This window comes from Spirosoma luteum DSM 19990 (assembly GCF_000374065.1).
In the GTDB taxonomy this organism is placed as follows: Bacteria; Bacteroidota; Bacteroidia; order Cytophagales; family Spirosomataceae; genus Spirosoma; species Spirosoma luteum.
On record NZ_KB893249.1, the window covers coordinates 115343 to 160051 of the forward strand.

40 protein-coding genes, 1 rRNA gene and 1 pseudogene (1 of these 42 running past the window's edge) are annotated in these 44709 nt (G+C 48.5%); 33 read left to right on the forward strand and 9 right to left on the reverse strand.

Annotated features, from left to right (window positions below):
- The 3 genes from B156_RS0108690 to B156_RS0108700 all read left to right on the forward strand — a co-directional run.
- Positions 1-567 carry the 3' end of a VCBS repeat-containing protein gene (locus B156_RS0108690; RefSeq protein WP_018619295.1) on the forward strand. 2712 nt of this gene lie to the left of the window's left edge, so 567 of the gene's 3279 nt are visible here — the last part of the coding sequence; the start codon falls outside the window, past its left edge; its stop codon occupies positions 565-567.
- On the forward strand, positions 564-1883 hold the full coding sequence (locus B156_RS0108695; RefSeq protein WP_018619296.1) for a vanadium-dependent haloperoxidase: 1320 nt from the start codon (positions 564-566) through the stop codon (positions 1881-1883). The genes B156_RS0108690 and B156_RS0108695 overlap by 4 nt, the downstream gene beginning before the upstream one ends.
- An 81-nt stretch (positions 1884-1964) precedes the next feature.
- On the forward strand, positions 1965-3176 hold the full coding sequence (locus B156_RS0108700; RefSeq protein ID WP_018619297.1) for an ROK family protein: 1212 nt from the start codon (positions 1965-1967) through the stop codon (positions 3174-3176).
- Between the two features lie 33 nt (positions 3177-3209).
- Here B156_RS0108700 and B156_RS0108705 read toward each other — a convergent pair whose 3' ends face one another.
- Complete coding sequence (locus B156_RS0108705) at positions 3210-3815, reverse strand: hypothetical protein (RefSeq protein ID WP_052635747.1); 606 nt, start codon at positions 3813-3815, stop codon at positions 3210-3212.
- Between the two features lie 73 nt (positions 3816-3888).
- Complete coding sequence (gene porX / locus B156_RS0108710; RefSeq protein WP_018619299.1) at positions 3889-5457, reverse strand: T9SS response regulator signal transducer PorX; 1569 nt, start codon at positions 5455-5457, stop codon at positions 3889-3891.
- A 321-nt stretch (positions 5458-5778) separates the two neighbouring features.
- Here porX and B156_RS0108715 point away from each other — a divergent pair, with 321 nt between their 5' ends.
- The 4 genes from B156_RS0108715 to B156_RS0108730 all read left to right on the forward strand — a co-directional run bounded on the left by B156_RS0108715 (position 5779) and on the right by B156_RS0108730 (position 9215).
- Positions 5779-6936, forward strand: coding sequence for a LysM peptidoglycan-binding domain-containing protein (locus B156_RS0108715; protein WP_018619300.1), 1158 nt, complete (start codon positions 5779-5781; stop codon positions 6934-6936).
- A 127-nt stretch (positions 6937-7063) separates the two neighbouring features.
- Positions 7064-7276 carry a hypothetical protein gene (locus B156_RS0108720; RefSeq protein WP_026260702.1) on the forward strand — a complete coding sequence of 71 codons (213 nt, stop codon included), beginning with the start codon at positions 7064-7066 and terminating at the stop codon, positions 7274-7276.
- Positions 7273-8079, forward strand: coding sequence for a TIGR02757 family protein (locus tag B156_RS0108725; RefSeq protein WP_018619302.1), 807 nt, complete (start codon positions 7273-7275; stop codon positions 8077-8079). Before B156_RS0108720 ends, B156_RS0108725 begins: the two co-directional genes overlap by 4 nt.
- A 98-nt stretch (positions 8080-8177) precedes the next feature.
- Positions 8178-9215, forward strand: a complete 1038-nt coding sequence (locus tag B156_RS0108730; RefSeq protein WP_018619303.1) for an aldose 1-epimerase — start codon at positions 8178-8180, stop codon at positions 9213-9215.
- A gap of 105 nt (positions 9216-9320) precedes the next feature.
- Here the strand turns inward: B156_RS0108730 and B156_RS0108735 are convergent, their stop codons facing one another.
- The 5 genes from B156_RS0108735 to B156_RS0108755 all read right to left on the reverse strand — a co-directional run bounded on the left by B156_RS0108735 (position 9321) and on the right by B156_RS0108755 (position 13102).
- Positions 9321-10049, reverse strand: a complete 729-nt coding sequence (locus tag B156_RS0108735) for a 3-keto-disaccharide hydrolase (protein WP_018619304.1) — start codon at positions 10047-10049, stop codon at positions 9321-9323.
- A 30-nt stretch (positions 10050-10079) separates the two neighbouring features.
- Positions 10080-10565 carry a GAF domain-containing protein gene (locus B156_RS0108740; protein ID WP_018619305.1) on the reverse strand — a complete coding sequence of 162 codons (486 nt, stop codon included), beginning with the start codon at positions 10563-10565 and terminating at the stop codon, positions 10080-10082.
- A 45-nt stretch (positions 10566-10610) separates the two neighbouring features.
- On the reverse strand, positions 10611-11117 hold the full coding sequence (locus B156_RS0108745; protein WP_018619306.1) for a hypothetical protein: 507 nt from the start codon (positions 11115-11117) through the stop codon (positions 10611-10613).
- Between the two features lie 87 nt (positions 11118-11204).
- On the reverse strand, positions 11205-12041 hold the full coding sequence (mreC, locus tag B156_RS0108750) for a rod shape-determining protein MreC (RefSeq protein WP_018619307.1): 837 nt from the start codon (positions 12039-12041) through the stop codon (positions 11205-11207).
- A 35-nt stretch (positions 12042-12076) separates the two neighbouring features.
- Positions 12077-13102 carry a rod shape-determining protein gene (locus B156_RS0108755; RefSeq protein ID WP_018619308.1) on the reverse strand — a complete coding sequence of 342 codons (1026 nt, stop codon included), beginning with the start codon at positions 13100-13102 and terminating at the stop codon, positions 12077-12079.
- Between the two features lie 187 nt (positions 13103-13289).
- Between B156_RS0108755 and B156_RS0108760 the strand changes: the two genes are divergently transcribed.
- From B156_RS0108760 to B156_RS0108795, 8 genes are all read left to right on the forward strand, one after another.
- Positions 13290-14792, forward strand: a complete 1503-nt coding sequence (locus B156_RS0108760) for a GH3 auxin-responsive promoter family protein (protein WP_026260703.1) — start codon at positions 13290-13292, stop codon at positions 14790-14792.
- 13 nt (positions 14793-14805) lie between these two features.
- The gene (locus B156_RS0108765) at positions 14806-16188 is read left to right on the forward strand and encodes an AAA family ATPase (RefSeq protein WP_018619310.1); all 1383 of its coding nucleotides are present in this window, start codon (positions 14806-14808) and stop codon (positions 16186-16188) included.
- Positions 16175-16774 (forward strand): HNH endonuclease domain-containing protein, encoded by a 600-nt coding sequence (locus tag B156_RS0108770; RefSeq protein ID WP_018619311.1) that lies wholly within the window; start codon positions 16175-16177, stop codon positions 16772-16774. Before B156_RS0108765 ends, B156_RS0108770 begins: the two co-directional genes overlap by 14 nt.
- Entirely contained in the window at positions 16771-17943 is a 1173-nt protein-coding gene (locus B156_RS0108775; RefSeq protein ID WP_018619312.1) for a 1-deoxy-D-xylulose-5-phosphate reductoisomerase, read from the forward strand. Before B156_RS0108770 ends, B156_RS0108775 begins: the two co-directional genes overlap by 4 nt.
- 157 nt (positions 17944-18100) lie before the next feature.
- A complete protein-coding gene (gene rseP, locus B156_RS0108780) occupies positions 18101-19417 on the forward strand; it encodes an RIP metalloprotease RseP (RefSeq protein WP_018619313.1) in 1317 nt (438 codons plus the stop codon).
- A gap of 94 nt (positions 19418-19511) precedes the next feature.
- Positions 19512-19997, forward strand: coding sequence for a DUF6702 family protein (locus B156_RS0108785; protein ID WP_245563705.1), 486 nt, complete (start codon positions 19512-19514; stop codon positions 19995-19997).
- Between the two features lie 182 nt (positions 19998-20179).
- Positions 20180-22684 (forward strand): endopeptidase La, encoded by a 2505-nt coding sequence (gene lon / locus B156_RS0108790; protein ID WP_018619315.1) that lies wholly within the window; start codon positions 20180-20182, stop codon positions 22682-22684.
- A gap of 124 nt (positions 22685-22808) precedes the next feature.
- Complete coding sequence (locus B156_RS0108795) at positions 22809-24077, forward strand: AGE family epimerase/isomerase (RefSeq protein ID WP_018619316.1); 1269 nt, start codon at positions 22809-22811, stop codon at positions 24075-24077.
- 15 nt (positions 24078-24092) lie between these two features.
- On the opposite strand, the gene murQ is transcribed toward B156_RS0108795, so the two are convergent.
- Positions 24093-24896 carry an N-acetylmuramic acid 6-phosphate etherase gene (gene murQ / locus B156_RS0108800; protein WP_018619317.1) on the reverse strand — a complete coding sequence of 268 codons (804 nt, stop codon included), beginning with the start codon at positions 24894-24896 and terminating at the stop codon, positions 24093-24095.
- 125 nt (positions 24897-25021) lie between these two features.
- Here murQ and ilvD point away from each other — a divergent pair, with 125 nt between their 5' ends.
- The 18 genes and pseudogenes from ilvD (at position 25022) to B156_RS0108880 (ending at position 44492) form a co-directional block, all read left to right on the forward strand.
- Positions 25022-26722, forward strand: coding sequence for a dihydroxy-acid dehydratase (gene ilvD, locus B156_RS0108805; RefSeq protein WP_026260705.1), 1701 nt, complete (start codon positions 25022-25024; stop codon positions 26720-26722).
- Positions 26723-26724: 2 nt separating this feature from the next.
- Entirely contained in the window at positions 26725-27303 is a 579-nt protein-coding gene (locus tag B156_RS0108810) for an O-methyltransferase (RefSeq protein ID WP_018619319.1), read from the forward strand.
- Positions 27304-27359: 56 nt separating this feature from the next.
- Positions 27360-29102: a biosynthetic-type acetolactate synthase large subunit gene (gene ilvB / locus B156_RS0108815; RefSeq protein WP_018619320.1), complete on the forward strand. Its 1743-nt coding sequence runs from the start codon at positions 27360-27362 to the stop codon at positions 29100-29102.
- Between the two features lie 114 nt (positions 29103-29216).
- Positions 29217-29750 (forward strand): acetolactate synthase small subunit, encoded by a 534-nt coding sequence (ilvN, locus tag B156_RS0108820; RefSeq protein ID WP_018619321.1) that lies wholly within the window; start codon positions 29217-29219, stop codon positions 29748-29750.
- A 45-nt stretch (positions 29751-29795) separates the two neighbouring features.
- On the forward strand, positions 29796-30839 hold the full coding sequence (gene ilvC, locus B156_RS0108825) for a ketol-acid reductoisomerase (RefSeq protein WP_018619322.1): 1044 nt from the start codon (positions 29796-29798) through the stop codon (positions 30837-30839).
- 830 nt (positions 30840-31669) lie between these two features.
- A complete protein-coding gene (locus B156_RS30235) occupies positions 31670-33466 on the forward strand; it encodes a tetratricopeptide repeat-containing sensor histidine kinase (protein WP_169518250.1) in 1797 nt (598 codons plus the stop codon).
- A 100-nt stretch (positions 33467-33566) separates the two neighbouring features.
- Positions 33567-33704 (forward strand): annotated as a pseudogene (locus B156_RS32095) (transposase); the annotation flags it as partial.
- 165 nt (positions 33705-33869) lie between these two features.
- Complete coding sequence (ilvA, locus tag B156_RS0108835; protein WP_018619324.1) at positions 33870-35162, forward strand: threonine ammonia-lyase; 1293 nt, start codon at positions 33870-33872, stop codon at positions 35160-35162.
- Positions 35163-35175: 13 nt separating this feature from the next.
- On the forward strand, positions 35176-35325 hold the full coding sequence (locus tag B156_RS32100; protein WP_281167498.1) for a DUF4160 domain-containing protein: 150 nt from the start codon (positions 35176-35178) through the stop codon (positions 35323-35325).
- Between the two features lie 112 nt (positions 35326-35437).
- Entirely contained in the window at positions 35438-35689 is a 252-nt protein-coding gene (locus tag B156_RS0108840; protein ID WP_018619325.1) for a DUF2442 domain-containing protein, read from the forward strand.
- 80 nt (positions 35690-35769) lie between these two features.
- Positions 35770-36660 (forward strand): helix-turn-helix transcriptional regulator, encoded by an 891-nt coding sequence (locus B156_RS0108845; protein ID WP_018619326.1) that lies wholly within the window; start codon positions 35770-35772, stop codon positions 36658-36660.
- A gap of 85 nt (positions 36661-36745) precedes the next feature.
- A complete protein-coding gene (gene leuC, locus B156_RS0108850) occupies positions 36746-38146 on the forward strand; it encodes a 3-isopropylmalate dehydratase large subunit (RefSeq protein ID WP_018619327.1) in 1401 nt (466 codons plus the stop codon).
- A gap of 122 nt (positions 38147-38268) precedes the next feature.
- Positions 38269-38880 (forward strand): 3-isopropylmalate dehydratase small subunit, encoded by a 612-nt coding sequence (gene leuD, locus B156_RS0108855; protein WP_018619328.1) that lies wholly within the window; start codon positions 38269-38271, stop codon positions 38878-38880.
- A gap of 94 nt (positions 38881-38974) precedes the next feature.
- Positions 38975-40495 (forward strand): alpha-isopropylmalate synthase regulatory domain-containing protein, encoded by a 1521-nt coding sequence (locus tag B156_RS0108860; protein ID WP_018619329.1) that lies wholly within the window; start codon positions 38975-38977, stop codon positions 40493-40495.
- Positions 40496-40646: 151 nt separating this feature from the next.
- A complete protein-coding gene (locus B156_RS0108865; protein ID WP_018619330.1) occupies positions 40647-41339 on the forward strand; it encodes a class I SAM-dependent methyltransferase in 693 nt (230 codons plus the stop codon).
- 108 nt (positions 41340-41447) lie between these two features.
- Positions 41448-42524 carry a 3-isopropylmalate dehydrogenase gene (gene leuB, locus B156_RS0108870; RefSeq protein WP_018619331.1) on the forward strand — a complete coding sequence of 359 codons (1077 nt, stop codon included), beginning with the start codon at positions 41448-41450 and terminating at the stop codon, positions 42522-42524.
- A 253-nt stretch (positions 42525-42777) separates the two neighbouring features.
- Complete coding sequence (locus B156_RS28940; RefSeq protein ID WP_018619332.1) at positions 42778-43917, forward strand: 2-isopropylmalate synthase; 1140 nt, start codon at positions 42778-42780, stop codon at positions 43915-43917.
- Between the two features lie 113 nt (positions 43918-44030).
- Complete coding sequence (locus B156_RS0108880) at positions 44031-44492, forward strand: hypothetical protein (RefSeq protein ID WP_018619333.1); 462 nt, start codon at positions 44031-44033, stop codon at positions 44490-44492.
- A 105-nt stretch (positions 44493-44597) separates the two neighbouring features.
- Here B156_RS0108880 and rrf read toward each other — a convergent pair.
- A 5S ribosomal RNA gene (gene rrf / locus B156_RS0108885) occupies positions 44598-44708 on the reverse strand.
- Position 44709: the final 1 nt, after the last annotated feature.

Below are 44709 nucleotides of genomic sequence, written 5' to 3' on the forward strand. Positions count from 1 at the left end.
GGCTCCATCGACCCGTTTTTCTGTTTCTATATTCAGGGCAAAACCTATCCGTTTGTCAGTCGGGATGAATTGAATGATCAGCTATACGGTATGCGCCGGAAGTTTGCCTACTACAAGGATTACGCCAATGCCACGGCTACCGATATTTTCCCCGCCGAAGCACTGGCTGGTGCCAAAAAGCTAACCGTCACCGAAACCCGCTCTGTCTGTTATTTGAGCAATGGGACTGCTTCGCTTACGAAATACGTACTACCCATTCAGGCCCAGTTTGCACCGGTAGCCACGATCATGGCGCAGGATTTTGACCACGATGGGCAAACGGACCTGTTGCTGCTGGGAAATAAATCCGACAATCGGCTTAAAATTGGGGGCATGGATGCGAACTACGGCTGTTTGCTGACGGGTAACGGCAAAGGCGAATTTACGTACGTTCCACAGCTCCGTGCCGGGCTGACCATTACCGGCGACGTGAAATCGGTGGTACCCATTACTGTCAACAAAACGAACCAACTACTGATTGGGGCCTTCAATCAGCCACTTCAGGTGTATAAACCAACAAAGCCATGACACGACTGCTACTTTTCTGGCTGCTGTTCGGCTCGCTGGCCTACGCTGAACCAACGCCCCCCAGACCGATAGACGCTCATTTGCAGCCTTCGGTTTTTGCGCTGACGATGGTCATGATTCATGATGTGGCCAGTCCGCCCGCGGCCAGCCGTTTTTATACGTACTGCCTGCTGGGTGCGCACGATATTGTGGCCCAGCATAAGAAAGAAATCCCGTCGCCCTCCCGGCTCATCCACGATTTTCCGCTGGTTTCACTGGGCACCAAAACGGGATATGACTACCAGGTGGCGGCTCTTTACTGCATTCTCGAAACCGGGCGCCAAATTCTGCCATCGGGTTATATGCTGGAGGAAGAACAAAAGAAACTTCTCGAAAGCCTGCTGAAAGAAGGCTATAGTCAATCGATTATCGACCAGTCGGTACTAGTGGCGCAGGCCGTTGCCAAACGCGTGCTGACGTATGCAGCTACCGATAACTACCGGATACTGAGCACCAAAACCCGGTATCGCCCTATCAAAGGGGAGGGCTACTGGTTTCCCACTCCTCCCGGCTATATTGAGGCCATTGAACCCAACTGGCGAATCATTCGCCCCCTGATGCTGGACTCCTGCGCTCAATTTAAACCCGCCCCACCGGTAACCTTCAGCAAGGACACAAGCAGTACTTTTTTTGCGCTTGCCCGCGAAGTGTATGAAGTGGGGAACAAACTCACAGATGAGCAGCGGGCCGTTGCGGCTTACTGGGACTGCAATCCGTTCGCCATCAACACATCGGGCCACATGTCGATTGGCTTCAAGAAAATAAGCCCCGGTGGGCACTGGATGAATATAGCCAGTCTGGCTAGTACCCAGGCTAAACTACCGTTCGGACAGGCCATTATGGTACAGTCGCTGGTAGCCATGACGCTAATGGATTCGTTTATCAGTTGTTGGGATGAGAAGTACCGCAGCAATCGAATTCGGCCCGAAACCGTCATTAATCGCTATATCAGTCCGCGCTGGCAACCCCTGTTGCAAACGCCCCCGTTTCCTGAATACACCAGTGGACATAGTGTTATTTCGACGGCGGCAGCCGAGATACTGACCTACCTGATGGGGGATAATTTCGCTTTTACCGACAACACCGAAATCATTTTCGATTTGCCCGAACGGTCATTCACGTCGTTCAAGCAGGCGGCTGAGGAAGCGGCCATTTCCCGCTTGTACGGTGGTATTCACTATCGGGATGCCGTTGTAGACGGTCAGGCGCAGGGCCGGATAATCGGCCGGTTTATCCGTCAGAAAATAAAGCAGGCCGGCGTAATCCCCATCCATTGAACCAAAAACGCTCGACGGCTAACAGCAATCTATTCGTATAGATACTGCAGTAGCCGCGACTTTGAATTGACCCTAAGGACCATGCAGGAGAATGCTATTTTTTCGGTCATTGACACGAAAAAGAATAAGCTGAAACGAAACATCATTGCCGAACTATACCGAGCCGAGTCAGGCACCATTGCCCAGTTAGCGAATCTGATTCAAACCAGTGTACCTTCTATGACTGCCCTTATTGACGAACTGAACGTCGGCCAGTGGGTGAAGGGCATTGGCACCGGTACCGCTCAGTATGGCCGGAAACCATCCCTGTTTGCTCTTTCCCCTTCCCCCTACGCTACCGTTGTGGTCGATAGTACGGTTCATGATACAAAACTAGTGGTTTTCAACCTGGCCAATCAGGTGCTGCACCGGGTCGACTTGCCCCTGCGACTGGCAAACTCCATCTCGTTTCTGGACAATCTGCGCGATGCCCTCACAGACCTGGCTAATCAGATTCAGGCAGACGAGCTGGTCATCATTGGGTCGGGGGTGGCCATGCCCGGTCTGGTTAACCCAATAGAAGGCATCAATCACACCTACCCCGAGGTGACCAGAAATGGCCAGTCGCTGAGTAATTTACTACAATCGATATTCGATGCTCCCGTATTTCTGATCAACGATACCAAGGCCATGCTGGTGGGCGAACACCGTTTTGGGCTGGCTCAGGGGAAAAACTTCGTATTGTCGATTAACATCGACTGGGGCATTGGGTTAGGCGTTATCACCAACGGAGCCATTTTGCAGGGAATGGCTGGTTTTGCGGGTGAGTTGGGGCATATTCAGATGAAAACCGACGGTGAATTATGCACCTGTGGTAAAATAGGCTGTCTGGAAACGGTAGCTTCGGCTTCATCATTGATAAGGCGGGCAAAGGAAGGGCTGCGGGAAGGCCGGATATCCGCCCTGGCCGAACGGCACCCGGATACCATCGGTATCGAACTGATTATCGAGAAAGCCAATGCTGGTGATGCCTTTTGTATTGACCTGCTCAACGATGTAGGCAGTGAGTTAGGTCGGGGTCTGGCTACCGCCGTCCATCTGTTCAATCCCGAACTGATTATTGTCAATGGGGTGCTGGCCAAAGCAACCCGAGCAATCACCCGGCCTATTGAACAGGCCATTGCAAAATATTCATTGCTGAATTATCGGGACAACCTGTCCATAGAACTGTCGCTACTGGGTGAGATGGCCAAACTGTACGGTACGCAGGCGTATATTCTCCAGAATCTGCTCGATCTGGAATATATTCCCTGATCATCAGTCTGGCATTACGTCAAAGGATACTGGCTATTCTCTTTGCTGTAGCTGGCGGTACTCCTCCATAAATGGATTGGTGGGTTGTAAGTCGCACTCCGAGCACAGGGCCGAAAGCTGCTGGCTCCAGAGTATCAACCGGGCATCTTCTTCCGGCTGGCATTCGGTATTATATCCTTTCAGATAAACGACAAATGCCGTAGTCTCCTCACCCGGCCAGCCTTTGCCCCATACGGTCAGGAATTTATCCTCCGTTTGGATACATACCCGGAACTGGCTCACGGGCTTGCTTACACCCGGCCCAAATTTTCGGGTAAAATCCCGGCTCAACGGTTCCATATAGTCACAATCAATCCGGAATAAGCGATCATCGTAGAAGTGTAACACAAGGTTGGTTATAGGAATGCCCTCCACTATCACCCGAGATGCGGTAAACGTACGAACATGGTTGCACACCAGCGCCAGCGTTCCCTTGACCAGAGGTTGCTCTTGTTCCCTGAAATCGGCCGCGTCGAGTGAATCGACCGTAATAAGGCCAGGAACGTAGTGTGCTAACCCAATAACCTTATTTACCTGAGCCCTACTTGTTTGGGGCAGGCTAAGCATCAACCAAAGCAAGTATTTTATCGGGCTTCTCATTCGGATGATTGACTTATGCGCAAAAAAATGGGGCAGTAGATTACTGCCCCATTTTTTATGCTCTTACATTCATTTATTTCGCTTTCAGGTAGGCGAATGGAATAATCATTTCCTCCAGCGATACACCCCCGTGCTGAAAGGTATTTCGGTAGTGATTCACGTAATAATTGTAATTGTTAGGGTACGCAAAGAAGTAGTCTTCCAGCGTAAAGACGTAGGCCGTCGATACGTGCGGTTTGGGCAGAAAGAGCCGCTCCGGCTTACGTCCCACAAACAGGTGGTTATCCTCAAAGCCCAGGTTTTTGCCCTGCTTATAGCGAAGGTTGGTGTTTGTTTCCCGATAGCCCACAATTTTAGCCGGTTTCTGCACTCGAATCATGCCGTGGTCGGTGGTGATAATCATCCGGCCCCCCTTATTGGCAATTCGCTGAATAAACTCCAGCAGGGGTGAGTGCATAAACCACGACCGGGTAAGGGAGCGGTAAGCCGATTCATCGGGGGCCAGTTCTTTAATCATGGCCATGTCTGTACGGGCGTGCGACAGCATATCCACGAAGTTGTATACCACTACATTCAACTGATTCTGGAGGAGGTTATTGAAGTTATCGACCAGTGATTTACCCTGATTGACATTCAGAATCTTATGGTACGACATCTTGATATTCAACCGGCTCTGGTCGAGTTGCCGCTGCAGAAACTCGCTTTCGTGGTTGTTCAGGCCCTCATCTTCACTATCGTCGTTGACCCATAAATCGGGATGTTTGCGCTCCATTTCGCTGGGCATCATCCCCGAAAAAATAGCGTTACGGGCAAAACTGGTCGTTGTGGGTAGAATCGAGTAATAAGAGGACTCTTCCTCCACCGTAAAGTATTCCGCCAGCAGGGGTTGGATAATTTTCCACTGGTCATAGCGCAGGTTATCCACCAGGATAAAAAAGAGTGGGGAATCCGTATCACCCGCCTGATTCAGCAAGGGAAACACCTTCTTCCGCATCAACTGGTGCGACATGACCGGGCTCTCCATCTTGGGGTCGTTCAGCCAGTCTTCGTAGTTGTCGATAACGAACTTGCAGAACTCCGAGTTGGCCTCGCTCTTCTGCATGTTCATCACTTCCAGCATACTTTTGTCCTGGGATTCATCCAGTTCCAATTCCCAGTATATCAGCTTTTTGTATACATCGGTCCATTCGTCGAAATCCATCCGGTCGTTATACTGCATGGATATATTCCGGAAATCCTGCTGGTACCCAATGTTCGTGCGTTCGGTAACGAGCCGCTTGTTGTCCAGTATTTTTTTAACCGACAGTAAAATCTGATTCGGGTTGAGGGGTTTGATGAGGTAATCGGCGATTTTGGAGCCGATGGCTTCCTCCATGATGTGCTCTTCCTCACTCTTGGTAATCATGACTACCGGCAGGTTGGGGCGTATCTGCTTGATCTGCGAGAGCGTTTCCAGGCCCGTCATACCCGGCATCATTTCATCCAGAAAGACAACGTCGTAGTTTGCCTGTTCTACCTGATCCAGCGCGTCGGCGCCACTGTTGACGGGGGTAACGTCGTACCCTTTATTTTTAAGAAACAGAATATGGGGTTTCAGGAGATCTATTTCATCATCAGCCCAGAGTATCGAGTAATTTTGCATGTGCTCAGTGAGTAGTTTATAAAAGGGATTGTGGCTAGCCCACAGAAAAAGCGGGTAACGTAAATCCTTATTTGTTTAACATCAAACGTCTACTTGTGTTCGGAAAGATCGGGCGGGCCCTGTTTTTAACAAGATTTAACAGGGGTATGAAGGTGCTGAATTCAGTACAGATCACTTATTTTTTTAGGAATTGCGTTCTGATAGCATACCTGCTTTCCGCTAAATTTGCCTTAATTTTAGGACTTGGGTCGTTACTATACCATACCGACAGTCTATTGGGACTTAACACCCGCTGGTATCAGACCCTATTGTATTTACCCTATGAAAAATTATTCTGTCTGCGGTGCCGTATTTCTCCTTATCGGCTTTATGCACGTCATTTCTGTTCGGGCCTTTACCGTTCCCACGAACAGAAGGCCCGTTACTGACTCCGTTGGCATTGAGAAAATAGACGGTAAACGATTCATCCTGCATCGGGTGGACGAAGGCCAGACGCTGTATGCCGTTGCCCGTCGGTATGGCCGGTCGGTAGCCGACATAAAAGCCGCTAACCCCGACATGGCCGACGCGCTTCGGTATGATCAGGTTATCAGAATTCCAATTCCTGATGGTGCATTGAGCAAGAAGGAAGAGAAGAAGATCGACAAAGCAATAAAGAAACAGGAAAAGGAAGAAAAGAAACAGGCCTCGACCGAGAACGATGCGAAGAAGTCCAGCGACCCGGCCAAAGCCGGTATCCACGTGGTAGAAACGGGCCAAACGCTGTACAGTCTGGCCAGTCGTTATGGTGTATCGCAATCAGACTTACGGAAGTGGAATAACCTCTCCGGCGATAACGTCCTGATTGGGCAGGCGTTGATTGTATCCGAAAAGGCCTATCAGGACCGCAACCCCTCCTCGCCCGCCGATACACCAGCCCGACCAACATCGCCAACTCCGTCCCGCCCAACCGAAACCCGCACTAACGAACCCAAAACCGTTCCTGCCGCCACCCCCAAACCAACCGAACCCCATACCAGCGAACCCAAAACCGTTCCCCCAGCCGACCCTAAACCGACCCGGCGAAATGAACAGGGTTCCGGAACGGACGAGTCGGTCAGCAAAAATACGCCCGCAACAACAACACCGACAACAGCAACACCGAAGCCAGCCGAGCCTGAAATAGAGTCCCCACGTCCCGGCAATGATGCCCCTATGCCCACCCGTGGTCGGCGGGTATCGACCAGCGGAGTGGCCGAAATGATTGAAGGCAGCGGATCGGGCAAATACCTGGCGCTGCATCGCAGTGCCCCCATTGGCACGCTGGTACAGGTCCGGAATGAGTTTAACAACCAGAGTATGTGGGTAAAAGTGATTGGTCGGCTGCCAGACACGGGTGTCAACGACAAGATTCTGATCAAGCTCTCCTCCCTGGCGTTCACGAAACTTTCGCCCGAGGATCGGCGTTTTCGGGCTGAGGTAAGTTACATTAGTCGTTAATCAATAAGTAGTCATTGCGCCTGGCGATTCCGACTAATCACTCATGGCTATTTGGTTGTTATACCAGTAATGAACGCTAACCGTAATGACCCCTAACAAAATGCCCAACGACCAATCAATCAACGTAATGGAAACGAAAGAAGAACGCATTGCCCGCCGTCACCGGGAACGCGATGAGCAAATGAAAGCCTCACCGGGTTATGTAACGTTCAGCATTATGTTTACGCTGGCTTACCCGTTCATTGCCGTATTCACCTTCATTATGTCGACATTACTGAACGTATTTTCCGGTATTTCGAGAGCACTGGCGTGGGTAGTTAGCGGAGGAAAAAGCAAGTGAATGATTACGCATCCGTAAAAGAGTTTTTAGATGCGAAGGCCGACCAATACAATCGGCCTTCCTTTATTGACCGCGACCCCATCAGCATTCCGCACCGATTTAGTCAAAAGCAAGATATCGAAATCATGGGGTTCTGGGCCGCCGTACTGGCGTGGGGTCAGCGGCCGGTTATTCTGAAGAAAGCGGATCAACTGGTTACTCTCATGGATGGCTCGCCCTACGACTTCGTCCTCAACCACCAGGAAAGTGATTTAAAGCGATTTCTGTCGTTCAAACACCGCACCTTCAACGCTACTGACGCGCTGTATTTTCTGCACTTCTTCCGCCAGTATTACCAGAAAAACGACTCCCTGGAGGACGCGTTTCTACCTGCCCAACTACACGCCAACTCGTTGACAAAGACCGCTTTAGTTACCAACACCGTTGAGCAGGGGCTAATCGCGTTCCATGACCGGTTTTGTGGCCTCACCGACTTTTTCCCCGAACGTACCCGCAAGCATATTGCCACACCCGCCCGTAATTCGTTGTGCAAACGGCTGTTAATGTTTTTACGGTGGATGGTTCGGCGGGATGACAGGGGAGTTGACTTTGGTTTGTGGACGCGCCTGCAACCCAACCAATTATTGATACCTATCGATGTTCACGTGAACCGGGTGGCCCGGCAACTGGGGTTACTTACCCGTACTCAGACGGACTGGAAAGCCACGCTGGAGCTAACCGAAAACCTCCGGCTTTTCGATGCCAACGACCCGGTACGATACGATTTTGCCCTGTTTGGCTTAGGCGTTGAAGGGGAATTATAGCGTCGGGCATTCCCTTCTTTTTTGCCCATTCGCTATATTCAGCAAACAATAGGTAACCGGGCAGGATTATACTGGTAGCCACCAAAGCTTACTAGTTTATGCCCTTTACGATCACGACCCAGCCGTTTGGTACCCTGCCAACCCACACGGATCCCCTCATCGAGTATGTGCTCGAACACACAGAAACGGGTGAATTCCTCGCCGTCATTCCCGAGTTTGGTGCTGTCCTTCGTCGGCTGGTACTCAGAAAGGGACACCACCTGTTTGCGCTGATCGAAGCACCCGATTCCCCGCAGGCACTGGTGGCAGATGAGAGCTACGCCAGCGCGTTCCTTTACCCGTTTCCCAGTCGTATTCGACACGGGATTTACTCGTTCGATGGGGAAGATTACGCGCTCAAAATGAACGAAACGCATCGTGATAACGCCCTACACGGCTTTGTGCATCGACAGCCCTTTTCGGTAGTGAGTCAGGAGGCAACCGATACCTATGCGCAGCTTGTTTTACGGTACGATTATGCCGGTGATACCTTTGGCTATCCTTTCCCCTTCGCGCTGACGGTAACGTATCAACTGGTGCAGGCCAACCGATTGGAATATGGCAGCTCGTCAGCTACGGACAGGATGTGTGCCCTCAGGATTAGCTATACAGCTCAGAACATGGGCTTGACCCGCGCCCCGGCCGCTTTCGGCTGGCATCCCTACTTTACATTCATCGAGAATAAGGAAACAACGCGTGAACTAGTCGACAATCTGACGATTTCCTTACCGGCTCACAGTCCAATTGAATTAGACGAGAACCTGCTTCCAACGGGCAAGGGAGTCGCCCAACCAGAAGAAACCCTGCGTCTGCACGAACGGGAGCTGAACAATGTTTTCCTCATCGAGCCGGTTCAGAATCAGGCTTATTCAGAAACCGTTCTTCAGTCAAGCAAAACGGGGGCGCGGCTCATTGTGGGGCAGCAAACCGGAGAAGGTAAACTCAACTACTTGGTTTGCTACACGCCACCCCGGCGGGATAGCATTGCCATTGAGCCCCTGACTGCCAATGTGGATGCGTTCAATAACGGGGAGGGATTAGCGATTCTCGATCCCGGTGGTATACTTTCCGGTTCGATGTGGGTTCGGCTGGATTGACGCCGGTTCAGATCCGAAAAGAGGCCCTGGGAAAGATGTTGTCTGTCAACATCTTTCCCAGGGCCTCTTTCGCTCACGTCCTCTACACATGCCTTAGTACGTCAATCAGAGAGACCGGATTTTTATATTACGAAACCATACGGTACTACCCCAATCCTGCAAGCCAATCCGGCCAGTGAACTGGCCTTTACTAATGGGAGCATCCTTCAATTTACTCTCGGCAACCCGTTTTTTCCAGTCTTCACTCGTCAAATCATGCTCCTGAATACTGAATCCATTCAGTGACACGTTCATTTTATTCTTTTTGAGGACAAACTGCACCTTGTTCCATCCACCCACTGGTTTCAACTCCCGAACGCGGGCATTGGCCACGCTGAAGAAATCACCCGCCCGGTGCTTGTTTTCATTCGCGCCTTCGTAGATGGCATCGTCCAGCACCTGAAGTTCCAGCCCGGTATCGAAAATATTTTTGTACTGCGGGCTTTCCTGCACGAAAAAGAAAATCCCGCTATTGGTAAACCGTTCTACTTTCCACTCGGCCGTAAATTCAAAATCACCGGTAAACACCGCATCTGTTACCAGATCACCCCCGTCGGGGGCTTTGTTCCCTACCCGGTTTGGCACATTCAATTTCAATGTACCCTGCTCGATTTGCCAGGAAGGGCCAGGCTTTTTTCCGCCGTATACATGCCATCCGCGAGTATCCCGCCCATCGAAAAGCAACTTCCAGCCGGCCTTCTTTTCCTGAGCCGACAACGTGTTGAGGGATTGTCCCTGAACGTCCGGGAACGCCAGACAACTAAATAAGCTAATGAATAGAATAGAATAGCGCATAGGGCTTAGTGGGTTTAGTAGTATAATTAATCAATAAAGGCCGGTTATCAGCCGGGCTATCTGTTCCAGTCCGCTGGCATCGGTTTCAGTAAAATCATTTAGTTGATCGCTATCAACATCCAAAACCATCTGCACCTGTCCGGCTTGGTCGAATACGGGCACCACTATCTCTGATTTCGACGCTGAACTGCACGCAATATGGCCGGGGAACTCCTCAACATCGGGCACTACTATCGTTTCTCCGCGTGTATAAGCGGCCCCGCATACCCCTTTCGAAAACGCGATACGGGTACAGGCGACGGGCCCCTGAAAAGGACCCAGCACTAGTTGATTCTCTTTATTCAGGTAGAAGCCAACCCAGAAAAAACCAAAAGCTTCTTTAAGGGCAGCAGCAATATTGGCCAGATTAGCCACCATATCGGTTTCACCGGCAACCAGCGCGGCCAGTTGTGGCACCAGACTATCGTAAATAGCCTGCCGGTCCGTCGTTTGGGGTATAAACAGCGTTTCAGCCATGTAGTGTTAAACAAAAAAGATGCTCATCCGGAACCCAGATGGGTTTTAATTTCGGGTAAAAAACTGAATCAGCACAATGCTGAACGTTGTAAATAACGTACTGGCTCCTACCCGTATAAGCGTGGGAATGAACAAAGTTAAGCTACTGGCCTCAATGAAAAACAGGGCAGTGTGATGGATTAGGGCCAGGATAAACACGTAACGAAAAAACGCACCCGTACCTAACTCATTAAGCGAAAATTCAATTCTTGACTCCAGTCCCGGCACATCAATTTGAGAACGCACCACCAGTGGTCGGCAAAAGGCCATCAATACCGTAGCTGCTGCGTGCATGCCGGGGGTATTGTAAAATATATCCACCACAAAACCCGTCGCAAAGGCAATCAGCAGCAGCCAGGAAAAACTGGTTTCGTTTGGCAGGAGCAGAATACAGGCAATGTAAATAAAGCAAAAGGCGTAATCGAACAAAACCAGGTTTCTGACCAGCAAAATCTGTAGCGTTAAATAAAGCAGGAAGAGAAAAGCAGTCGATACGATTTCGCGAAAGGTCATTTGTACAGTTAGTTTGTTGCTCGTCGTTTGGTGTTTGTTGTTGCTGGCGTGCCATGAACGACAACCATCAAACGATAAACTAAAAACTCATTTCTCGTTTTCAACTTTTTTCTCCAGTTGGCCCTGTTCAACCTGTAGCCGGTTTTCTACCACGTAGACGAAGGCCAGATTGCTGAAATTCGTGGCCAGATCGAGGGTAATGTCATGAAAGGTCTGGTTCGGCTGTATACCCACCGAACGAACACGTCCTACCAGAATACCCGGAGGAAAGGTCAGGTTAAAACCCGACGTCACAACAGAATCTCCCTTACTAACAGGTTTGTGGCTTGGAATATCCTCCAGCTTTATCAGGTTTGGGTCAACCCCATCCCACTTGGCCGAACCAATCTCTCCGGCCTTAACCAGTTGGGAGGATATCAGATATTCGGAGTGGAGAATGGACGTAATAATGGAGAAATGCTGATTGCAAATTTTCACCTTTCCCACCACGCCCGTTGGCGAAATAACGCCCATACCGGGGTGGATGCCATCATCAGTACCTTTGTCTATTGTAATGTAATTATTGGCCAGTTGCGTCGTGTTGTTAACCACTTTGGCCACCGTAAACTTGAACCGGTCGGCAAAGACAGAATCGGCCTGATACATAGCCGGGGCCGGGGGGCGGTTTTGCAGTAATTGGGTTAACCGATTATTGAGCAGTTCATTTTCCTGTGCCAGTTCCGCATTCACCTGTCGCAGATTTGTGTATTCATTTACTGTATTGGACCATGCCAACACCTGAGCCGCGTACCGGTTCGAGGTGTTGAAATAGGTCGCACTCCAGTAGTTATTGCTGCTGATGATGAAGTAAAAACTGAGCACTTCCAGCAACACAAACAGAATGAAGTTCCGGCTTCGAAAAAAAAAGTCAACTAACTCTCCCATTTAGTGTAAGCGGGCGGCCGGGCAAATCGAATGAATTAACTAATTAATACGGACCGGTACATTTCCAGGTTCTTGATAACTTCACCCGTCCCTTTTACTACGGCTTTGAGGGGGTCATCGGCCACGTGAATAGGCAGTTTTGTTTTGGCACCCAGCCGCTTATCCAGCCCATGCAGTAGGGCACCGCCCCCCGTCAGGTGAATACCGTTGGTATAAATATCAGCCGACAACTCCGGTGGCGAAATTTCGAGCGCCTTCATGGTAGCCTCTTCAATTTTCGAGATGGATTTGTCGAGGGCGTACGCAATTTCACTGTAGGTAACCTTAATCTCCTTAGGAATGCCGGTCATCAGGTCACGACCACGGATTTCGTAATCGGCCGGTGGGTTGTCGAGTTCGGGGAGAGCCGACCCTACTTCCATTTTAATTTGCTCGGCAGACCGTTCGCCAATGAGCAGGTTGTGCTCCCGGCGCATGTAATCCACAATATCACGGGTAAACACATCACCCGCAATTCGGATAGACTGTTCACAGACGATACCCGACAGGGCAATAACCGCGATTTCCGTGGTTCCCCCACCAATGTCCACAATCATGGTTCCATTGGGTTGAGTAATATCAATACCGATACCGATAGCCGCAGCAATTGGCTCGTGTACCATGTATACTTCTTTGGCTCCGGCATGCTCAGCCGAGTCTTTAACGGCCCGCTTCTCTACCTCCGTAATGCCCGACGGGATACAAATAACCATCCGGTGCGACGGAGAAAACAGCTTGCTACCCGTGTCGATCATCTTGATCATACCCCGAATCATCAGCTCGGCAGCGGTAAAGTCGGCAATGACGCCGTCTTTTAATGGACGAATAGTTTTAATATTTTCATTGGTCTTTTCGTGCATTTGCATAGCCTTATGGCCAATAGCCAGCACTTTGCCGCTGACTTTGTCCATCGCAATTATCGAAGGCTCATCCACCACAATCCGATCCTTATGAATAATCAAGGTATTCGCCGTGCCCAGGTCAATCGCTATGTCGCTGGTTAAAAAATTGAAAAGTCCCATTCTAGGTCGGCGCAGAACGCCTTGTTACAAGTACTGGTTTATTGAAATGTGTGCAAAAATATAGATTATTAATCAGAATGATGAATGATGAATGGTGAATGATGAGACAAGAACACATGATAAACCTATCATTCATAACGCATCATTCATCATTCATCATTAAAATTAGCCTTACTTTTGTACTACTATGGGAATTCGGTCGGTCGTTAGTAAGCCATTGGCCCGGTGGGTGGTGGAGCGTCAACAAAGCTGGATGTATCAGGCGGGCGAAGCGCAACAACGCTGGCTCAAGCGGTTGATAGCTGGTGGCCAGGACACTGTTTTTGGCCGCGATCATCGATTCAGGGACGTACAGACCATTCAGGAGTTTAGGCAGGCGGTTCCGGTTCGGGATTACGAAGACCTGAAACCGTACATTGAACAGATACTGGCTGGTGATTCCGATGTTCTCTGGAAAGGGAAACCACTCTATTTTGCTAAAACCTCCGGTACTACATCGGGTACCAAGTACATTCCTATTACGCAGGATTCTATTCCCAACCATATTAACTCGGCCCGCGATGCGCTGCTGAATTATATTGACGAAACGGGAAATAGTGGGTTTCTGGATGAAAAATTAATCTTTTTGTCCGGCAGCCCGGAGCTAACCCAGCAAGCTGGTATTAATATTGGGCGATTGTCGGGTATTGTCAATCACCACGTTCCTGCTTACCTGCGTACCAACCAGATGCCCAGCTACGAAACCAACGTCATCGACGACTGGGAAACCAAGCTGGAGCGCATCATCGACGAAACCATCGACCAACCCATGTCCCTGATTTCGGGGATTCCGCCATGGGTGCAGATGTACTTCGACCGGATTCAGGCGCGTACCGGCAAGCTGATTAAAGACGTGTTTCCTGACTTTTCGTTGTTTGTGTACGGCGGGGTCAATTTTGAACCCTACCGGGCTAAATTGTTCGAGAGTATTGGTAAACGGATCGACTCTATAGAAACCTACCCGGCTTCCGAGGGCTTCATCGCATTTCAGGACAGCCAGACCGAAGAAGGGCTCTTGATGCTGTTGGACAGCGGTATCTTTTTTGAGTTCATTGCCGCCGATGAGTACTTCGCCGAAAACCCACGCCGACTAACGATTGAGGAAGTGGAGTTGGGTAAAAACTACGCGGTTATTGTCAACAATAACGCTGGCTTGTGGGGCTATTCTCTCGGCGATACGGTCAAGTTTGTGTCGCGGGACCCCTACCGATTGCTGGTAACGGGGCGCATCAAGCACTTCATCTCGGCTTTTGGCGAGCACGTTATTGGAGAAGAGGTAGAAAAAGCCCTGAAAGATGCCATGCAGAAACACCCCGAAACGGAAGTGGTGGAGTTTACCGTAGCACCCATGGTCAGCCCGAACGAGGGTCTCCCCTACCACGAGTGGCTGGTGGAATTTGCCACGCCCCCCCATGACCCAGTCGCCTTCACCCGTGACTTGGATAACCGGTTAATTGAATTGAACGTATATTACAGCGACCTCATTACCGGCTCCATCCTGCAACCGCTGAAACTAACGAGCTTACCACGCGGAGCCTTTCAGCGTTACATGAAAGCGCAGGGAAAACTAGGCGGACAGAATAAAGTGCCACGCCTGGCCAATGACCGAAAGATTGTGGACGGGTTAGTGGCGATAATGCACAACGCATAATGGATACTATAAAATGAAAATAACCGGCATCGAGATTGGCAAATACCGTCAGTTCAAAAATATAAAGTTTGATTTCACCTATCCGGCTGACCATGAGAAAGCAGGTCAACCTTTGGAGAAAGTGTGTTTTATCGGGCAAAGTGGTACGGGGAAGACTACGTTACTCAATGTAATATTTGATTTCTTTCAGGTTGTAAATGATGGCTATCAAATATTAAATAACAGGTTTTCGATTTCTTCCGTTACCCATTACAACGCTTTCAAGGAAAATCTTTCTGTATCCGCTCTAATTGACAATCAACAAATTTCTTTCAGTTCAAAACACATACGAAACCCTACAGATTTTTTCATAAATAACAACAAAGATATTGCAGGAAGTAGCTTAGACTGGATGAAAAGTCTAGACATACTTGAACTAATAAAATTACATAAAAAACTCTGCTTATACATCGATGATTCTTCGGCGAATCATGCGTACACTCTTACTGGGGACAGAAACGAAATCGGAAATAGACCATATCTTACTAGCACCGACGAAATTTTCCTTGCCAATGAAAAACGTGAAGAGTTTATAAATAAGATAGAACAATCAAAAGTAATGTCTTTGCATTCATTAGATGGTCGTTATCTATGGTCTTATCTATTAGGTGATATTGAAAAATACGACGAAAGTTTAAAAAAAATCGCGATTGACCTCATTCAGAAGAATGGTAGTTTTTCCCCTGATCGCTTGACAAAAAACTTAACCAAATGGCAGGAAGAAAACCCAAATCCTAAAGTTTCTTTAGCTACTGAATGTTTGAACCCGATTTTAGAAAATTTCTTTCTAGAAGTCGATACAGAAGGAACTGAAGCACTGATAGTTATTAGAACGAAGAATGGCAATCAACTGCAATACAATGGTTTGAGCACAGGAACTAAGCAGTTATTAGTAACAGCTATCCCAATTTATAAAGGCCAAGTCGATAGAGGAGTTGTTCTCTTCGACGAACCCGAACGCTCACTATTTCCAGACATCCAGCGTATTCTAATCAAACATTACACTTCTCTTGCTCCCGAAGCCCAATTCTTTTTCGCGACACACTCACCCATTGTGGCATCAGCCTTTGAACCTTGTGAGCGGTTCATCTTATATTTTGATGAAAACGGCGAGGTCAAGTTTCATAATGGCGTTGCACCCGAAGGTGATGACCCGAATGATATTTTAAGACAGGATTTTGGCATGGAACCGCTCATGCTTGATAAAGGTGTGGAGGAGTATCAGCGTTACCTCGATTTGAGTACAAAAATCCTGAATGAGGCAAATGTTGATCGTCGTATGGAATTGATTGCAGAGCGTTCAGTAATTGGAAATAAGTATAATTTCTCTGTGACGAATTCTGATGAAACGAATTAATAAAAAGACTGATTCACTCATCGTTAAAGAAGAGTTAACGTATAAGAGAGGAGATAACAGCCGTATCGCCCAACTGCTAAAAGCGGAGCAGAATAACATTTGCGCTTATACTGAAGAATATCTTGGTCGGGCCGATAAAGCGGAAATAGAACATTTTGACCCAACGCTTAAATCAATAGACCGTGATGGTTATCAAAACTGGTTTTTAGTAAAAGCGCAGTGGAATAACGAGAAGGGAAGCACGGCACGTTGGAAAAGACATCAACCACTTATATATCCTACAGCTATAGATTTTGAAGCACGTATTTTGTACGATAACGGAAATTATATATTAGCTGACGAAAATGATATTGAGGCCCGTAATTTGAGGACTTACTTAAAACTTGATGATGCAAAATTAGCAGAACAACGCGTTTTTTATATTCAGCGTTTGAAAGAAGAAATTAAGCTATCAGGGTTGACAAGTCAGGAGTTTATTAATTGGCGCTTATCGAATTCCCCTTACCAAAGCACAATTTACTACATCCGCGCTATTGAAGAAGAATTAAATGTTAAAGTCAATTTTGACTTGTTGAAAAATACATGACTGACATAAAAAAACGCCACATCGCCATTCTCGGTTCAACCGGTTCAATCGGGACACAGGCTGTGGAGGTGATAAAGGCCCACCCCGACCGGTTTCAGGTGGAGGTGCTCACAACCAACAACAACGCCGAATTACTGATTCAACAGGCCATCGAACTCAATCCGAACGTAGTGGTCATCTGTAACCAGGACCGGTACGATCAGGTGTTTTCGGCCCTCGACCCGCTAGGCGTAAAGGTGTATGCCGGGGCTAACAGCATTGCCTCCGTGGTGCAGATGGATACCATCGATATGGTGCTGACCGCGATGGTTGGTTATGCCGGTTTGCTACCGACTATCAAAGCCATTGAAGCAGGAAAAGCCATTGCGCTGGCCAACAAAGAAACCCTAGTAGTGGCGGGCGAGCTAATCACCCGGCTAGCGGCTCAGAAAGGAATAAATATTTACCCCGTCGATTCCGAGCATTCTGCCATATTTCAGTGTCTGGTTGGTGAGTTTCACAACCCGATTGAGAAGATTATTTTAACGGCGTCGGGTGGGCCGTTCAGGGGCAAATCGCGGGAGTTTTTATCGACCGTCACGAAAGCGCAGGCGCTCAAACACCCCAACTGGACCATGGGAGCCAAGATTACCATTGATTCTGCTACCCTGATGAATAAAGGGCTGGAAGTAATCGAAGCGAAATGGCTGTTCAACCTCCGGGCGGAGCAGATTGATGTGGTGGTCCACCCGCAAAGCATTGTTCATTCGCTGGTGCAGTTTGAAGATGGGAGCTTGAAAGCCCAGATGGGTCTACCCGATATGCGGCTACCCATTCAGTTTGCGCTGGGGTATCCAAATCGACTGAAGTCTGATTTTCCGCGTTTCAACTTTATGGATTATCCGTCCCTCACCTTCGAGCAGCCTGACCTGAAAACGTTCCGTAACCTGCAACTGGCTTTCGATGCGCTTGACCGGGGTGGCAATGCCGCCTGCATCATTAATGCCGCTAATGAAGTGGCGGTAGATGCCTTTCTGCACGATCAAATCAGTTTCCTGGAAATTTCGGATTTAATCGAATCCTGTCTTTCCAAAGCTACTTTTGTGCAAAATCCTGCTTACGACGATTACGTGAGTACGGATCAGGAAGTGCGTCGGCTAGCTACGGAGCGAATTAAAACCTTCGTTTAGCTGTTTGTATTATATCGCTCACGCACAGCGTTTTTATTGTTGTTGCGTACTCAAATCGGTAATTTTTTAGTAGTTCATTTATTGTTGCCGTTCCGACTGCATCGATTTACACGTGTTAAATAAGGTTAAAAACTTGTCTTATCCTGGTTCTGAATAAATGGAAATTTTAATAATGGCAGGACAACTCATTCTGGGTTTGTCCATCTTAGTTGGTTTACACGAGTTAGGGCACCTGCTGGCAGCCAAAGCATTTGGCATGCGGGTAGAGCAGTATTTTATCGGGTTCCCACCCAAAGTATTCAGCATTAAACGGGGTGAAACCGAATACGGCATAGGGGCTATTCCGCTGGGTGGCTTCGTGAAAATTTCCGGCATGATTGACGAATCACTGGATACGGCCCACACCGATACCGAACCTAAGCCCTACGAATTCCGGGCCAAACCAGCCTGGCAACGACTCATCGTAATGCTCGGCGGCATTATCGTCAATGTACTAGTGGGTATCATGATTTTCGTGATCTTAGCCTACAAAAACGGTAATACATACCTGGCTGCCAGTGATGCTAAATACGGTATTGTAGCCTACGATCTGGCAAAAAGCATTGGCCTGCAAACGGGCGACAAAATCGTGAAAGTGAATGGTAAACCCATCACCGACTTCAACGAGATTCGCAGTTCCGACGTCTTTTTAGGCAATAACAGTTCCTACACTGTTGACCGGAATGGCAAGCTGATTGACATTTATATTCCCAACGATTTTGTTGATAAACTGGCGGACAAAAAAGCTACCGGCCAATTCATTGAACCCATCGAGCCGTTCAAGGTAGCGGAGCTGGTGCCGGGTCAGCCAGCCGCGAAAGCAGGATTGAAAGCGGGTGATATCATTACCAGCATCAACGGTACGCCAATCCAGTTTTATCACGAATTCACGGACATTGTGAAGCCCCTGAAAGGTAAACCACTCACCCTGGGAATCAACCGAAACGGCCAGCCCGTTACGCTCAGCATAACCACCACCGCCGAGGGTACCATTGGTTTCTACCCGGAGTTTCTGCTGCCCATAACTAAACAGGACTACACGTTTGGTGAAGCCCTGAGCGTGGGTACGCAAAAAGCATTTCAGGTTGTTTACGATAACATCAAAGGGTTCGGCAAGATATTCCGGGGGGAAGTTTCGGCTTCCAAAGCCCTCAGTGGCCCAATTGGGATTGCTCAGAATCTGTTTGGCGGTATCTGGGTCTGGGATCGTTTCTGGACCGTAACGGGACTGCTCTCTATGGCCCTTGCCTTCATGAATGCGCTGCCCATCCCGGCGCTCGATGGTGGCCACGTCACCATCCTGAGTTACGAGATCATTTCGGGCCGTAAACCGTCTGACCGCTTCCTGGAAGGTGCCCAGAAAGTAGGTATGGTTCTATTACTCGGCCTGATGGCCTTCGCTATATTTAACGATGTTCTTAAGGCTGTTTTTTAAAGAGTTTGGTCAGAAAGTAAGCAGACTTTTACAACGAAGGAAACGGGAAGCGTTTCCTTCGTTGCGCTTGTGCCTGCAATTTTCTGGCTTCTGTATGTTGCTTATTAGCCTGACCGCCAGTCACTCCCGGCACGAATTTCACGCCAGCGTTACCAAAATGGAGTATAATGCTAAAGAACAGGTGTTTGAAATTAGCATACGGATATTTACGGATGACTTTGAAAAAGCTCTTTCGGCAGCCTCAAACAGCAAAGTCAACCTGAACGACGCTTCCGGTCGCGCAACGGATAAAAATGACCCACTAATTGAGCAATACGTTCAGGCACATTTTCGCTTTTTGACGCCACAGAAGCAAACAAAACCCGTTAAGTACGTTGGGCACGAAGTGGAAGCGGATGCAAATTGGCTTTATCTTGAAATGCCTTTCGCCGAGCCATTCAGGGGGGGCATGTTGAAGCAGGATGTCCTAATGGAAGCATTCGACGATCAGGTAAACATGGTCAACATTAAATACCAGGCTCAGAAAAAGACATTTGTCTTCCGTAAAAATCAGCCAGTCCATAACATTTCACTCGAATAATAAATTTACGGATTGGCAAGCATCCTAATTTATTAGTTTTGTGTACACATAATGATTATCCGGCCAAATCGTCATATATAGCACAATTGGCACAGGGCTTGCAACTACCTCATTTTCCTTGCCTTTCGGTATAACTTAGGCACCGACCCATTGTTGAAAGCTGCCAGCCTGGCAGTGTACTTATGATTTCAGAGAAAGAACTATCAACTCGTTTATTCCTGTCCGATTTTGACTCGGATAATTTAGAGATTGTCCCACTCGGTTCGCCTGAGGGGGTAGATGATGACTATGAGTTACCGGCCAGTTTACCGATCCTGCCGGTTCGCAATACGGTTTTGTTTCCGGGTATGGTTATCCCCGTCACGGTTGGACGGTCGAAGTCGATTCGTCTGGTCAAAAAAGCCTACAAAGGCAATCGAATCATTGGTGTCGTTGCCCAGCTCAATCAGCAGAAGGATGAACCCACGGCCGACGATCTGTATCGGTTCGGAACGGTAGCGTACATCATCAAGATGATTACCCTGCCAGATGGAAACATCACAATTATTATTCAGGGCAAGAAACGGTTTGAAACCGAGCAAATCATTCAGGAGGAACCGTTCATTACGGCACGGGTTCGCCAAATTGATGACTCTTTTCCGACGGTGAATAAAAAAGAGGGCAAAGCACTCCTTCAATCGCTGAAAGATGCGGCCTACAAAATTCTGCGCCTTAATCCTGAAATTCCGCAGGAAGCCCGCATTGCGCTGGACAACATCGAAAGCCCTACGTTTTTACTCCATTTCCTGTCGTCTAATATCAACGCGGAGGTAGCCGACAAGCAGCGGTTGCTGGAGTTGGCCGAAGGGAACCAGCAGGCCAATCTATTGCTGGAATACATGCTACGTGAGGTACAGTTGCTGGAACTCAAGCGCGAGATTCAATCGAAAGCGTCATCGGACCTTGATCAGCAACAGCGGGATTATTACCTGCGCCAGCAAATGAAGGTGTTGCAGGACGAACTGGGAATTGACAACCCTGACCGCGAAATTGATGAGCTTCGGATGAAGGCAGACCGTAAAAAGTGGCCAGCCGAAGTACGGACCCATTTCGACAAGGAGCTAAATAAACTGCAGCGCGTTAACCCGATGGCGCCGGAGTACCCGGTCACGATGAACTACGTTGAGTTGATGGTTGACCTTCCGTGGAATGAGTACACCAAAGACAATTTCGACCTGAAACGGGCGCAGAAAATTCTCGATGCCGATCATTTCGGGTTGGAAAAAGTGAAGGAGCGGATTATTGAATACCTGGCCGTTCTGAAACTGAAGAACGATATGAAAGCCCCGATTTTGTGTCTGTATGGCCCTCCGGGAGTTGGTAAAACATCGCTGGGAAAATCGGTAGCCAAGGCACTGGGTCGGAAATACAGCCGGATGGCGCTGGGTGGTGTGCATGACGAAGCCGAAATTCGTGGTCACCGCAAAACATACATTGGCGCCATGCCCGGCAAATTCATTCAGAACATCCGCAAATGCGGTACGGCTAATCCCGTATTTATTCTGGACGAGATTGACAAAGTAAGCTCCGATTTTCGCGGTGATCCTTCCTCGGCTTTGCTCGAAGTACTTGACCCGGAGCAGAACTCTACGTTTATGGATAACTACCTCGAGACGGAGTTCGACCTCTCGCGGGTACTGTTCATCGCCACGGCCAACTCGCTTGATACCATCCACCCCGCCCTGCGCGACCGGATGGAGATCATTGATATTGCGGGCTATACCGTTGAGGAAAAAGTGCAGATTGCGAAAAAATACCTCATCCCCAAACAACGGCAGGACCACGGCCTTAAGCCCAAAGACCTGACGATTGATGATAAAGCGATACTGCGCATCATTGAAGGCTACACCCGCGAATCGGGGGTTCGGAATCTGGAGCAGAAAATTGGTGCTTTGATTCGGAAAGTGGCTAAGTCCATCGCCATGGAGGAAGAGTATAATCACTCCATTAAGGTGGTTGACATTCCCAAACTGCTGGGTGCCGAAATCTTCGATAAAGAACTGTATGCTGACGATGATATTGCCGGCATCGTAACAGGACTGGCCTGGACGCAGGTTGGGGGCGAAATTCTGCTCATCGAATCGAGTCTGAGCCGGGGCAAGGGCGTGCTTACCCTATCGGGTCAGTTGGGCGATGTAATGAAGGAATCGGCGGTGACGGCCCTCTCCTACCTTAAAGCTCATGCCGAGGATCTAGGTATCGACTACCGGGTTTTCAGCCATTATGATTTGCATATTCACATCCCGGCGGGGGCTGTTCCCAAAGATGGTCCGTCGGCTGGTATCACCATGCTGACCTCAATGACCTCCATTTATACGCAGCGTAAGGTGAAACCTTACCTGGCTATGACGGGAGAGGTGACGTTGCGGGGAAAAGTATTACCGGTGGGTGGTATCAAAGAAAAAATTCTGGCGGCAAACCGGGCTGGTATCAAAGAAATTATTCTCTGTGCGAAGAACCGGAAAGACATTGATGAAATAAATCAGACCTACATCAAAAACCTGACGTTCCACTACGTCGAAACGGTTAATCAGGTGCTGGACATTGCTTTGTTGCCCGGTCAGGTCGGTAAACCCATGAAGTTTATCCTGCCTGATGAGGAAGCGGCTTACCGCAGAGAGCAGCCGGAGATGATGAAAGTATATTGATTGTACTACTCAGGGCAACTCCCGGGCAGAAAAGGCGGCTTTCCAGCGTTGGACGGATTAGAAACAGATAAAAATCTGTGTTGACCGGTTTAACTTTGGGAAGCCGCCTTCTTATCTTTACAACGTGCTCGATTTTCAAAAACTTTCCGCCCTCTATCAGCAGGCACTGCTCCGGCAGGTAGTACCCTTCTGGCTAAAAAACGGCCGGGATAAGCACTGCGGAGGTTATTTTGATTTGCTGTCGGCTACGGGTGAAGTAATTGAGGGGGATAAGTTTGTAACGCAGCAGGCGCAGCAGACATGGGCTTTTGCCTGGTTATACAACAACCTGGATGGCCAATCCGCCTGGCTCGAACACGCCCGGCATGGGGCTGCTTTTCTGAACCAGTTTGCGCATACGGATACGCTTACCTGCCACGCCCAACTCGACCGAAGGGGCCGTCCTGTCGTAGCCGCTACCAATGTTAGTCCTGATTGCTCAACCGCAATGGCCTATGCACAACTTCACCAGGCTACCGGCGATGATGAGTGGGCAATGTTGGCCAAGCAACTTACCGTTCCATTGCTCCAAAGCTGGAAAGAAACCCGACTCCAGCAAATTGAACAGCTCGATGCGTTCAGGCAAATTCGCCACTTGAGTGAGCCAGTAGCTCTGTTGAAGATGCTGCTGGACATGCAGCCACTGATGGACGAAGACTACTGGAAACAGCATGTGGAACTACTTGTGCAGGAAATTCTGAACGAGTTTGTCGATAAGCGCACGGATATACTCCGCGAATACATTCTGCCGGAAGGCTCATTTATCAATACTCCCGAAGGTCGCCGTATCAATGTAGGACTAACCTTTCAGACAGCAAGCTACCTGCTTGATTTCTGTGCCGAAGCCACCCCGACCCGGCCGGGCCTGATTGGCAACAAGCAGCGAAAACTGGCGATGCAGATTGTACAATGGTGTTTGCGCGTTTGTACCCAAAGTTGGGACGAGTTGGGGGGTGGTCTGAATCAGTTCACCGACTTTAAGCAGCAACCCATTCTTTTTCCAGACTGGCAGCAGAAATGGGGTTGGGTACATACGGAAGCCCTGGCAGCCCTACTAAAATGTTATTTTTATACCCGCCAGTCTGAATGTCTTACGTGGTTTAAACGGATTAGCGACTACACATTCCACCACTTTCCAGACCCCAAGCAAACCGGGTGGCACCTGGTAATCGACCAGCATGGGCAACCACTTGTCAATGCCAAAAGTCTACCTTCTATTGGCTGTTACTCGACCATCCGCTGCTTAACGGAAGTAGCCCAGCTCCTCACAAGATGCGAACAGGCACAACCACAACCACAAGCTCCTGTCCGTTCGTCAAAAATTGTACCTGCGTTCGGCACTGGTAGCGTGTGAAAACAGAACTTATGTTTACCTGGACGCGTACCCCTCAATAGCCCCACGCACATTACCGAACCGGGCCAGCAGGTCCTCGGCCTCGGCGCGGTCAACGCCAATCTCGCTCATTACCATTTTGGCCGCCCGATCCTGCAACTTGATATTGGTCAGTTGCATGTCCACCATTTTATTTCCCTTCACTTTGCCTAACTGAATCATGACGGCTGTTGAAATCATGTTCAGCACCAGTTTCTGCGCCGTTCCCGCCTTCATACGGGTGCTGCCGGTCAGAAACTCCGGCCCCACTACTACCTCAATCGGAAACTCGGCTTCCTTCGCCACCGTCGACCCTGCATTACAAACGATGCAGCCCGTGAGTAAACCAGCCTTACGGGCTTCCTGCAAGCCACCAATAACGTAGGGAGTCCGGCCCGATGCCGCAATCCCAATAACCGTGTCGTGTTCGTTGGGTTTGTAAGGTGCCATATCTTTCCATGCTTGTTCAGCATCGTCTTCAGCAAATTCAACGGCTTTTCGGATGGCACCATCGCCCCCCGCCATCAAGCCGATAACCAGCTCAAAAGGAACTCCGAACGTGGGCGGGCACTCCGACGCGTCTACTACCCCAAGCCGCCCACTCGTGCCCGCTCCGATATAAATAAGCCGACCGCCCTGTTTCATACGTTTAACGATTTCAGGAATCAGCGCTTCAACCTGCGGGAGGGAGCGTTCAACGGCCATTGGCACCGTTTTATCTTCAGCGTTGATATTTGTAAGCAAATCATGAACCGACATTTGCTCCAAATGATCGTAATGAGAGGGTGTTTCTGTAGTCATACCCCAAAATTAACAGGGTCTGGTTTTAACCGACAAATAATCGGCAAATTCTTGTCTTTCTCCTGAACATCATCTTACTTTACAGCGTTATTACACCCTCAGCGAAATTTCGCTAAATGTAGAATATGATTACTGAGCAATCAACCACAGAATTAAATCGCTTTAGTCGAACATTAACGCAGGAAATAAGTAACCCCGCTGCCCAGGCCATGCTATATGGTGTTGGGTTGACAGAGGCCGACATGCAAAAGCCTCAGATTGGCATCGCCAGCACCGGCTACGAAGGCAACACCTGTAATATGCACCTGAACGGGCTTTCAGTTTACGTCAAACAGGGCATTCAGGCAAGCGGGCTGGTCGGATTGATTTTTAATACGATTGGTGTGTCAGATGGCATGACGAACGGCAACGATGGCATGCGTTACTCGCTCCCCAGCCGCGATTTAATTGCTGACTCAATTGAATCGGTCGTGGCCGCCCAGTGGTATGATGGTGTTGTAACAGTGGTGGGGTGTGATAAAAATATGCCTGGTGCCATCATGGCTATGGCCCGTTTAGATCGGCCTGGCATCATGGTGTATGGTGGTACCATCCGGTCAGGACATTATAAAGGACAGAAACTCGATATTGTCTCCGCTTTTGAAGCGCTCGGCAAGAAATACGCCGGCAACATATCCGACGAGGATTTTAAAGGGGTAATTCAAAATTCTATTCCCGGTGCGGGTGCCTGTGGGGGTATGTACACCGCCAATACGATGGCCAGCAGCATTGAAGCCATGGGCCTGAGTTTGCCGTTCAGCAGCAGCTATCCGGCCACGCACCAGGGCAAACAAGAGGAGTGCAAAAAAATTGGCGCAGCCATGCGGGTACTGCTCGAAAAGAACATCACCCCCGCCGAGATAATTACCCGTAAGTCGCTGGAGAATGCGCTGACGGTTGTAATGGCCCTGGGTGGTTCCACCAACGCGGTGTTGCACTATCTGGCTATTGCCCGGTCGGCGGGTATTACGCTCACCCTCGACGAAATTCAGGCCATTAGTGATCGGGTGCCTTTCCTGGCCGACCTGAAGCCGAGTGGAAAGTACTATATGGAGGATATGCTCGAAATTGGTGGTGTTCCGGCCGTGATGAAATACCTGTTTGAGCAGGGTATGATTCATGGCGACTGCCTAACGGTTACGGGTAAAACCATAGCCGAAAATCTGGCCGATATCCCGTCCCTGAATTTTGACACGCAACAGATTGTACGTCCGATAAGCAATCCCATCAAAGCCACTGGTCATATCCAGATTCTGCGTGGTAATCTGGCCCCTACGGGTTCAGTAGCGAAGATTACGGGTAAGGAAGGCCTGAAATTTGAGGGCACTGCAAAAGTATGCGAACACGAAAGTGAGGTGATCGAAGCCTTACAGAAAGGTGAAATTTTGCCGGGACAGGTAATCGTTATCCGCAATGCAGGCCCTAAAGGTGGACCTGGTATGAGCGAAATGCTGAAACCGACGTCGGCCATTATGGGCGCAGGGCTTGGCGATAAAGTGGCCCTGATTACCGACGGTCGTTTTTCGGGCGGCACCCACGGTTTCGTGGTCGGGCACGTAACGCCCGAAGCGTTTGACGGTGGGCCGATTGCTCTGGTTCATAACGGCGACCGGATTACTATCGACGCTACCAATCGCCTGTTAACACTGCATATTTCTGACGAAGAGATGGTACACCGCAGAAGCGAATGGAAGCAATCCGCACCTCCGTTCACGAAAGGGGTACTGGGTAAATACATTCGAAGCGTAAAGTCGGCTAGTGAAGGGTGCGTAACGGACGAAGATTAGTTATGTTCAACAATAAGCCGCAACACTATCCAGCCAGTTTAGAAGCCATACAGGCGGCTAGTGAGGCTATTGGCTTCTCGATGCCTTCCGACTTTCAAACAGGTGCTTTGTTACAAACGCTGGCGGCTTCCAAACCGAAAGCCTCTGTGCTGGAGATTGGTACCGGAACCGGATTGGCAACTGCCTGGCTACTGGCGGGGATGGATGCTACTTCAAATCTGATTTCGATTGACAGTGAGGCATCTTATCAGACTATTGCCAATGAATGTCTTGGTCAAGACGCTCGATTGCAACTCGTTTGTACGGATGCCGCAGACTGGTTAGTGAAGCAGGACCATGCTACGTTCGACCTGATTTTTGCCGATGCCTGGCCGGGTAAGTACGCTAACCTTGAGGAAACCCTGAATCTGTTGAAATCGGGTGGTTTTTACGTTATAGATGATATGCTGCCCCAACCCAACTGGCCAGCCGGTCATGACAAGAAAGCAGATGACCTCACTCACTATCTGGAATCCCGAACGGATGTACAGCTAGTAAAGATGGCCTGGTCAACGGGAATCATGCTGGTGGTGAAGAAGTGAAAGAGAACAGAATAACATAACAACAAACTGAATACGACCTTTAAACGGAACACATCATGGAAGCAGTTGCCAACGCACCAGAAACCCTGGAAATACCAACTATCCCAACCTATATCAATGGCTCGCATGCCCTCATGCAGACGCTGGTAGCCGAAGGAGTTGATACCATATTCGGCTATCCAGGTGGGGCCATTATGCCCGTTTATGATGCGCTGTACGATTTTCAGGAGCGGGTCAATCACATCCTGGTACGCCACGAGCAGGGCGCCGGACATGCTGCTCAGGGCTATGCCCGCATGCAGCGACGGGCAGGCGTCTGCCTGGTTACATCAGGACCCGGCGCTACTAACCTGGTCACCCCAATCGCCGATGCTCAGATCGATTCTACACCGCTGGTTTGCATTGTGGGACAGGTAGCCAAAAAATTACTGGGTACGGATGCCTTTCAGGAAGCGGACATCATGGGCGTTACGATGCCCATCACCAAATGGAATTATCAGATTACCAGTGCCGACGAAGTACCGGAGATAATCGCCAAAGCCTTTTACATCGCCCAGTCGGGTCGGCCGGGACCAGTGCTGATTGATATTACCAAAAGTGCGCAGCTGGAGTTGATGACCAAACCCTACGTGTACAAGAAGTGTGAGTCAATCGTCAGCTATCGCCCCCGGATGGTTGCCAAACAGGAACAGGTAGCGGCAGCCGCAGAGTTGATAAATGCCGCGAAACGACCTTATATCCTGGCAGGTCATGGGGTGCAAATTGCCAAAGCTGAAGACGAACTGCGCCTATTAGCCGAAAAAACCGGCATTCCGGTTGCTACTACCTTACTGGGCCAGTCAACCATTCCCACCAATCACCCACTCTATGTGGGGTGGCTGGGTATGCACGGCAACTACGGACCTAACGTCATGACCGATCAGGCCGACGTGATCATCGCTATCGGTATGCGTTTCGATGATCGGGTTACGGGCGATGCCAGTCGGTATATTAAACAGGCTAAAGTTGTTCACATTGAAATTGACCCGTCCGAGATTGACAAAATCATCCGGGCCGATGCGCCCGTTGTGGGTAATGCCAAAGACGTCCTGGAAGCACTAATCCCGCTCGTACATCCGAATGATCATACCATTTGGCGCAATGAGTTCAGGAAGTACGACATCATTGAAAACGAGACCATTACAGTTCCGGAATTAACCAGCAAAGACGGCAAGATCCGAATGGCCGAAGTTATTGATATGCTCTCGACCAAAACGAAGGGAGAAGCCGTATTGGTAACGGATGTTGGTCAGCACCAGATGATGGCCTCCCGGTACTACCAGTTCCGCCGACCCAATAGTCTGGTTACGTCGGGTGGTATGGGAACGATGGGCTTCGCCCTGCCTGCGGCTTTTGGCGTACAGGTTGGCGCCCCGGACCGCCAGGTGGTAGCCATTATTGGCGACGGTTGTTTTCAGATGACCTTACAGGAACTAGGCACCATTGTACAGAACAAACAACCGGTAAAAGCCATTATCCTGAACAATAATTTCCTGGGTATGGTACGCCAGTGGCAACAGTTATTCAATGAGCGTCGGTACTCATTCGTTGAGTTGCAAAACCCCGATTTCATTACAATTGCCAGAGGATTTGGCATGGACGGCCAGACCTGCCGTGAGCGTGACGACCTCTCTAACGCCCTGGATACCATGCTGGCGCATGACGGCCCATTCCTGCTCGAAGTCATCGTTGAAAAAGAAGAGAATGTATTTCCCATGGTGCCTGCTGGCGCCAGTGTTTCGCAGATACGATTGACATAATCATTGCCTGGTAATTGATAGTCATTTTTGTCATTAACGGTCAGTTTCTACCAATGATAAAAAGATAAATCAATGACCAGCAGTGACAACGGATGACTACTTAATGACAACACTATGACGACTTACACCATCTGCATATTCACGGAAAATACCATCGGGCTGCTAAACCGCATCACGATTATTTTCACCCGTCGACGTATCAACATCGAAAGCCTTACGGTATCAGAAACGGAGCGTAAAGGTATATCTCGCTTTACGATTGTCATCAAGCACGAATCGCGGGAAGAAGTGGAGAAACTCGTCCGGCAAATTCGGAAGATTGTGGAAGTAATGGCCGTTTTCGGTTACCTCAACGACGAGATCGTGTACAACGAAATTGCGCTGTTCAAAATATCGACCCCGCTGGGAAGAAAATCGCTGGATGTAGAAACGATTAATAAAGTGCATAAAGCCTGGGTTGTTTACTGGGGTCTGGATTACGTTGTAATCGAAAAGACAGGCAACGACACCGATATTCGTGCCTTTTTCGATTACATCGAGCAGTACGAGATACTTGAGTTTGTCCGTTCTGGTCGCATTGCCGTCGGCAAAACAGAAAAAGGCTTGGTCGAGTACCTGCCCGAAGCCGAGTGGGCTTATTATCAGTAACCAATCAATCACCCCTAACAATACGAGTACAAAAACCAATTTAACATGGCAACGATTAATTTCGGAGGAGTAGAAGAGCAAGTAGTGACGCGGGAAGAATTCCCATTGGAAAAAGCCCGCGAAGTGCTGGCCAATGAAGTGATAGCCGTTATTGGCTACGGTGTACAGGGTCCCGGCCAGTCGCTGAACATGCGTGATAATGGCTTCAGTGTGATTGTTGGCCAGCGCAAGGGCAAAACCTACGATAAGGCAGTAGCCGACGGCTGGGTACCGGGCGAAACGCTGTTTGAGATTGAAGAGGCTCTGGAAAAAGGTACTATCATCTGCTTCCTGCTCTCCGATGCGGCTCAAATCGAACTTTGGCCAACGGTAAAAGCAGCTCTGAAGCCAGGCAAATCCCTATATTTTTCGCACGGTTTCGGCGTAACGTATAAAGAGAAAACCGGCATTATTCCCCCTGCGGATGTTGACGTGTTCCTGGTAGCCCCCAAAGGGTCGGGTACCTCGTTGCGTCGTTTGTTCGTAGAAGGCAAAGGTCTGAATTCATCCTTCGCGGTGTATCAGGATGCATCGGGTAACGCCCGCACCAAAGCCATCGCTATGGGCATCGGCGTGGGTTCGGGTTACCTGTTCGAAACTAATTTCTACAACGAAGTAACCTCCGACCTTACCGGCGAACGCGGTACACTGATGGGTGCCATCCAGGGTATCTTTGCCGCTCAATACGAAGTATTGCGGGCCAACGGCCACAGCCCATCCGAAGCCTTCAATGAAACGGTGGAAGAACTGACCCAATCCCTGATGCCACTCGTGGCCGAAAATGGCATGGACTGGATGTACGCCAACTGTTCTACAACCGCCCAGCGTGGTGCGCTGGACTGGTGGAAGCCCTTCCGGGATGCCACTAAGCCCGTTTTTGAGCAACTATACAATTCCGTAAAATCGCAGGAGCAGGCCGAAATCAGCATTACCCGCAATTCCCAGCCCGACTACCGCGAGAAGCTGGAAGTAGAACTGGCCGAACTGCGCGAGTCCGAAATGTGGCAGGCCGGCACGGCCGTACGTGGTCTGCGCCCGGAGCGGAGCTAAACAAAACCCGCACAAATAAAGAGCCCTATCAATCGGGTAGTGAGCAGCCAGTAGGCCAGCTACTACCCGATTGGTCGTTTATACCCGTCCAATTCACACGTATACAATCCGTGGATTGAACAAAGTGCCGCTAAACGGTCCGCCATCGGGGAGGAAACCAAGACAACGGCTCCAAATTCCTGAATCGAAAGGGTGATGGTAGCGCAGTAAAATTTCCCCTGCAACTTTAGACATTAAATCATACAAGAATTGTTACGCCACAACTACATACACACTACTCTACGATATATCCATGTCAGTGAGCAAAGCCTAAAGAAGGTCAAAAGCCCGTTAGGCATCCTCTAAAATATATGCGCATTATGAGCTTATCACCTCCATTGCTTCATAGCTAACAAGCAAACAATACACACACAATCAGAGCCTTATAGATTTTCATTGACCGGAAATCTGTTATATTTAGAAATTATAATACATTTACTAAAACGCATAAAACATACGTCTATTTAGGAGTTGTACGCAACCTTAGCTGAGATATGCTACAAATTCGACCTAAGAGGCAAAAGTGAACTATTTACGAGTTGCCAAGTGGTCGGCGCCCCTTTACTGCACCCAGCACTTACAAACATTGGCGAAATGATTTTGAACAATCGATGCCAACGAGTTTGTGTCGATGCCATTTATCACTTTACAAACTTTTATCGTTGAGCAGCATACACGAAAACGTTCATCTGCTGGAAAAGCAACTTGAATGCACAACTGACGAGATCATACAGGTTGACCTTCTGAACAGCATAGCCTTTGAACTCCGGCACCTCAATAGCACCCTCTCAATGCAAAAAAGCAGCGAGGCAGCTGCACAGGCCGAACGAATCGGTTACCGCAAGGGCACGGCCGCTGCATTGTTGAACCAGGGCTTTGGGGAAATGAACCAGGCCAACTACACCGCTGCCTTTCTAACCTTGCATAAAGCCATCGCTATTTTTGATGAGTTGAACGATGAGCCTGGCAGGGGGCAGGCACTGTATATCAATGGCCTTATATACATGCGCATAGGTGACAACAACGCGTCTCTGGATGCGCTGAACCAAAGCCTTGCTATCAGGCGGTCTGTCGGTGACCACAAAGGCGAGGCCGCATGCCTCTCGCAACTGGGCTATATTTTTCTGCAGTTTGGCAGCCTCGACCAATCATTTGATTATTTTCAACAGGGTCTCGCCATCGAACGACAGATTAATAATAAGGCGGGCATTGGCCTTTCGCTGATGGCCATGGGTATGCTGGAGAAAAAAAGGGAGCGTTACGCTGAAGCCGAAGCCCATTTACTGGAGAGCCTGCGCATTCGGAATGAACTGGGCGAAACCGAAGGCTGGCTGGTGTCGATGAACTACGTAGGCGAACTATACCTGGTACAAAACAGATTGGATGAAGCGGCCCGATGCCTGGACGAAGCCATAGTAAAGGCCGAACAACAGATGCCGCCTTTCCCTAACAGCTTATGCAAACTGTATACCGCCCGAGCAAAAGTGGCAACCGGCATCCATGACCATTCGCAGGCAATTGACTACCTGGAGAAAGCATTACATCAAGCAACAGTACATAATGTGAAGTATCAGCTGCACAACATTTATCAGGCACTGGTGGAGGTATACAAGCAAAAAGAAGATTATCGGAATGCCCTGACCAATTATGAAAAATATCATCAGGCAAAAGAAGAGGTCATTAATCTGGAGGTCATCACCAAATTGAAAAACGCAGAACTTGCCAATCAGATAGAAGACGAACGAAAAAAAGCGGAAATACACCGGCTCCGGAACATCGAACTTAAAAATGCTTACGTTCAATTAGAGGCAAGGCAGGCCCAACTTATCCAGTCAGAAAAGATGGCATCTCTTGGGGAGCTGACCGCCGGCATTGCGCACGAGATTCAGAACCCCTTGAATTTTGTGAACAATTTTTCTGAGGTAAACAGAGAACTAATTGGTGAATTGATAGATGAAGCTGACAAGAGAAACATAGAGGCCGTAAAAGAAATTGCAAATGCAATTATGGACAACGAGGAAAGGATAAATCGTCACGGCAGGCGTGCAGACGCCATTGTGAAAAACATGATGCAGCATTCACAATCCGGCAATGAACAAAAAGAATGGATCAATATGAATGGTTTGTGCGAGGAATATTTGCGATTGAGCTATCATGGTCTTCGGGCAAAAGACAAAACATTTAATTCAGAATTTGATACCGACTTTGATGAGAGCCTTGACCGGGTATATGTCATTCCTCAGGCAATTGGCAGAGCGTTGCTAAATCTGTTCAACAATGCGTTTTATGCAGTCAACGAAAGAAAGCTAAAATCAAATGGCCCTTTTAATCCGAAAGTACTGGTGGCAACCAGAAAAGAAAACAAAAAGGCTGTTATAAAAGTGATTGATAACGGTTACGGCGTTCCGCAGAATTTAGTAGAGAAAATTTTTCAACCATTCTTCACTACAAAACCAACTGGACAGGGAACAGGTTTGGGGCTGTCCTTGAGTTACGACATCATTACCAAAGGGCACGGCGGCACTTTATCGGTTCGGTCTACGGAAAAAGAAGGCAGTGAGTTTATGATTGAGCTGCCTATCAACTGAAAATTGATGTAAAAACTTTACCTCCAAACTAGGGTGCGTTGACAATTAGGTACAGATACGTACATACAGCAATGTTGCTTGATGCGACGATACGAGATTACTGACCAACAATGCAAAGATAGAACCCCTATTACCCGGAAAAATAGGTGATGTAGGCCATACAGCTGCTGATAACCGGCTTTTCGTCAATGGGGTGTTGGGGATAGCATGTGGCGGAGCACCTTGGCGGGATTTGCCTGAACTGGCCGAGCTTCGGGAGTCTGAAATGTGGCGGGCTGGAACGGCCGTACGTAGCTTGCGTCCGGAGCGGAGCTAGTAAACGTCATTAATTGCCATTCAGTAGTCATTAATTGTCATTTGTCGTAATTTCGACAAGTCAATAATGACCACTGAATGACGATTAATGACAACCAATAACAAAATAACGGGAGTTGACGCAATTGCTTCCCCAATGAGCTTCCCCGACCTTGACAATATTTACCTAGCTGCCGAGCGGCTGCAGGGAATAGCTACTCATACGCCCTTACAGGAGAACCTTAATCTGTCTGATCGCTACGAAGCGACCATTTTTCTCAAGCGCGAGGATTTACAGGTTGTCCGTTCCTACAAAATTCGCGGAGCTTACAACAAAATGGCCAGTCTGCCCACCGAAGCCCTGGCCAAAGGCGTAGTGTGTGCCAGTGCCGGAAATCATGCCCAGGGTCTCGCTTATGCCTGCCGCAAAATGGGTGTTCATGGCACCATCTTCATGCCTACCACAACCCCGAACCAAAAGGTAAAACAAGTCCGGATGTTTGGGAAGGAGTTCGTGGATGTGGAGCTAATCGGCGACACCTACGATGATGCTTATAGTGCGGCCATGCTCTATGTCGATACTCATGAAAGCACCTTCGTACATCCGTTTGACGATGTACTGGTCATGGAAGGTCAGGGGACCGTCGGGTTGGAAATTCTTCGGGACGCTAACGTAAAAATCGACTATCTGCTCATGGCTATTGGTGGCGGTGGCCTGGCTGCCGGAGTGTCTACCGTTTTCAAACAACTCAGCCCCAAGACCAAACTCATTGGTGTGGAACCCTTAGGGTCGCCATCCATGAAAATATCCATTGATGAGGGACGCGTAATTGCCCTCGATAAGATTGATAAGTTTGTGGACGGAGCCGCCGTAAAACGTCCGGGCGATACAACCTTTGAAGTGTGCCGTAAAAACCTTGACCGCGTTCTGCTTGTTCCGGAAGGCAAAGTGTGCACTACTATTCTCCAGCTTTACAACGAAGAAGCCATCGTCGCCGAACCAGCCGGTGCATTGACCATTGCGGCACTGGACTTAATGAAAGACGAAATCAAGGGCAAAAATGTGGTTTGCCTGCTGGGTGGTGGTAATAACGACATCACCCGTACGGAAGAAATCAAGGAACGGTCCTTATTATACGAGGGGTTGAAACACTACTTCATTATTCGGTTTCCGCAGCGGTCGGGGGCTTTCCGCGAGTTTCTGAACGTACTGGGCCCTTCTGATGATATTGCCCGCTTCGAATATGCCAAGAAGACCAACCGGGAAACCGGTCCGGCCGTTGTCGGCATTGAACTCAAACACCGCGACGATTTTGAACCGCTTATCCAACGGATGCAGGACCAGAATATCGTATTCGAATACCTGAACGACCAACCCGACTTGTTTCAGTTTCTGGTGTAACTTAGTTTTAAAAATGCCTGAGATTAGCCGTTTTTATGGGATTATCATCACTATGTATTTTAGTGACCATAACCCACCGCATTTTCGTGCCCGGTACGGTAATGACAAAGCTGAATGTGACATCCAGACGTTACAAGTATTGGCTGGCAAACTGCCAAGGTGAGCACATTTGCTAATTGTTGAATGGGCACTTGAACATAGGGGTGAATTGTTAAAGAATTGGGAACGGGCCATTGTGCCATCGCAATTAGATAAGATTAAACCTTTGGATTGATATGAATGAAGTAAAAGAGATTGAAACTCTGAACGACTATCGAATATGGATAAAATTTCAGGATGGTCTGGAAAAAGTCATAAACTTTCGCCCTTTTCTTGGTAAAGGTTTTACTGCTGAATTGCTACAAGAGGGGAAATTTAACGAAGTTTCTATTGAAGAAGGTGGTGGACTCGCATGGCCGAATGGCTACGACTTTTGCCCAAACTATTTGCATGATTACGTAGAAGGTGAAGTTCTGGCTAAAGCATGATAGAGAACACATAACTTAAGGTTTGTGAATCATCGCAAATAAATTCACGAAGAATTTACCATAGGTCTGCCCTAAAAATCATGCTTCGTGTTCCTTCCTCCATCCTGCCCAACCAGTTTCAGTCGCTGAGTATTCAGCGGCCCGTGCCGGATGCATCCGACGGGTCGCGGTCCGACGGTTCGGAGATGACGTTTGTTGCCTACCGTAGCGACGTATATCCTGAACGTAACGAAGTATTTTTTGAAGAGCATGCCGTGATTGTAGTGCTGGAAGGCGAGAAAAAATTCAGTTCGCCCTCACGTGAACTTCACGTACACAAAGGTGATGTTTTATTCTTTCAGCGAGGGTGTTATTCGATGAATGAGTCGATAGATTTCAGCTATCGGAGCCTGGTTTTCTTCGTGAATGAAAAACTGCTGAAAGAGTTTGTCAGCCAACACCTGTATTTATTTAAGGCTTCCCCGGCGACGCTCCCCGCTGACCTCATTCTATCTTTCTCGTCGTCGCCTACCTTCGCTATCTTCATTGACTCCTTACTACCCTACTTTGGTGCCAAAACCCCCTTTCTGAACGAGCTGCTACGGCTTAAGTTTCAGGAACTCCTGCTCCATCTGTTCGAACTGGATGAATCAGGGCAGTTGCGCGCCAGTTTATGGTATATCTATCAGGGACAAAAAACGGGGCTTGATTATTTAATGAATACGTATCTGCTCAAACCCCTGTCAATGAATGAATTGTCTCACCTATCGGGTCGTAGCCTTTCGGCCTTCAAGCGCGACTTTGAAGATCATTTTCATACCTCGCCCGGCCAATGGATTCGGCAGAAGCGGCTGGAACACGCTCACTTTCTGTTACGAAGTACAACCAAAAATGTGTCGGAAGTAAGCCTGGAAATTGGGTACGAGAGCGTTTCTCATTTCATAAAGGCTTATAAAAAACAATACGGTTTTACACCCAAACGAGGAATCTGAACCGAAATCGCTATTTACTGGACGCGTAACGGGATGCTTATATAGTGGTAATCCACCAACTTTGTAGCTATAAATCGCTATAAACATGAGTACACCAAAAACGCTGTTCGATAAAGTGTGGGATGCCCACGTTGTCCGGCAAATTGAAGACGGGCCCGATGTATTATTTATCGACCGTCACTTCATCCACGAAGTAACCAGCCCGGTGGCATTCCTGGGTCTCGAAGGCCGCCAGGCCCCTGTGCTGTTTTCTGAACGCACCTTTGCTACCGCCGATCATAACACACCAACCATCAACCAGCACTTGCCGGTAGCTGATCCTCAGTCGGCCAGTCAACTAAATGCGCTGGAACGTAATGCGCATAAGTACAACATTTCGCACTGGGGACTGGGGCACCAAAAAAACGGTATCGTACACGTCGTAGGTCCTGAAAATGGTATTACCCTACCAGGCATGACCATTGTTTGTGGCGACTCACATACATCGACACATGGTGCCTTTGGGGCCATTGCCTTCGGAATCGGCACATCGGAGGTGGAAATGGTGCTGGCTACGCAGTGTATTATGCAGCCAAAGCCGAAGAAAATGCGGATTACGGTTAATGGAAAGCCCGGAAAAGGGGTACTGTCCAAAGACATTATTTTGTATGTTATTGCCCAGATTTCGGCCAGTGGTGCCACCGGCTATTTTGTAGAATATGCAGGGGAAGTATTCGAAGACATGAGCATGGAAGGACGTATGACCGTTTGCAACATGAGCATTGAAATGGGTGCGCGCGGTGGCATGATAGCTCCCGATGCTACCACACTCAGCTACCTGAAAGGCCGCGACTTATCCCCAAAAGGCACACAATGGGATAAACTAGTACCCTACTGGCAGACCCTGAAAACCGATGAAGGTGCCACGTTTGATGTGGATCTAACGTTCGATGCGGCTGATATTGAGCCCCAGATTACCTATGGAACCAACCCCGGCCTGGGTACCGGTGTTACGCAGCATATACCTATGGCCGACGCCATAAAAGATGGTGCTGCGAGTTATAAAAAGTCGCTTCAGTATATGGGCTTCGCCGAAAACGAGTCGATGCTGGGTAAGCCGGTCGATTTTGTGTTCCTGGGCAGTTGTACCAACGGCCGTATTGAAGATTTCCGGGCGTTTGCGTCCATCGTAAAGGGTCGTCAGAAAGCCAGCCACGTAACCGCCTGGTTGGTACCGGGCTCGCATATTGTGGAAAAACAGATTCAGGATGAAGGTATTCTGGACATCCTTACGCAGGCTGGTTTTGAACTGCGTCAGCCGGGTTGTTCAGCCTGCCTGGCAATGAATGAAGATAAGATTCCAGCTGGTAAATACGCCGTTTCAACGTCAAACCGAAACTTTGAAGGTCGTCAGGGGCCTGGTGCCCGTACCTTGCTAGCCAGTCCGCTTGTAGCAGCCGCAGCGGCCGTTACGGGTGAAGTATCCGATCCAAGACAATTTTTATAAGTTTTCGGTAGTTAGTTTTCGGTATTCAGTAGATCAATAGGGTCTAAGATCGCTGTTACAACAGTCGTCAGCCCCCTCTAGTCTCACCGTAAACGATAGACCGTAAACTAAAACCCACTATTATGGCTTACGACAAATTCACTATTCTGCGAAGCAGTGCCGTTCCCATGCCGAATGAGAACGTCGATACCGATCAAATTATCCCGGCCCGTTTCCTGAAGGCCACCGAGCGTAAGGGCTTTGGCGATAACCTCTTCCGCGACTGGCGGTATAACAATGACAATACGCCCAAGGCCGATTTTGTTCTGAACAATCATACGTACTCCAGTGAGGGAGCACCCCGAAAAATTCTGGTAGGAGGCAAAAACTTCGGCAGTGGTTCAAGCCGCGAACACGCAGCCTGGGCTATTTACGACTATGGATTCCGTTGCGTGGTATCGAGCTTTTTTGCTGATATTTTCCGCAATAATGCCATCAATGTAGGCATCCTGCCCGTTCAGGTAAGCCCTGAATTTCTGGAAAAGATATTTGCGGCAATTGAAGCTGATCCTGCTACCGAACTGGAAGTAAACCTGCCTGAGCAAACCATTACGCTGCTGGCTACAGGTGATAGTGAGCGTTTTGCGATCAATAGCTATAAAAAGAACAATCTTACTAATGGCTACGATGATATCGACTATCTGCTGTCGATGAAAAACGAAATCGAAACTTTCGCCGAAACAAGACCCTTCTAATGTTGAATGATTGAGTGATAGAAGGATTGAATGGGCTAGCGCAAATACTGTCCATTCGATCCTTCTATCACTCAATTATTCTATCATTCAACCCATGAAACGTCGCTACATTGAAATTATGGATACGACCCTCCGCGATGGTGAACAAACCAGCGGAGTGTCGTTTTCTGCCTCTGAAAAACTAGCCCTGGCTCAGTTACTGCTTACCGAAGTTAAAGTTGACCGGGTAGAGATAGCTTCGGCACGCGTATCAGCCGGAGAGTTGGAGGCTGTCCAGCAGATTACCCGCTGGGCTGGCACAGCGGGCATGCTCGATAAAATTGAGGTGTTGACCTTCGTTGATGGTCAGGCATCGCTCGACTGGATGCGGGCATCCGGTGCCAAAGTAATGAACCTGCTCACCAAAGGTTCTATGAATCACCTGACCCACCAGCTCAAGAAAACCCCTGAGCAACATTTCTCCGACATTCAGCATATTATTTGCCAGGCCCAGCAACTGGGCCTGCAAACGAATGTTTACCTGGAAGACTGGAGTAATGGAATGCGAAATTCGCCAGACTATGTGCTCCAGTTTCTGGATTTTTTACAAACACAACCCATTCGGCGCATTCTCCTTCCTGACACACTGGGAATTCTGACTCCTGCCGAAACGGCGAGCTTTGTTGGTTTGTTAGTCGGCCGGTACCCAACACTGCATTTTGACTTTCATGCCCACAACGATTATGACCTGAGTATTGCTAACGTGATGGAAGCGGTGAAGGCGGGGGCGCATGGCATACATCTAACGGTGAACGGCCTGGGAGAACGGGCTGGCAATGCCCCTATGGCCAGTGCAATTGCCGTATTGCGTGATTTCATGCCACAGGTAAGAATGGGTGTAATCGAGAAATCGCTCTATCAGGTTAGTAAAATTGTAGAAACCTTTTCGGGGCTTCGGATTCCCGATAACAAGCCGGTTGTTGGCGACAATGTATTTACCCAAACAGCCGGTATACATGCCGACGGGGATAAGAAAAATAACCTGTATTTCAATACCCTTCTCCCCGAACGGTTTGGCCGAAAACGCAGCTACGCACTGGGTAAAATGTCGGGCAAGGCCAATATCGAGAATAATCTTCGCGAACTGGGTATTCAACTGTCGGAAGGTGACCTGCAAAAAGTAACCAAGCGGGTTATTGAACTGGGCGATCAGAAAGAAGTTGTTACGCGTGAAGACTTGCCCTATGTTATTGCCGATGTACTTCATAACACGGCCATGGCTTCGCAGGTGGAAGTACTTAATTACGTGCTGACCCACTCAAAGGACCTAAAGCCCTCCGCCACTCTCCGCGTGCGAATTGTAGAAGAGTTGTTTGAAGAAAATGCGCAGGGCGACGGGCAATACGATGCGTTCATGAATGCCTTGAAGAAAATTTACGGCAGAAAGAAAATGACGCTACCCGAACTAACAGACTACGCCGTCCGGATTCCAACCGGTGGCCGGACGGATGCGCTTTGCGAGACAATTATTACCTGGAAGTACAACAACAACGAGTTTAAAACCCGTGGGCTGGACTCTGACCAAACAGTGTCGGCTATTAAAGCAACTCAAAAGATGCTGAATACATTAGAGTGAAGTTGATGCATCGTACCCACTGGATATTTTTCCGGGCTCTCTGATGGGGCGAAAAGGTCAATTTTAGCATTTTTCATGCTTCATTTAATAACTTCGCGTTCTGTTCCAGAAACATAAGTAGTTATCTCGTTTTATTCATTCTCCTGTTGGTATGAATCAGGCAAAACAAACGGCCGAAAAAATAGAATATAACGGGTCAGACAATCTGGCCATGATGAGCCATGCTGTTAACTACAATAGTGGGCTTTATAAATGGGTTGCCAGGGATATTAATCCCGGCGAAGCAGTCCTGGATTTCGGAGCGGGCAATGGAGAATATGCTAACCGTTTTCCGCTGGGGAGTGTAGACGCAGCCGAAATCGACCCTGATTTATTACCCCTGATTAAACAGCCTGTCTTTACGGATATCAGTCAACTCACGAAGAAATATGATTTGATTTATACCATTAACGTGCTGGAGCACATCGAGCATCATGGCGAGATAGTTAAAGAGTTAGTCACTAAACTTAAGCCAGGCGGACGCCTTAAAGTTTTTGTGCCGGCTCGTCAGGAAATTTTCAGCAATATGGACGAACACGTTGGTCATTATCGGCGGTACGACAAGAAACTGGTGACGAAAATTCTGGAAGACGCTGGTCTGCGCGTTACCAGTTGCCGATACTACGATTTTGCCGGGTACTTCATTTCACTGTTGTATAAATGGCTGGGCAAAGATGGTCGAATCACCAGGGAGTCGGTCATCTTCTACGACCGTGTAGTTTTTCCCGTCAGCAGAGTGTTCGATAAACTCACCGGAGGCCAGGTTATAGGGAAGAATGTTATTGCCGAAGCAGTGCGCCCCTAATGTGTATAGTAACATTACTCTATTCAATTCATTCAGCTACACGAAAGAGTTAAAGAGATTGAGGGCAATTTTGCTTGCCCACTCTTTAGTCTTTTTATTTTTTAATCGATGAAAAAACATATTCTTGTAGTTCCCGGCGATGGTATTGGAGCCGAAGTCAGTAAAGTAGGGAAATTGGTGCTGGAATCAATTGCCAGGAAATTCAGCCATGAATTTACGTACGATGAAGCCCTGATAGGACACGTTGCTATCGAAGCGACGGGGGATCCGCTACCCAGCGAAACCCTGACTAAAATGCACGCTGCCGATGCCATTTTATTCGGTGCAGTAGGCCACCCGAAGTACGACAATGATCCTTCGGCCAAAGTGCGTCCAGAACAGGGGCTCCTTAAAATGCGTAAAGAGCTTGGATTGTATGCAAACCTTCGCCCTATCAAGCTATTCGATGAACTATTAGATGCTTCGAGCATTAAACCAGAGATTTTGCGGGGGGCCGACATTCTGTTTTTCCGCGAACTGACTGGTGATGTTTATTTCGGCAAGCGCGAGCGGCTCGATGATGGCAATACGGCCTACGACACCATGATATACAGTAAGTATGAGGTGGAGCGCATTGTAAGAAAAGCGTTTGAGGCTGCCCGCACCCGTCGAAAAAAATTGTGTTCTGTCGATAAAGCGAATGTACTCGAAAGCAGTCGGTTATGGCGGGAAGTAGTACAGGCAATTGCGCCTGAGTACCCTGACGTAACCCTTGAACATCAATTTGTTGATGCGGCCGCCATGCTGTTAATCAAAGATCCTAATCGTTTTGATGTGGTGGTAACAGGGAATTTATTCGGCGATATTCTGACGGATGAAGCCAGCCAGATTGCAGGTTCTATGGGTATGCTTGCGTCCGCTTCGGTAGGTGATACAACGGGCGTTTACGAACCAATACATGGTTCAGCCCACGACATTACGGGGAAAGGCGTAGCTAACCCGTTGGCATCTGTTTTATCAGTAGCATTGCTGCTCGATATATCTTTCGGTATGAAGGTTGAATCAGAAACGGTAGTTAACGCAGTGGATTCTGTCCTGAAAGCGGGCTTCCGTACACACGATATCGCCGATAAAAGCACCCCAACTGATAAAGTTTTAGGCACGGAAGCTATGGGAGACCAGGTTTTACACTATCTGGCTGCTTAATAACCAGTGTAATATAGAGCGTTTATTTTTAGCCAACACATTGTAAGCTCTACAAAAACTGTTATTTTTGTAGCGTATTTACGCCTTTAGCGAAATTTCGCAAACAAAAACGACTTTCATCTCCCTAATCTACCGACCGCAAGCGCTACCTGTTTATTAGTAAGGGATAAGGATACATGTACCCAAAAGCCCTTTCTTTTCAGGAGGGGCTTTCTGTTTGATAAGGAAAAAGTATTTTAATCAATAACCGATTATGAGCCAACGAGTTTTTATTTTCGACACTACTTTACGCGATGGTGAACAAGTACCAGGTTGCCAGCTCACTACTGATGAAAAAATAGTAGTAGCGAAGGAACTGGAGCGGATGGGCGTCGATATTATTGAGGCAGGATTCCCTATATCCAGCCCCGGCGATTTTCGCTCGGTGGTTGAAATCTCGAAAGCAGTCACAGAGCCAACAATCTGTGCCCTTAGCCGCGCTGTGAAGGGGGATATAGATGCCGCTGGCGAAGCCCTTAAGTGGGCCAAACGTGGACGTATTCACACGGGTATTGGCTCATCAGACATCCATATTCGTAATAAATTCAAAAGCACACGGGATAACATTCTCGAGCAGGCGATTGCGGCTGTAAAGCACGCCAAAACGTACGTTGAAGATGTTGAATTTTATGCTGAAGATGCCGGTCGGGCTGATTTGGTTTTTCTCGCTCAGCTTACAGAAGCGGTTATTAACGCAGGGGCTACAGTCGTTAATATTCCGGATACTACCGGATACTGTTTACCTGATGAATACGGCAAAAAAATAGCCTACATCTATGAACATGTATCGAATGTTCATAAAGCAACCATTTCAATTCATTGCCATAATGACCTTGGCCTTGCCACTGCCAATACACTGGCCGGAGTAATGAACGGAGCAAGACAGGTTGAAGTTACTATGAATGGTATTGGTGAGCGGGCTGGCAATACATCGCTCGAAGAGATAGTGATGGCCATTAAAGTAAAAAAAGAATTAGGCTTTTATACCAACATTGACTCAACCCGCTTATTCCCAGTTAGTAATCTGGTATCGCAAATGATGCGGATGCCTGTCCAGGCAAACAAAGCGATCGTTGGTAGAAATGCCTTCGCTCACTCATCCGGGATCCACCAGGACGGATTCCTTAAACATTCCGAAAACTATGAAATCATGAACCCCCACGACGTTGGGGTTCCCAAGTCATCTATTGTGCTAACGGCCCGTAGTGGAAGACACGCGTTGAAACACAGACTTGAATTACTTGGTTTCCGATACGATAAGCCGACGCTGGACGGAATTTATACCCGTTTTCTCGACATGGCAGATATTCGTAAAGAGGTAAATGACAAAGATTTAATGGAGCTAGTTCGATAACCATAAAGCCCGTTTAACGATGGGCTTTATGGTTTATGGCCTGAACAAAAAATAAAAACAGGCTGTTCCGCCACTAATACAGATAAGTATTAACACCTGTTGACTACAAAAATATGGCACGTGCAACTCCTGAACTAATACACGCTCTTAGGCAAACCGCCAGGAACCTACTACAGGGAGCCCCTTATCAATGGGGGCACATGGGTGGTTGTAACTGTGGTAATCTGGCCCAGGAACTTACCAAACTCAATAAAGATCAAATTCACCGGTACGCAATGCAGCGCCACGGTGACTGGAACGAACAAGCAGAGGATTATTGCTCAACCAGTCAAATGCCCATTGACCTCCTTATTAATGAGATGCTGAGCGCCGGATTACAACTGGAAGATTTGAAGCACCTCGAACGCCTGGATGATCGACAGATATTGACTAGATTTCCAATAGAAAAGCGTTTTTTAAAGCATAATCTACGCGAAGATGTGGTTACCTATATGAATGCGTGGGCAGATTTACTGGAAGAACAACTGCTTGAAAAGATTACCTTACCAGTTATGTATGATTTAGTAACTGCATAACTCATCCTTTTCAGAAGCTTGACAATCGAATAATTTATACAGTAATATCTCTAAAACGCGGAAAGCCTGTCCACAACGGTGGACAGGCTCTCGCACTTGTTTCAATGGTGGCACCTTCCTACTCTCCCACCTGTGACAGCAGTACCATCGGCAGTACGGGGCTTAACGGCTCTGTTCGATAAGGGAGAGGTGTTCACCCGCCTTCAAAGCACCAACC

Bases quoted from the DNA above. Each gene is read 5' to 3' on its own strand.
- ilvA (WP_018619324.1), top strand. From the start codon at position 33,870: ATGACAACCAATAACAAAATAACGGGAGTTGACGCAATTGCTTCCCCA.
- B156_RS0108730 (WP_018619303.1), top strand. From the start codon at position 8,178: ATGCCCTTTACGATCACGACCCAGCCGTTTGGTACCCTGCCAACCCAC.
- B156_RS0108865 (WP_018619330.1), top strand. From the start codon at position 40,647: ATGAATCAGGCAAAACAAACGGCCGAAAAAATAGAATATAACGGGTCA.
- lon (WP_018619315.1), top strand. From the start codon at position 20,180: ATGATTTCAGAGAAAGAACTATCAACTCGTTTATTCCTGTCCGATTTT.
- B156_RS0108705 (WP_052635747.1), bottom strand. From the start codon at position 3,815: ATGAGAAGCCCGATAAAATACTTGCTTTGGTTGATGCTTAGCCTGCCC.
- B156_RS0108775 (WP_018619312.1), top strand. From the start codon at position 16,771: ATGACTGACATAAAAAAACGCCACATCGCCATTCTCGGTTCAACCGGT.
- ilvD (WP_026260705.1), top strand. From the start codon at position 25,022: ATGATTACTGAGCAATCAACCACAGAATTAAATCGCTTTAGTCGAACA.
- B156_RS0108760 (WP_026260703.1), top strand. From the start codon at position 13,290: ATGGGAATTCGGTCGGTCGTTAGTAAGCCATTGGCCCGGTGGGTGGTG.
- ilvN (WP_018619321.1), top strand. From the start codon at position 29,217: ATGACGACTTACACCATCTGCATATTCACGGAAAATACCATCGGGCTG.
- ilvC (WP_018619322.1), top strand. From the start codon at position 29,796: ATGGCAACGATTAATTTCGGAGGAGTAGAAGAGCAAGTAGTGACGCGG.
- B156_RS0108880 (WP_018619333.1), top strand. From the start codon at position 44,031: ATGGCACGTGCAACTCCTGAACTAATACACGCTCTTAGGCAAACCGCC.
- B156_RS32100 (WP_281167498.1), top strand. From the start codon at position 35,176: ATGCCTGAGATTAGCCGTTTTTATGGGATTATCATCACTATGTATTTT.
- B156_RS0108860 (WP_018619329.1), top strand. From the start codon at position 38,975: ATGAAACGTCGCTACATTGAAATTATGGATACGACCCTCCGCGATGGT.
- B156_RS0108715 (WP_018619300.1), top strand. From the start codon at position 5,779: ATGAAAAATTATTCTGTCTGCGGTGCCGTATTTCTCCTTATCGGCTTT.
- B156_RS30235 (WP_169518250.1), top strand. From the start codon at position 31,670: ATGCAAAAAAGCAGCGAGGCAGCTGCACAGGCCGAACGAATCGGTTAC.
- B156_RS0108765 (WP_018619310.1), top strand. From the start codon at position 14,806: ATGAAAATAACCGGCATCGAGATTGGCAAATACCGTCAGTTCAAAAAT.
- leuD (WP_018619328.1), top strand. From the start codon at position 38,269: ATGGCTTACGACAAATTCACTATTCTGCGAAGCAGTGCCGTTCCCATG.
- B156_RS28940 (WP_018619332.1), top strand. From the start codon at position 42,778: ATGAGCCAACGAGTTTTTATTTTCGACACTACTTTACGCGATGGTGAA.
- leuB (WP_018619331.1), top strand. From the start codon at position 41,448: ATGAAAAAACATATTCTTGTAGTTCCCGGCGATGGTATTGGAGCCGAA.
- B156_RS0108720 (WP_026260702.1), top strand. From the start codon at position 7,064: ATGGAAACGAAAGAAGAACGCATTGCCCGCCGTCACCGGGAACGCGAT.
- mreC (WP_018619307.1), bottom strand. From the start codon at position 12,041: ATGGGAGAGTTAGTTGACTTTTTTTTTCGAAGCCGGAACTTCATTCTG.
- ilvB (WP_018619320.1), top strand. From the start codon at position 27,360: ATGGAAGCAGTTGCCAACGCACCAGAAACCCTGGAAATACCAACTATC.
- B156_RS0108755 (WP_018619308.1), bottom strand. From the start codon at position 13,102: ATGGGACTTTTCAATTTTTTAACCAGCGACATAGCGATTGACCTGGGC.
- B156_RS0108740 (WP_018619305.1), bottom strand. From the start codon at position 10,565: ATGGCTGAAACGCTGTTTATACCCCAAACGACGGACCGGCAGGCTATT.
- B156_RS0108840 (WP_018619325.1), top strand. From the start codon at position 35,438: ATGAATGAAGTAAAAGAGATTGAAACTCTGAACGACTATCGAATATGG.
- porX (WP_018619299.1), bottom strand. From the start codon at position 5,457: ATGCAAAATTACTCGATACTCTGGGCTGATGATGAAATAGATCTCCTG.
- B156_RS0108735 (WP_018619304.1), bottom strand. From the start codon at position 10,049: ATGCGCTATTCTATTCTATTCATTAGCTTATTTAGTTGTCTGGCGTTC.
- rseP (WP_018619313.1), top strand. From the start codon at position 18,101: ATGGAAATTTTAATAATGGCAGGACAACTCATTCTGGGTTTGTCCATC.
- murQ (WP_018619317.1), bottom strand. From the start codon at position 24,896: ATGACTACAGAAACACCCTCTCATTACGATCATTTGGAGCAAATGTCG.
- B156_RS0108785 (WP_245563705.1), top strand. From the start codon at position 19,512: ATGTTGCTTATTAGCCTGACCGCCAGTCACTCCCGGCACGAATTTCAC.
- B156_RS0108810 (WP_018619319.1), top strand. From the start codon at position 26,725: ATGTTCAACAATAAGCCGCAACACTATCCAGCCAGTTTAGAAGCCATA.
- B156_RS0108770 (WP_018619311.1), top strand. From the start codon at position 16,175: ATGAAACGAATTAATAAAAAGACTGATTCACTCATCGTTAAAGAAGAG.
- B156_RS0108700 (WP_018619297.1), top strand. From the start codon at position 1,965: ATGCAGGAGAATGCTATTTTTTCGGTCATTGACACGAAAAAGAATAAG.
- leuC (WP_018619327.1), top strand. From the start codon at position 36,746: ATGAGTACACCAAAAACGCTGTTCGATAAAGTGTGGGATGCCCACGTT.
- B156_RS0108745 (WP_018619306.1), bottom strand. From the start codon at position 11,117: ATGACCTTTCGCGAAATCGTATCGACTGCTTTTCTCTTCCTGCTTTAT.
- B156_RS0108845 (WP_018619326.1), top strand. From the start codon at position 35,770: ATGCTTCGTGTTCCTTCCTCCATCCTGCCCAACCAGTTTCAGTCGCTG.
- B156_RS0108695 (WP_018619296.1), top strand. From the start codon at position 564: ATGACACGACTGCTACTTTTCTGGCTGCTGTTCGGCTCGCTGGCCTAC.